Here is a 57,451-nt window from a genome sequence, read left to right on the forward strand (position 1 = left end):
CTCGACTTGCATGTGTTAGGCCTGCCGCCAGCGTTCAATCTGAGCCATGATCAAACTCTTCAATTAAAGACTTGATGCTCAATGAATATATCTGGTTTGCTGCTATTTCTAGTTGCACTCCAACAAGACATTGAAAAACAATATTTTTTTGTTTCCCAACTCCCTGCGAGTGCCCACACAGTTTGCTTGATAAATTGTTAAAGAGCGTTGACCTTGTTCAGGTCAGGGATGCGTAATCTACGCACTCCATCATGTTTCGTCAAGCGTTGATTCAAACTTTGTTTCGTTCGTTTCGAACCCTTGTGACCGTTGGCGTGTTGCCCCGTGTCAGTGGATGCGCATTATAGGGAGCCGCCGATTTTGCGCAAGGGCTTTTTTGACATTTTTATTAAAAAAACGGTTTTGTACAAAAAGCAGGCTGAAACCGCTTTTTACCCATGCTTAATTAGCTGTCCCTCAGCGCTTCCCGATCAGTTGACGGGCAAAGTCCCTGACTTTATCCCAATCGGTAAACTCGAGATCCCGGCTGGTGTCGGTGCTGCCGCCGGTTATTTTCATGATCAGCTGGATAATGCGGGTCTGCCACCAGTTGTATTCACTGTATTTCAGCGCGCCGGCAAATACACCGATGGTTCGCGGCCGCCAGGACGACTTGGCCAGAAACTTGCCGATGTAGGCGTTGTTCCTGGGGTCGGCCTTTTCCGGCTTGCGTGCGGTGAGACAGACACAGAAAAAGCTGGCATCGGCCGCAGCCAGCTGCTCACTGTGAATATGAATAAAGGTATAGAGATCCCGATGAAAATGGCCATAACGCACAGAGGCACCAATCAGCACCTTGTCATACTTGCTGAGGTTTTTCCGAATCGGGCCATGCAAGTCCGCCACTTCCACATCGTAACCGCTAAATTCATCCTGCATCGCCTCGATGATTTTTCTCGTCTGACCATTGCGCGATGAGTAAAGTACCAACAGTTTTTCCATAAACTCCTCTTAGCTACGCCAGAAGGCGGGCGTAAACAGTACCAGCAAGGTAAATATTTCAAGACGGCCGAACAGCATGGCCAGGATCATGATCCATTTAGCGCCGTCGGTGGTGCTGCCGAAATTGGCGGCCACATCCCCCAGGCCCGGCCCGAGATTATTCAGTGTCGCCACCACGGCGGTAAAGGCCGTCAGTTCTTCCATGCCGGTCGCCAACAGCGCCAGCATACAGAGCACGAAGACCAGAGCATAAGCGGCAAAGAAGCCCCACACCGCCTCCACCACTTTATCAGCTAATGCCTTATTGCCAAGTTTAATACGATAGACGGCTCTTGGGTGGATCAGCCGCTTCAGCTCACGCATCCCCTGCAGATTCAGCAACATGATACGCACCACCTTGATGCCACCGCCGGTACTGCCGGCACAGCCACCGATAAAAGAAGTGAACATCAGCAGTAGCGGCAGAAACAAGGGCCAGTCGGCGAAGCCGGTGGTGCTGAAACCGGCCGTGGTGGAAATGGACACCGCCTGAAACAGCGACTGATCCAGCGCCTGCCAGGGATCCGTATATACCCGATGCGCCCACAGTGTCGACAGACAGAGGAGTGTCAGTATCAGCTGTATGCCGATAAAGACTTTTACTTCCGGATCGAGGCGGTACACCGACAACCGCAACCCCCGGTTGGCGAAAGCGGCAAAGTGCAGGCTGAAGTTGACTCCGGCAATCAGCAGAAACACCACGACAATCAGGTTGATTATCGGGCTGTTAAAATGGCCCACGCTGGCGTCGTAAGTCGAAAAACCACCGATGGCGACGGTAGAAAAGGAATGACAGATTGCATCGAACAGGTTCATGCCCGCCAACCACAGCAGCAGGGCACAGGCAATGGTTAACACCAGATAGATGTACCACAGGGTTTTGGCGGTTTCGGCAATGCGGGGCGCCACCTTGTTGTCTTTGACCGGGCCCGGTATTTCGGCACGAAACAGCTGCATGCCACCGATGCCCAGAATCGGCAGAATGGCCACCGCCAGCACTATGATCCCCATACCGCCCAGCCACTGCAGCATCTGTCGATAGAACAGAATCGCCTTGGGCAGTGTATCCAGACCGCTGATCACGGTCGCCCCCGTGGTGGTAAGGCCAGAGAAGGATTCGAAGAAGGCTTCCGCCACCGTCATCTCCGGTACGGCGCTGAGCATGAAGGGGATGGCCCCTACGCTGCCCAGTACCGTCCAGAACAGCACCACGATAAGAAAGCCTTCTTTGGCCCTCAGTTCTTTATTATGAGTGCGATTGGGAAACCATAACGCCAGTCCCAGAAACAGACAGATAACGAAGGCGCTGAAAAAATCGAGGCCGGCACCGTCCCGATAGAGGTAAGCCACCAGGGCCGGCGCCAGCATGGTGACGCTGAACAGCGCGACCAGAATGCCCACGATGCGGATAATTGTGCGTATATGCATGGTGCTTCCAATACACTGATAATTCAGCCAGCTTCCGGTTTCACCGGCCTGGCCACCACTCGTCCCTGGCTACGATCCAGCAGCTGGCGACAAAACTCCGGAATGGCGCGCGCCTCAACCGAGAGCACACCGGTTACTGCAGCACCGTAATCCACTTGCAGCCACTGCCCCTGATATTCACCGAGCAGAAATTCCAGCAGCGCCATATCGCCGTAAGCGGCACTGACGCTCAACGAAGCCATGATGCGTCGTTCTACGGTCTTCAATTGCGTCAATGCCGACGCCAGGGTGCCGCCATAGGCCCGCACCAGGCCACCGGTGCCGAGCTTGATGCCGCCGAAATAGCGGGCGATCACCGCGGTGATCTCGCCGATGCCCGCGCCCTGCAACTGGGCCAGCATGGGCTTGCCGGCGGTACCAGAGGGCTCGCCGTCGTCGCTGAAACCCAGTACCCGCGAGTCGGTTGGCATGCCGGCGACAAAGGCCCAGCAATGATGACCCGCCGAGGGCTCCTGAACGCGCACCGCCCCGATAAAGGCTCTGGCTGACTCCAAGTCCGGAGTATGAGCCAGATAGGCGATAAAGCGGCTTTTTTTAATCTCCTGCTCCCACACCACCGGAGTGGCGGGTACCAGATAGGGAGACATATTCATGACGTTCACTCCCAGAAAAGGCAAAACCGCCTAATATTGATTATTCGGCCTGTAAGCCGACGAAAAATAGCGCGACATTGTTGCCGAATCGGCCGGGGAAGTCATCTTTTGCTCATATTTAGCAAGGTTTCAAGGCCTCCGAAAACAGCCCGCCAAATTTAAAACAATTGTTTTAATCAGGTGTTGAGCTCTGCTGTTTTTCTGTTCATAGTGATTTTATCCCTGCCCGGGAAAGTCGGAGCAGCTCAGGGGAATCTAAGGAGACATTAGGATGATATACCAAGGCGAAGCCCTCTCTGTGCAAGTACTGCAAGATGGTATTGCTGAGCTCAGCTTTGACAGCAAAGGCAGCGTCAACAAGCTGGACAGAGCCACCCTGCTGTCGCTGGAACAGGCCGTTACCGCACTGGAGCAAACCCCAAACCTGAAAGGCCTGATGCTGACCAGCCGCAAAGACACCTTTATTGTCGGTGCCGATATCACCGAGTTTCTGGACATGTTTGATCTGCCACCCGCCAGACTCGACGAGTGGTTGTCTCAGGCCAACCGTATTTTCAATCGCATCGAAGACCTGCCCTTCCCGACCGTGAGCCTGGTGCGTGGCTACGCCCTGGGTGGCGGTTGCGAGTGCATCCTGTCTACCGATTTTCGTATCGGCGACGCCAGCGCCCGCATCGGCCTGCCGGAAACCAAGCTCGGCCTCATGCCCGGCTTTGGTGGCACGGTACGGCTGCCCCGGCTAATTGGTGCCGACAACGCCATGGAGTGGATCACCACGGGTCAGGACCATAAGGCAGAGGCTTGCCTGGCCCTGGGGGTGCTGGATGCGGTGGTCGATACCGACACGCTGCAGGCCTCGGCGCTGCAACTGCTGCAGGACGCCGCCCTCGGCAAGCAGGACTGGAAGAGAAAACGAGCGCAAAAAGGCACGCCCCTGACCCTGAACCGGCTGGAAGCCGCCATGAGCTTCAGTACCGCCAAAGGCATGGTCGCCGCCAAGGCCGGGCCCCATTACCCGGCTCCCATGATGGCGGTAAAAACCATAGAAGCAGCCGCCGGGCTGGGGCGGGAGCAGGCACTCCGCATTGAGCAGAACAACTTCATCACCCTGACCCAGACCTCGGCCGCCCGGGCGCTGGTCGGCATTTTCCTCAACGACCAGGTGATCAAGGGCAAGGCCAAACAAGCGGCCAAGGCGGCAACAGCCACCAGAAAAGCAGCGGTGCTGGGGGCCGGCATCATGGGCGGCGGCATTGCCTACCAGTCGGCGGTTAAAGGCATTCCGGTGGTAATGAAGGACATCAGCGACCAGGCGCTGACGCTCGGCATGAGCGAGGCCGGCAAGCTGCTCAACAAACAGCTGGAGCGCGGCAAAATTGATGGCACCCGGCTGGCAAAAGTACTGGCCAGCATCACCCCCACCCTCAGCTATGACGGCCTGCAAGGCGTCGATACCGTAGTAGAAGCGGTCGTCGAAAACCAGAAGGTAAAAGCGCAGGTGCTGGCCGAAGTGGAAGCCCATGTCGCAGACGATGCGGTCATCGCCTCCAACACCTCGACCATTCCCATCTCGCAACTGGCCAAAAGCCTCAAGCGCCCGGATCGCTTCTGCGGCATGCACTTTTTTAATCCTGTGCACCGGATGCCGCTGGTGGAAATTATTCGTGGCGAGCAGAGCAGCGACGACACCGTCAACCGGGTAGTGGCCTATGCCGCGGCCATGGGCAAGTCACCCATAGTGGTCAACGACGGTCCGGGCTTCTTCGTCAACCGGGTGCTGTTCCCCTACTTCTTCGGTTTCACTCAGCTACTGGCCGACGGCGCCGACTTCGTGCAGGTCGACCGGGTGATGGAGCAGCAATTCGGCTGGCCCATGGGCCCGGCCTGGCTGCTGGACGTAGTGGGTATCGACACCGGACACCATGCGGCGGCAGTGATGGCCGAGGGGTTTCCCGATCGCATGGGCAAGACCGGCAAGGATGCCATCGATGTGATGTATGAACGGCAGCGCTTCGGCCAGAAGAATGGCAAGGGCTTCTATGCCCACAGTCAGGACAAGAAAGGCAAGCCGGTGAAAGAAGCGGACGCCGACAGTTACCAGTTGCTGGCCGCGGTGGCGGACGAGCGCACCGACTTCGAGCCGGACGACATCATGGCCCGCATGATGATTCCCATGATCAACGAGGTGGTGCTCTGCCTGGAAGAAGGCATTATCGGCTCCCCCGCCGAGGCGGACATGGCGCTGGTATATGGCATCGGTTTTCCGCCGTTTCATGGAGGCGTGTTCCGCTATCTGGACAACATGGGGCTCGCCGCCTACGTGGCGCTGGCCGACAAGTTTGCCCATCTGGGCCCCCTCTATCACGTCAGCTCGGATCTGCGCCGGATGGCCGCCGACCGCAAGACGTTTTACTGATTGGCGCAAGGAGACCACAGCATGCACAAGGCACTCAACGACGTCGTCATTGTCGACTGCATTCGCACCCCCATGGGTCGCTCCAAAGGCGGCGCCTTTCGCAACGCCAGAGCCGAGGATCTATCCGCTCATCTGATGCGCGGCCTGCTGGCTCGTAACCCGGCACTGGCCGCCTCCGAGATCGAAGATGTGTACTGGGGCTGCGTGCAACAAACCCTGGAGCAGGGCTTCAATATCGCCCGCAACGCAGCCCTGCTGGCCGGCCTGCCCAAACAGGTGGCCGCCGTGACCGTCAACCGGCTGTGCGGCTCTTCGATGCAGGCACTACACGATGCCGGCCGCGCCATCATGGTCGGCGACGGCGATGTGTTTATCGTCGGCGGTGTCGAACACATGGCCCATGTGCCGATGGATCACGGGGTGGACTTTCATCCGGGTCTGGCCCTGAATGTGGCCAGGGCCTCGGGCATGATGGGGCTGACCGCCGAAATGCTGGGGCGCATGCACCACATCAGCCGCGAGCAGCAGGACGCCTTTGCGATGCGCTCCCATCAAAGGGCCCATAAGGCCACGCTGGAAGGCCGCTTTGCCAACGAAATTCTGGCCACCAACGGGCACACCGCCGACGGCAGCCTGACCCTGTTTGAACACGATGAAGTCATTCGCCCGGACACCAACCTGGACTCCCTCGCCCAGCTGCGCCCGGTATTCGATCCGGCCAACGGTACCGTGACCGCCGGCTCTTCCTCGGCCCTGTCCGACGGGGCCGCCGCCATGCTGGTGATGTCCGCCGACAAGGCCGCCGCCCTGGGACTGAAGCCCCGCGCCCGCATCAGGGCCATGGCCGTGGCCGGCTGCGACCCGGCCATCATGGGCTATGGCCCTGTGCCCGCGGTGTACAAGGCACTGCAGCGTGCCGGGCTGTCGATAGCGGATATCGATCTGTTCGAGCTGAACGAGGCCTTCGCCGCCCAGTCGTTACCGGTACTGAAAGAACTGGGACTGTTGGAGGTAATGGACGACAAGGTCAATCTCAACGGCGGCGCCATCGCCCTGGGCCACCCGCTGGGTTGCTCCGGCGCCCGCATCTCGACCACACTGCTGAGCCTGATGGAAAGCAAAGACGCCACCTTCGGCGTGGCCACCATGTGTATCGGCCTGGGTCAGGGCATAGCCACCGTGTTTGAAAGAATATGAGGGGTGAGGGGTGAGGGGTGAGGGGTAATTGTCGCCTTTCCCCTCACGCTTTTCCCCTCACTGATTTAAGGTTGACCACAATTTAAACAGCATTAAAATAGTCGGGTTTATTGCAAGATAGTGAATATATGACGATGTCCCTTATCGATCCCCAGCATCACCTCGATGCTACCGGCCTGCGCTGCCCCGAGCCGGTGATGATGGTCCGCAAGCAGGTGCGTACCATGGCCGCAGGTGAAACCCTGCTGATTACCGCCGACGACCCCTCCACCACCCGGGACATTCCCAGCTTCTGCCAGTTTATGGATCACGCCCTGCTGTCCAGCCAGGTAGAACAGCTGCCGTACCAGTTTCTGATCCAGAAAGGAAATTGAAGACAGTGAGGAGTCAGAGGCGAGAGGAGAAGTACTGCCTCGTTTTTCTCCCTCACCCCTCACCCCTCACCCCTCACCCCTCACCCCTCACCCCTCACCCCTCACCCCTCACCAATAAAAATGCCCGCATTGGCGGGCATTGTTCATCAAGGTGCAGCCTTTATCGCTTAACCCATGGGGCTGAGGGTGATCTCTACCCGACGGTTCTGGGCCCGACCGTCTGCGGTGTTGTTGCTCGCAACCGGCTGGTTGAAACCGACGCCACGAATGTTGAAGCGGTTGGCGGCGGCGCCCTGGCTGATCAGGAACTGACCCACGGAAGCGGCGCGGCGCTCGGACAGCGCCTGGTTATGGCTGGCGGAGCCGGTGTTGTCGGTGTGACCCACTACGTTGACATAGGTCTTTTCGTACTCTTTCAGCACCATGGCCACACCGCTCAGGGTGTTATAGAAGCTGGGTGACAGATCGGCACTGTCTACCGCAAAGGTAATGGAGCTTGGCATGTTCAGCATGATGTTGTCGCCATTACGGCTCACGCTGACACCGGTGCCGCGCATCTGGTCGCGCAGTTTGGCTTCCTGTACATCCATATAGTAACCCACACCACCCCCCAGGGCCGCGCCACTGGCGGCACCGATCAGGATGCCTTTCTCGCGATCGCCGGAACTGGCGGAAGCACCGCCGATAACGGCGCCGGCCAGCGCACCCAGGCCACCACCAATGGCGGCTTTGGAGGTTTCACGCTCACCGGTGTAAGGGTTGGTGGTACAGGCAGAAAGCGCCAGGGTCGCAGCAACAGCCAGGCAGATTTTTTTCATAAATTAGGTTCCGTATGTAGCAAGCACAAGTAGTGCACAATATAGCCCTGCTCTCGGGGTTCTACCAAGTCTCGTTTCACTTGCGGTGTCAGCTGTTGTCGTGGATAGGATGCCGGGGGCAGCTGAGCAGATGATCGTTGACCATGCCGGTGGCCTGCATGAAGGCATAGCAGATGGTACCGCCGACAAAAGAAAAGCCACGTTGTTTCAATGCCCGGGCCATGGACTCCGACTCGCGCGTGCTGGTCGGCACCTCGCTCAGGGTCGGCCAGTGGTTAATCACCGGCTCGCCGCCGACAAAATCCCACAGCCAGCGGCTGAAATCGATGCCCTGTTCCTGCAGCAGCAGATAGGCCCGGGCATTGGTGATAACCGATCTGATCTTGAGCCGGTTGCGCACTATGCCTTTGTCCTGCATCAACCGCTCTACATCCTCGTCGGTAAAGCGGGCGATGACCCTGGGATTGAAATCGGCAAAGGCGGCTCGGTACGCCGGTATCTTGCAGAGAATGATAAACCAGCTCAGTCCCGCCTGTTGGCCGTCCAGACACAGCTTCTCGAACAGCGCCCGGCTGTCGTGCTCGGGTACGCCCCACTCCCGGTCGTGATAAGCCTGATATCCGGGGTCGTCATTGACCCAGCCACAGCGTGTCAACATGGTGTCTCCTCTAATTCAGCCTATATTCGCATCGGGTCAGAAGGTATACTCATCCGCCTAGTTTCACACTGCGAATGCACCTATATCAAGGCGCGAACATCATGCAAAAATTCGATATCAATACCTTTCAGGGTCTGATCCTGACATTGCAGGATTATTGGGCCCAGCAAGGCTGCACCATAGTACAGCCGCTGGATATGGAAGTGGGTGCCGGCACCTCGCATCCCATGACCTGTCTGCGCGCCATAGGCCCGGAGCCGATGGCCGCCGCCTATGTGCAGCCTTCCCGCCGCCCCACCGACGGCCGCTACGGCGAAAACCCCAACCGGTTGCAGCATTACTATCAGTTTCAGGTGATGATCAAACCCTCGCCGGACAATCTGCAGGAACTCTACCTGGGCTCGCTGCAGGCCCTGGGTCTGGATCCGCTGGTGCATGATATCCGCTTTGTGGAAGACAACTGGGAAAACCCGACCCTGGGTGCCTGGGGCCTGGGCTGGGAAGTCTGGCTCAACGGCATGGAAGTGACCCAGTTCACCTATTTCCAGCAGGTGGGCGGCCTGGAATGCAAACCGGTCACCGGCGAGATCACCTATGGTCTGGAACGTCTGGCCATGTACATTCAGGGCGTGGACTCGGTCTACGATCTGGTGTGGTGCGACGGCCCGCTGGGCAAGACCACCTATGGTGACATTTTCCATCAGAACGAAGTGGAACAGTCCACCTACAACTTCGAACATGCGGACGTGAACTTCCTGTTCGGCTTCTTCGAACAGTGCGAGAAAGAATGTCAGCATCTGCTGGCCCTGGAAACGCCGCTGCCTCTGCCCGCCTACGAGCGAATCCTGAAAGCGGGCCACGCCTTCAACCTGCTGGATGCCCGCAAGGCGATTTCGGTGACCGAACGCCAGCGTTACATACTGCGCATCCGCACCCTGACCAAGGCAGTCGCCGAAGCTTACTACGCCTCCCGCGAGGCCCTGGGCTTCCCCATGTGTAAAAAAGAAGGATAAGGGACCAGCATGGCTGAACAGAATTTTCTGGTTGAACTCGGCACCGAAGAGCTGCCGCCGAAGGCGTTGCGCAGCCTGGGCGAAGCCTTTGCCAGCAACCTCAAACAAGAACTGACCAACGCCGATCTGCCCTTTGCAGAGGTACACTGGTATGCGGCACCGCGTCGCCTGGCGGTGTATGTCACCGCCCTGGCCGCCGCCCAGCCCGACAAGCAGCTGGAAAAACGCGGTCCGGCGGTACAGGCCGCCTTCGACGCCGAGGGAAATCCCACCAAAGCCGCCATGGGCTGGGCCCGGGGCAACGGCATCAGCGTGGAACAGGCCGGACGCCTGAAAACCGACAAGGGCGAGTGGCTGGTTCACATCGCCGATATCAAGGGCAAGGCCGCCACCGCGCTGCTGCCCACCATGGTCGAACAGGCGCTGAGCCGGTTGCCGATCCCCAAGGCCATGCGCTGGGGTGACCAGAGCATCCAGTTTATCCGTCCGGTACATACCCTGACCCTGCTGCTGGGCGACCAGCTGCTGCCCGCGCATATTCTGGGTATCGATTCTTCGCGCACCCTGCGCGGTCACCGCTTCATGGGTGAGCAGGCATTTGAACTCGCTCATGCCGACGACTACCTGCAGGCGCTGGAGCAGACCGGCAAGGTGCTGGCCGACTTCGAGCGGCGCAAGACCATCATCAAGACCGGTGTCGAACAGGCCGCCGCTGCCGCGGGTGGCATCGCCGACCTCGACGAAGCGTTGCTGGAAGAAGTCACCTCGCTGGTAGAGTGGCCTGTGGTGCTGACCGCCAACTTCGAGAATGAGTTTCTCGACGTCCCCGCCGAGGCGCTGGTTTACACCATGAAGGGTGACCAGAAATATTTCCCTGTCTACGATACAGCCGGCAACTTGATGCCTACCTTTATCTTCGTCACCAATATCGAGTCCAAAGACCCGAGCCAGATCATCGGCGGTAACGAAAAAGTGGTCCGCCCTCGCCTGGCCGATGCGCAATTCTTCTTCGATACCGATCGCAAGACCCCCCTGGCCTCGCGACTCGAGCAACTGGACTCGGTGCTCTTTCAAAAGCAGCTGGGGTCGGTACGCGAGAAATCCGAGCGCATCAGCGCCCTGTCGGGCTTTATCGCCGCCGCCATCGGTGCCGACAAGACCCAGGCGGAACGGGCCGGTCTGCTGTCCAAATGCGATCTGGTCACCGACATGGTGTTCGAGTTCACCGACACCCAGGGCGTGATGGGCATGCACTATGCCCGCCACGACGGCGAAGACGAAGCCGTGGCCCTGGCCCTGAAAGAGCAGTATCAGCCCCGTTTTGCCGGTGACGATCTGCCCAGCCAGGATATTTCCGCCGCCGTGGCCCTGGCCGACAAGCTGGACACCCTGGTCGGTATCTTCGGTATCGGTCAGACGCCCAAGGGCGACAAGGACCCCTTCGCCCTGCGTCGGGCTGCCCTGGGTGCCCTGCGCATCATCGTCGAAAAAGACTACGACCTGGACTTGCCGATTCTGATCGAGCAGGCCAGGGCGCTGTACGGTGACAAGCTGAGCAACGCCAGTGCCGCCGACGAGATCCTCGACTTCATGCTGGGCCGGTTCCGCGCCTGGTATCAGGATCTGGGCTACGGCGTCGATGTCATTCAGGCGGTACTGGCACGCCGTCCGACCCGTCCGGCCGACTTCGATGCCCGGGTGAAGGCCGTCAGCCAGTTCCGTGAACTGGACGCCGCCGCCGCCCTGGCCGCCGCCAACAAGCGGGTAGGCAATATCCTGGCCAAGTTTGAAGGCGAGATCCCGAGCGAGGTCAATCCGGTCCTGCTGCAGGACGAAACCGAGAAGCGGCTGGCCAGTCAACTGGCCGAGCTGACCGAGCGCCTGATGCCGCTGTTCGCCGCCGGCGATTACAACAGCGCCCTGAACGAGCTGGCCGCCCTGCGTGAAGGCGTGGACAGTTTCTTCGATCAGGTCATGGTGATGGCGGAAGACGAAGCCCTGCGGCTCAATCGCCTGGCACTGCTCAACCAGCTGCGCAACCTGTTCCTGCAGATTGCCGACATTTCGCTGCTGCAGTAATCATCCCCCGCTTTTGAACCCCGGAAGCCCCGCTGATGCGGGGCTTTTTATTTGTCTGGTCTTACCAAACCCTCGGGAATTTGTGTTACATATTAATAACATCAAAAGACGACAAGGAAAGTGCCGATGATCAAGGTCATTATCGAACGCCATATCGCCGAGGGACTGGAAGCTGCCTATCAGGAAAAGATCCGCGCCCTGATGCTGCAAATTACCGACAGGCCCGGCTTTCTGAAAGGCGATGCCTACCGGGACGTTCATCAGCCCAATCATTTCTATGTGATTTCCAACTGGGAGAACGTCGAATGCTGGGAGCGCTGGCAGAACTCGGCCGTACGCCAGCAGATGCTGAACGCACTGGCTCCCTTCATGGAAAGCGAAGAAAAATATACCGTGCTGGCGCTCAAGGTCAGCTACGAAGCCCAGCCGACCAAATACGCCCGGCCGACCCAGACCTATTCCTATTAACCTTCCGTTTTCCCCGCGACCATCGCCTTTGCGCTTCACTTCATGCAGGCAACATAAAGGCGATGCCGCCACCGGGGCGGCTCCCCGCCCCGGTCGACACCAGAGACGATATCGGATAACGTGAACCTTTCGACAACCGCTTTCTCTTTGGTAGTTATCTCATGGAATTTTCAGCATTCGGTCAGAAGTTTACCCGCCACGCCGGCATTACCCAATTGATGGACGATCTCAACCAGGGTCTGACCACGCCCAACACCATCATGTTGGGCGGCGGCAATCCGGCCGCTATTCCGGAAGTACTCGCCTACCTGGATCAGCAATCCCGGCAGCTGGTGAACAACGGCGATCTGCTGAAAGCCATGGCCAACTACGACGGCCCCCAGGGCAAGGATGCCTATATTCGCGCCCTGGCCACGCTGCTGTCCAAAGAGCTGGGCTGGCCGGTCGGCCCCGAACATATCGCCCTGACCAACGGCAGCCAGACCGCCTTCTTCTACCTGTTCAACCTGCTGGCCGGTGACTTTGACGGCGGCCGCAAGAAAAAGGTGCTGTTCCCGCTGGCGCCGGAGTACATCGGCTATGGTGACGGCGCCCTGAGCGAAGATCACTTCACAGCCTGCAAGCCCACCATCACCCGACTGGATAACGGCCTGTTCAAGTATCATGTCGACTTCGACCAGCTGGAGGTGGATGACGACATCGGCCTCATCTGCGTGTCTCGGCCCACCAACCCGACCGGCAACGTGCTGACCGACGAAGAGATCATGCGGCTGGACGAAATAGCGCGCGAGAAAGGCATACCCCTGTTGATCGACAACGCCTACGGCATGCCCTTCCCCAACATCATCTTCACCGACGCCAAGCCGTTCTGGAACGACAACACCATACTGTGCATGAGCCTGTCCAAACTGGGCCTGCCGGGGGTACGTTGCGGCATAGTGGTGGCCCCGCCCACCATTATCCGGGCCCTGACCAACATCAGTGGCATTATCAACCTGGCCCCCGGCAGCATGGGCCCGGCCCTGACCCTGCCGATGATGGAAAACGGTGACGTCATCACCCTCAGCAACGAGGTGATCCGCCCCTTTTACCAGGCCAAGGCACAGCAGGCGGTGACCTTGCTGCAGCAGGCCATCCCCCTGCCCCAGTTTCATATTCACAAGCCGGAAGGCGCCTTGTTTCTGTGGTTGTGGTTCGAAGATCTGCCCGTTCACTGCCAGGAGCTGTATGAGCGCCTGAAGCAGAGGGGCCTGCTGGTGGTGCCCGGCCATTACTTCTTTCCGGGGATCGAAGACGGTGACTGGGCTCACAGCAGGGAGTGCATTCGCCTCAACTACGCCCAGTCGGAAGCCGATGTGCAGGCCGGCATCAAAATACTGGCCGAAGAAGTGCTGGCGCTCTACCAGGCGCCAGCGGCCAAGCCGTAAAAAATGAGGGGTGAGGGGTGAGAGGTAAGGGGTGACCTCACGCCTCACCGCAACCATAAACAACAACGCCGACCCTGGGGTCGGCGTTGTGTTACACGGGTTGGCGTAATATTTATTCGGCCTTGCCGATGGCAATGGTTCTGGGCTTGGCGGCTTCCGGCACTTCACGCACCAGATCGATATGCAGCAGGCCGTTTTCCATGTCGGCCCCCGTCACCTTGACGTGGTCGGCCAACTGGAAGCGACGCTCGAAACCGCGTTCGGCGATGCCCTGATACAGATAATTCTTCTGGGGTTCTTCCTGTTCTTTATGACCCTTCACCATCAGGGTGTTTTCATGGCTGGTGATGTCCAGATCCTCGCGGGCAAAACCGGCCACCGCCATGGAAATGCGGTACTGGTTCTCGCTGATCAGCTCTATGTTATACGGCGGATAGCCGGTGTTGCTGCTGCCGCTGGCGGCGTTTTCCATCAGGGACGCCAGGCGATCGAAGCCGATGGCGGAGCGATACAGGGGAGTAAGATCGAAGCGTGACATAATAATATCCTCTTGTGAGCGATGTTAAAGTCGCCCTCCATCATGGACGGGCGAGACGCGCAATCATGGAACCCTCGGTTGAGCGATTCCCTTGCCTCAATAAAGATATAGGGCCCTCGAATGTCACTTTCAAGAGCCTGTTTGCGGATTTTTCAGCCGATGTCAGTCGGTATCATCCAGCGCATCGGTCACGGCACCTTGTGAGGCCGAGTTGACCGTGTGGGCGTATTTGGCCAGCACACCGCGTCGATACCGCGGTGGTGGAGCCTGCCATCGGGCCAGCCGGGCGGCGATGTCCGTATCGGACAGTTGCAGCTCCAGCCTGTTCAGCTCGGCATCGATGGTGATGATGTCGCCGTCTTCGACGATGGCCAGCGGCCCGCCCTGCTGGGCTTCCGGCGTGATATGGCCGACCACGAAACCGTGGCTGCCGCCGGAGAAGCGGCCGTCGGTGATCAGCGCCACCTCCTGACCCAGCCCCTTGCCCATGATGGCGGAGGTCGGGCTCAGCATCTCGCGCATACCCGGCCCGCCTCTCGGGCCTTCGTAACGGATCACCAGCACGTCCCCCGCCTTGACGGTGCCGTCCAGGATCCGTTCCAGGGTCTCCTCCTCGGAGCCGAATACCCGGGCCGGGCCGGTGAAGGTCAACCCTTCCTTGCCGGTGATCTTGGCCACAGATCCCTCGGGCGCCAGGTTGCCGTACAACACCCGCAGGTGACTGTCGGCCTTGATGGGGTTATCCAGCGGCCGGATGATCTGCTGACCCGCAGGATAGGGCGCCACCGAGCCCAGATTTTCCGCCAGGGTCTGGCCGGTCACCGTCAGGCAGTCGCCGTGCAGCAAACCGGCCTCGAGCAGGATTTTCATCAGCGGCAGTATGCCGCCGATGGCCACCAGTTCCGACATCATGTAATGACCGCTGGGGCGCAGATCGGCCAGCACCGGCACCCGTTTGCCGATGCGCACGAAGTCGTCCAGACTCAGCTCGACATTTACCGCATGGGCCATGGCCAGCAGGTGCAGCACCGCATTGGTCGAACCGCCCAGGGCAATCACCACGGTAATGGCATTCTCGAACGCCGCTTTGGTCATGATGTCGGAGGGCTTGATGTCCCGCGCCAGCAGGTTCAGCACGGCGGCGCCCGCCTCATGGCAGTCCTGCCGCTTGCTGTTCGAAGTCGCATTCTGTGCCGAGCTGCCCGGCAGGCTCATGCCCATGGCCTCGATGGCCGAGGCCATGGTGTTGGCGGTGTACATGCCGCCACAGGCACCGGGGCCGGGGATGGCGGTGTCCTCTATCTGCTTCACTTCAATCAGCGACTTGTCGCCCTTGGCATGGGCGCCCACCGCCTCGAACACCGAGATGATATCGGTATGGTTGGCCCCCGGCGCTATGGTGCCGCCATAGACAAACACCGACGGCCGGTTGAGTCGGGCCAGGCCGATCAGGCAGCCGGGCATGTTCTTGTCGCAGCCGCCGATGGCCACCAGACCATCGAAGCCTTCGCAGCCGGCCACGGTTTCGATGGAATCGGCAATCACCTCCCGCGACACCAGCGAATACTTCATGCCGATGGTGCCGTTGGCGATGCCGTCGGAAATGGTGATGGTACTGAAGATGATGCTCTTGCCGCCGGCCACATCGGCTCCGCGTCCCGCCTCTTCGGCCAGTCCGTCGATATGCATGTTGCAGGGGGTGAGATTGCTCCAGGTGGAGGCGATGCCCACCTGGGGCTTGTTGAAGTCGGCATCCTCGAAGCCGACCGCCCGCAGCATGGCGCGGGCCGGCGCCTTGGTGGGCCCGTCCACCACCTGACTGGAGTATTGGCGGGATTTGTCCTGAGTCATGACACTGTCCTTATCGTGAGCAGATGTAACCAGTGTAGCCAGCCGACGATCGGGCAACGAGCAGAAACGGAATTTGAATAGTAAACGGCAGGTAAGATCAAAGACACCTGACAATGTGTCAGGTGTCTCTTTCCATTCAACTCATGAATTAATTTGGCTTGCTGTTTGGCTTGCTGTTTGTTGAATTCGACCCAGAGTAGGCTTTAGGCTGTGAATCACTGACAGAAAGTTCAGAACCACTATTCTCTACCAGCCAATATCCCAGCCCGACAATACTGCCACCAACCACATTACCTAACGTAACCGGAATCAAATTATCAAAAACAAAGTTACTGAAGGTCAGGTCGGAAAACTTATCAGCCGGAATATTCAAACCAATAAAAAAACTTTCCGGAGCGAAAGTCTGAATCGATATGGCCAGTGGCACCAAAAACAGATTTGCAATACTGTGTTCAAAGCCACTGCTAACAAACATAGCAACAGGCAATATAACCAACATCAGCTTGGTCAACACATCTTTAGTTGCAAATGTCATCCAGATACCCAGGCAAACCAGAATGTTACACAACATACCCAGCATAAAAGCCTGTGACCAAAGATGATGTATTTTATGATGGGCGATATTCAATACATTTAATCCCCATTGCCCACCATTAAGCTCAAATGAACGAGCGAACATAATGAGCATGACCATTAACAAGGCTCCGATCATGTTGCCGGTATATATTCGTCCCCAACATTGAAGCTGCTGGCCGAAACTGATACGTTTATTGGCATGGGCAACAACGGTCAGAACTGCGCTGGTAAATAACTCACCCCCCGCAACTATTACCAGCCCGATCCCCAAACTGAAGATTAGACCACCCACCAAACGCGACGTACCCCATCCCTGAATATTACCCGTAGTCACGGAAATAAAAAAAACAAAGGCTATCGCAATAAATGCGCCGGCAAATATGGAAAGTATAAACGCCTTCCTGGGTGACTTTGATACTTTATCTTCACCATACTGACTTACCTTGGCAAGTAATGTGTCAGCACTCCCCTCCCCATTAGCTGAAGGGATATTTTCTTGATGTTTACTTATTTGATTAGATTCAGACATCGTGTTTATCTTTTTATCTCTTAGGTATATGAAAAACAAATCGTTCTAATTGGCAAGGCCAGTTTTTCCAGCATGATACCCCCCAAATTAACCATCTACAAATTTTTACCGAAGGGATGTCTGACAGTAAAAATAAAGAGAAATTAAAGTTAACCCCAGGTTGCGAACTTACTATCGTCTCGGAATTATTTTACTACCGGTTTGTTACTCCTGGTGTTGTTGTCAATAAAGTCAGGGCTGAAGCGGACTATCCCTGGAGAGATAGCTCCCTTCACCAACGGCTGGCGCTCAGGAAGACAAAAAAGCAGCCCACAGGCTGCTTTTTTGTCATGCGGGACCGACCCTGGGGATCAGATATCCAGGTTGGCGACCTTGAGCGCGTTGGTCTCGATAAACTCGCGACGCGGCTCTACATGGTCACCCATCAGGGTGGAGAACAGCTGATCGGCAGCCACGGCGTCTTCGATGGTCACCTGCAGCATGCGGCGGGAGCCGGGATCCATGGTGGTTTCCCACAGCTGATCCGGGTTCATCTCGCCCAGCCCCTTGTAACGCTGTACATAGAGGCCGCGCTTGCTCTCGTGCATCAGCCATTCCAGGCCTTCGGCGAAGCTGGACACCGCCTTGGTCTTCTCGCCCCGCTTCACGTAACCGCCTTCTTCCATCAGGTTGGCGATGCCCTTGCCCAGGGAGACGATGCTGCGGTATTCGCCGGAGGCGAAGAAGTCGTAGCTGATCGGGAATTCCCGCTCTATACCGTGCTGACGGACCTTCACCTTGGGCAGATAGCAGCTGCGCTCTTCGAAGAAGTCGTAATCCAGCAGGTACTCGGCACCGTTGGTGTTGCTCCCTTCCAGCGACCGGTTGATGGCCGCGACCCAGCTCTTGACCTGGGCTTCATCGGTCAGGGCCTCCAGGCTCAGCTCGGGCTGATAGATCAGCTCGTTGAGTACCAGTTCCGGTGCCCGGCGCGACAAGCGGGTGATCAGTATCTGTACCTTGCGGAAATCGTTGACCAGCTTTTCCAGATGCTCGCCACCGATGGCCGGGGCCGACTCGTTCACATGCAGACTGGCGCCGTCCAGTGCCAGACTGGTCTGGTACTGCAGCATGGCGTCTTCGTCTTTCAGGTACTGCTCCTGCTTGCCTTTCTTCACCTTGTACAGGGGCGGCTGGGCAATATAGATATAGCCCCGCTCGACAATTTCCGGCATCTGCCGGTAGAAAAAGGTCAGCAGCAGGGTACGGATGTGTGCACCATCCACGTCCGCATCGGTCATGATGATGATGTAGTGATAGCGCATCTTGTCCGGGTTGTATTCGTCCCGACCGATACCACAGCCCAGGGCGGTGATCAGGGTGGCCACTTCCTGGGAAGACAGCATCTTGTCGAAACGCGCCTTTTCCACGTTGAGGATTTTACCCTTGAGCGGCAGAATCGCCTGGTTCTTGCGGTTACGGCCCTGCTTGGCCGAGCCACCCGCGGAGTCACCCTCCACTATGTAGAGTTCGGACAGCGCCGGATCCTTTTCCTGACAGTCGGCCAGTTTGCCGGGCAGACCGGCCAGATCCAGGGCGCCCTTGCGGCGGGTCATGTCCCGCGCCTTGCGCGCCGCTTCCCGAGCCCGGGCCGCATCGATGATCTTGTTGACCACGATTTTGGCATCACCCGGGTTTTCCAGCAGAAACTCGCTCAGCCGCTCGCCCATGGCCTGCTCGACCGCGGTTTTCACCTCGGACGACACCAGCTTGTCCTTGGTCTGGGACGAGAACTTGGGATCCGGTACCTTGACCGACACCACGGCGGTCAGACCTTCCCGGGCATCGTCACCGGACGCCGAGGTCTTGGCCTTCTTGCTGTAGCCTTCCTTGTCCATGAAGGTATTCAGGGTACGGGTCAGCGCCGCCCGGAAACCGGCCAGGTGGGTACCGCCATCCCGCTGGGGAATGTTGTTGGTAAAACAGAAGATATTTTCCTGGTAGGAGTCGTTCCACTGCATGGATACTTCCACCGAAATACCGTCGTCCCGCTCGTTGGCGAAATGAAACGCCTTGGGATGGATAGGGGTCTTGTTGCGGTTGAGGTACTCGACGAAGGCCTGGATACCGCCTTCATACTCGAAGTGCACTTCCTTGTTCTCCCGCTCGTCGAGCAGGCGAATGGACACCCCCGAGTTCAGGAACGACAGCTCACGCAGCCGCTTGGCCAGAATATCGAAATGGAATTCGGTATTGGTGAAGGTGTCATGGCTGGGCCAGAAGCGGATCAGGGTACCCGACTTGGCCGTCTCACCCACCGCCACCAGGGGGGCCTGAGGCTCGCCATGGCGGTAGGTCTGCTCGTGTACCTTGCCGCTGCGCCAGACGGTCAGCTGCAGCTTTTCGGACAGGGCGTTCACCACGGACACACCCACACCGTGCAGGCCGCCGGACACCTTGTAGGAGTTGTCGTCGAACTTGCCGCCAGCGTGCAGCACGGTGAGGATAACCTCGGCGGCGGAGCGACCTTCTTCTTCGTGCATATCGACCGGAATGCCCCGGCCATCATCGGACACGGAAACAGAGCCATCCACGTGAATGGTCACGACGATGTCCTTACAGTGCCCGGCCAGGGCCTCATCTATCGAGTTATCCACCACCTCAAACACCATGTGGTGCAGGCCAGTGCCATCGTCTGTGTCGCCGATATACATGCCCGGACGTTTCCGGACCGCATCCAGACCTTTTAATACCTTAATACTCGAAGAGTCGTAAGTGTGTTCACTCATTGGCTTACTCGCACTCCTGGGTTTCGGTGATTTCACCCTGTTTCACGTGAAACAGCTTGCTGTTATCCCGTGTGATCATCTGCCTGAGCTGGGCCACATCGATAGCGGAAACAAATACCTGAGCACCCAGTTCGGTTAACCGGTGCGCCAGCAAAGCACGCTTGTGTTCATCCAGTTCAGACGCAAAGTCGTCGATCAGAAAAATGCAGTCCTGTCCGGACCGGGTTTTCAGATAAAGGCCCTGGGCCAGCCGCATGGCGCACACCAGCAACTTGAGCTGACCGCGTGACAGCAAATCCTGCACCGGCATGCCCCGGGCCTTTATCCTGATCTCTGCCTTGTGCGGTCCGGACTGGGTATAGCCCAGCCCCTGATCCCGCTCAAGGCCCTGTTCCAGTACCTGGGCCAGCGTCGTTTGCCGGTCCCAGCCACGAAAAAAGTCGAACGAAAAATCGTATTCAGGCAGAAAATCTGCCGCTATCAGCCGGATGACCGGCTCGATAGCCTCGGCATATTGCTGCCTGAACAGACTCAGTTCTTCACCCACGCTCACCAGCTGTCGATCCCAGTAACTCAGCTCCTGCCGGGGGCGCTGCTGCCGCAACAGGGCGTTACGCTGCTTGAGCAGGCGGCGATACTGGCCCCAGACGGTAAAAAAGCGGGCATTGGAATAAAACAGCCCCCAATCCAGGTAGGCCCGACGCAACTTGGGGCCGCCGGTCAGTAGATTATACCCTTCCGGGTGGATCAACTGAATGGGTAGAATGTGTGCCAGATCGGCCAGTCGTTCGGCGGCCCGGCCGCCGACCTTGAGCCGGGTATCGCCGCCGCGGGTTTTGCTCAGGCCCACCGGCAGGCTGTCGTCCTGCTGCCGCACCCGGGCAAAGAGGGTAAAGGCCGGTTCACCCTGCCGAATGACCCGCCCGGTCAGGTGGGTTCGAAAGGAACGGCCAACGCCCAGATAATGAATGGCTTCCAGTATGCTGGTCTTGCCGCTGCCGTTGGCACCCACCAGCAGATTGATGCCGGCGCCCGGCACCAGGCGGCCATGAGGGATATTGCGAAAGTCCTTCAGCTGTAGATTGAGCAGCGCCATGCTTACAATCGCATCGGCATCACCACGTACAGGGCATCCCCGCTGTCTTCCGCCTCGATAAGACCACTGCTGCTGGCATCCTTGAGGCTGACCTTGACCTTGTCGGACTTGAGGGTGCCGAGCACATCCAGCACATAGGAGACGTTGAAGCCGATTTCCAGACTCGTGCCCTGATAATCCACATCCAGCACCTCTTCCGCCTCTTCCTGTTCCGGGTTGTTGGCGGTGATTTTCAGCACCTGATCCTGCATGTTCAGCCGCACGCCCCGGAATTTTTCGTTCGACAGAATGGCCGCCCGGGAAAAGGCCTGGCGCAACTCTTCCCGGCCGCAGATCAGGGTCTTGTCACACTCGCGCGGCAGCACCCGGCGATAGTCCGGGAAACGACCGTCCACCAGCTTGGAAGTGAAGATAAAACCGGGGGTGACGGCCCGGATGTTGCTTTTGCCGATTTGCAGCCGCACATCCTGATCCTCGTGCTCGAGCAGTTTCACCAGCTCCAGCACCCCCTTGCGCGGCACTATGACCTGCTGGGCCGGCAGCTCGTCGGCCAGCAACTGACGCTGGCAGGTGGCCAGGCGGTGGCCGTCGGTGGCCACGGTGCGCAGCCACTGACCGTCGGTTTCGAACAGCATGCCGTTGAGGTAGTAGCGCACGTCCTGAATGGCCATCGAGAACTGGGTCGATTCGATCAGCTTCTTCAGTGCCAGCTGGTTGATATCGAATTCCAGTTCGGAGCTCCATTGCTCGATATTGGGAAAGTCTTCCGCCGCCAGGGTGGACAGGTTGAAGCGGCTGCGCCCGGAGCGCAGTATCAGCTTTTCTCCTTCCAGGGTAAATTTCAGCTCGGCGCCATCGGGCAGGCCCCGGCAGATGTCCAGCATCTTGCGCGCCGGTACAGTAGTGCGACCGGCGGTTACGCTCCCCTGCAGCTCGACCCGCGCCACCATTTCGACTTCGGTGTCGGTGCCGGTCATCGACAGGGCGTCGTTGTCGACGCTGAGCAGAATATTGTTGAGGATCGGCAGGTTGGGGCGGCCCCCCAGGGCACTGGATACCAATTGCAGGGGTCGCAGTATCGCTTCGCGGCTGATGGTAAACTGCATGGGGTTCTCCGATTCAGGAAGACAGGGTGCGGATAAGATTGGAATAATCTTCCTTTATATCATGACTCTCTTCCCGGAGCTGACCGATTTTTCGGCAGGCGTGCAGCACGGTAGTGTGATCGCGGCCCCCGAAGGCATCGCCGATCTCGGGCAGGGAATGATTGGTCAGCTCCTTGGCCAGCGCCATGGCCAGCTGGCGCGGACGGGCCACCGAACGGGAGCGACGCTTGGACAACAAATCCGCCAGCTTTATCTTGTAGTATTCGGCTACCGTCTTCTGAATGTTGTCTATGGTCACCAGTTTTTCCTGCAGGGCCAGCAGGTCACGCAGCGCCTCGCGCACGAAGTCGATATTGATGGCCCGACCGGTAAAATTGGCATTGGCCATCACCCGGTTCAGCGCCCCTTCCAGCTCGCGCACATTGGATCTCAGTCGCTTGGCGATAAAGAAGGCCACCTCGTCGGGCAGCCGCATCTTGTTCTCGTCGGCCTTGCGCATCAGGATCGCGACCCGGGTTTCCAGCTCCGGCGGCTCGATCGCCACCGTCAGACCCCAGCCGAAGCGCGACTTGAGCCGGTCTTCGACCCCGTTGATCTCCTTGGGATAACGATCCGAGGTCAGGATGATCTGCTGATTGCCCTCGAGCAGCGCATTGAAGGTGTGGAAGAATTCTTCCTGGGAGCGCTCCTTGTTGGCGAAGAACTGAATGTCATCGATCAGCAGCGCATCCACGCTGCGGTAGTAGCGCTTGAATTCTTCGATGGCGTTGTTCTGCAACGCCTTGACCATGTCCTGCACGAAGCGCTCGGAATGCATGTAGATGACCTTGGCATCCGCCTTGCGGGCGCGAATGCCGTTGCCCACCGCGTGCAGCAGGTGGGTCTTGCCCAGGCCGGTGCCGCCATACAGAAACAGCGGGTTGTAGGCACCACCCGGATTGTCGGCCACCTGACGGGCGGCGGCCCGGGCCAGCTGGTTCGACTTACCCTCGACGAAGTTGTCGAAGGTATAGTTGATGTTCATGTTGCTCTTGTAGCTGATTTGCGGCCGATCGTCGGCCTGCTCGATCCAGGAGGGCGTGGTCTGCACCCGGCTCTGAGACTTGCCGCCGTGACCACTGTTGCCGCTGTTACTGCTGCTGGTCACCAGGTTGACCGGCGTGCGCTTCTTGCCCACCTCGAACTTCATCTGCGGGCAGTTGCTGCCACAGAATTCACTCAGCAGGCCGTTGATCCTCAGCAGATACTTGTCCCGTACCCAGTCGAGAACGAAGCGATTGGGGGCAAACAGGGTCAGGGTATTATCGCCCAGCTCCGCCTGCAGCGGCCGGATCCACATACTGAATTCTGCCGAAGGCAATTCATCTTGTAGCCGGTTAAGACACTGCTGCCAAAGCATAGCGCTCATCAGAACTCCTGGAACAAAGGGATCAATCAAGGGGCCGTTATTCTACTGAGCCAGGGGCCGGATCTCTAGCCGGATCATCTCGATCCGGCAAAATATGATCCTTGACATCTGTGAATAACTTTCAACTTAATACACAGGATCCTCCGCTTTATGAACAAGCTACTCACATGCTGCAGTGGCAGCAAGATTCCCGAACGGTCGCGGATCCGGCCTTCGGCGTGGCAGGATCCGATGATTCCGGCTTTCGATGCCCATGGTTGCCGCCTCGGCTGGTCAGCATTCGTGCTGTGCCGATCACTCCCCTCATCTTTCGAGGCCGCCATCCGTATAACCATAATCGGCAAATCGCCTTTCGCCAACGCACCTTGCCAGGTTATTAATTTGTAAAAAACCGGCATGCAAGCTTTGGCTGGTATAATGGCTGGTATAAAAAGACCTACATCATTTATGCTGTAGCAATGATGACTGCACCGGTTGCGGTCATGCCGTGATCATCAGGAGAGTGATTCATGTCCAAATCCATCAAGCTGCTGGGTGCCGCCCTGGCCCTTTTCGCTTCCCTGCTGGCGCCGGCCATGGCGGCCGAGGCGGTCAAGGTCGGCATGTCCGGTCGTTATTATCCCTTTACCTTCGTCAAGCAGGACGAGCTGCAGGGCTTTGAAGTCGATGTCTGGAACGAAATCGGTGAGCGCCTCGACCGCGAGGTGGAGTTTGTCACCACCAACTTCTCCGGCCTGTTCGGCATGCTGGAAACCGGTCGTATCGACACCATTTCCAACCAGATCACCATTACCCCGGAGCGGCTGGAAAAGTATGACTTCGCCATCCCCTATGTGTACGACGGCGCCCAGATAGTGGTACGCAAGGGCAACGACAGCATTCAGGGCCTGGACGATCTGAAAGGCAAGAAAGTGGCGGTCAACCTGGGCTCCAACTTCGAACAGCTGATGCGCAAGCACGACACCAACAACGAAATCAACATCATCACCTACGAGACCAACCTGGAGCAGGACGTGGCGCTGGGCCGTACCGATGCCTTCGTAATGGACAGAGTCGGCTCCGCCCAGCTGATCAAGGAAGCTGGCCTGCCGCTGCAACTGGCCGGCAAGCCGTTCGAGACCATGGAAAATGCCTTTCCCTTCGTGAAAACCCCCGAGCAGCAGGCACTGCTGGCCGAGGTGAACCAGGCCCTGGCCGAGATGCGTGCCGACGGCACCCTGACACAGATTTCGGAGAAATGGCTGGGCGCGGACATCACCAGTAAATAACCCATGCAATTCGACCTCGACTATACCCTGGCGCTGTTTCCGATCCTGTTCCGATATCTGGGCACGACCATGGAAATGGCGCTGCTGGGCTTTGTGTTCGCCCTGATCATCGCCGGTGGGCTGGCGGTGACCAGAACCTTCGAACTGCCGGTGCTCAACGCCCTGGCCAAGCTGTTCATTTCCTTCTTTCGCGGCACCCCGCTGCTGGTGCAGCTGTTTCTGCTGTATTACGGCCTGCCGCAGATCATGCCGATCTTCATTGGCCTCAATGCCTTCAGCGCCGCCGTTATCGGCCTGACCCTGCATTTTTCCGCCTACATGGCGGAATCGATTCGCGCCGCCATTCTCGGGGTGCACAAGAGCCAGATGGAAGCGGCGATGAGCATCGGCATGACCCGCACTCAGGCCATGCGCCGCATCATACTGCCCCAGGCGGCGCGTATCGCCACGCCCTCGCTGATGAACTACTTCATCGACATGATCAAGAGCACCTCCCTGGCCTTCACCCTGGGGGTGGCCGAAATCATGGCCTCGGCCCAGAAAGAGGCCTCCAGCAGCTTCAAGTTTTTCGAAGCCTTTATCGCCGTTGCCCTGATCTACTGGGCGGTGGTGGTGTTCTTCACCTATCTGCAAACCTTGCTGGAGCGAAGGCTGAACGCCGCTTATTAGGAGCACCATGATTACACTGCGTAACCTGACCAAGATCTATCACGGCCAGACGGTGCTCAACGACATCAGTCTGGATATCAAGCAGGGCGAAATCGTGGTGATACTGGGGCCTTCGGGCACCGGTAAATCCACCCTGCTGCGCTGCCTCAACCTGCTCGAAACGCCGGAGACCGGCACCCTGGACATCGACGGCTTCGCCATCGATCTGGCCAGACACAGCAGCAAGGAAGCGATAGCGTTGCGCAAGCGCACCTCCTTCGTGTTTCAGAACTATGCCCTGTTTGCCAACAAGACCGCCCGCGACAACATCGCCGAGGGGCTGATCACCGTGTGGAACAAGCCCAGGGCCGAGGCCAACGCCGAGGCGCTGCGCATCCTCGGCGACATCGGGCTGGAAGACAGGGCAAACGCCTATCCGTCATCCCTGTCCGGTGGCCAGCAGCAACGGGTGGGCATCGGCCGGGCCATGGCCAGCCATGCCAAGGTAATGTTGTTCGACGAGCCCACCTCGGCGCTGGATCCGGAATGGGTGGACGAGGTGCTGGGACTGATGAAGAAACTGGCGCTGGCGCACCAGACCATGGTGGTGGTCACCCACGAGATCGGCTTCGCCCGCGATGTCGCCGACCGGGTGATCTTCATGGATGGCGGCCGTATCGTGGAACAGGGTCCGCCCGCCGAGTTGCTGACCAACCCCCGGGATCCCCGCACCCGGGCCTTCTTGCGCAAGGTATTGCCGGATCGGAACGAGAACGGCTAGCGGATCTCCCGCCACGGGAACCCCTCGCTTTTAGTTGCGCCGGCCTGCGGGGGCTGTATAATCCCAGCCCCGCGATCTTCAAGGATCCCGGGATCGATCCCGTCCGGTAAAATACTTTGCCTGTGGGGTCGTCAATCAACACCATGTAGATTGACGTGATATACAGAACTGTTTAGAATTCGGCCTCTTTGGTGGGACCGTCTCGGTGATGTTTATGCGTCTGTCGAGTACATGGTCAAACTGTATAGCAAACTGACACAGCGGTAATAACTACTATGAAACGCACTTTTCAACCTTCAAATCTGAAGCGCAAACGCAGCCACGGTTTCCGTGCTCGCAAGGCCACTGTAGGTGGTCGCAAAGTACTGGCCGCTCGTCGCGCCAAAGGTCGTGCCCGTCTGAGCGCCTAATGGCCCGGCATGCCTTTACACGGGAGTTACGTTTGTTAACTCCCGCCCATTTCAAAAACGTCTTCGACAACCCCGTCAGAGCCGCTTCCCCACATCTCACACTTCTTGCCAAACCAAACGAACTGGGTCACCCCAGATTGGGACTAGCCGTACCCAAAAAAGCACTTAAACGTGCCGTTTGGCGCAATCGGGTCAAACGTGTTGCCCGCGAAGCCTTTCGCCTGAAGCAACACAACCTGCCCAACGTTGATATTGTGGTGATCGCCAAAAAAGGCATCGGGGATGTGCCCAACGACGAGCTGTTCGAGCTGCTGGATAGGCTATGGCGCACGCTTTCTCGCCGCTGCAACGACTCAGCGTAGGCCTTATTCGCCTCTATCAACTGGTCATCAGTCCTCTGCTTGGGCCCAGGTGCCGCTTTACTCCCACCTGTTCGCAATACGCCATTGAAGCCATCCGGCTCCACGGTTTTTTAAAAGGCGGTTGGTTAACCATCAAACGTCTATTAAAATGCCATCCTTTAGGTCCAAGCGGCCACGATCCGGTCCCGACAAAGCGAAGAAAATAAACTATGGAATCTCAACGCAATATACTTGTTATCGCTCTGCTGCTGGTGAGTTTCCTCATCTGGCAGCAGTGGCAAACCGATAATGCGCCGCAGCCAGAAGTGGCCCAGCAAAGCTCCCAGACCAGCACCGGCGACGACGGTTTTGTTCCCGAAGCGGATCAGGTCGATGGCGAAGTGCCCACCGAGGTGGCCCCGGCCGCCAGTCGTCGCCTGGTAACCATCACCTCCGACAGCCTCAAGCTGACCATAGATCCCCGTGGCGGTGATGTGGTACGTGCCGAGCTGCTGGAACACGACGACGAACTGAACTCCGATGACAAGTTCGTGCTGCTCAACAACGGGTCCAACTTCGTCAACGTGGCCCAGAGCGGTCTTATCGGTCGCGACGGCCCCGATGGCAGTGCCAAGGGTCGCCCCGTCTATCATACCGAACAGACCAGCTACCAGCTGGCCGACGGCCAGGACAGCCTGACCGTGCCCATGACCTTCGTCAACGACCAGGGCGTGACCTTCACCAAGACCTTCACCCTCACCCGTAACAATCATGTGGTCACGGTCGGCTATGTGATCGATAACCAGAGCGCCGAGCCGGTTCAGGCCCAGCTTTATGGTCAGCTGAAGCAGAGTGAAGTCAATCCGAATGAAGAAGGCGGCAACATGCTGATGGCCTCCGCCTATCGCGGCCCGGCCTATTCCAGCAGCGAAACCCGCTACACCAAATACGATTTCAAGAAGGTACGCGAAGCCAACCTGAACCAGACCACCGCAGGCGGCTGGGTCGGCATGCTGCAGCACTACTTTGTGTCTGCCTGGATAGCGCCAGAGCAGGCACAGAATCAGCTGTATACTCGCTCGCTGAACAACCAGGGCCAGGCCATCATCGGCTTCAAGGCGCCGCTGGTGACCGTTGCACCGGGTAGCGAACAGACTCTGTCTGCCAAGCTGTGGCTGGGTCCCAAGCTGCAGGGTGAGATGGCCGCCGCCGCCGAAAACCTGGATCTGACCGTGGATTACGGCTGGTTGTGGTTTATCGCCCAACCGCTGTTCAAGCTGCTGAACTTCCTGCAGAGCTTCGTGGTCAACTGGGGTCTGGCCATCGTGCTGACCACCTTCGTGGTGCGCGGTATCATGTACCCGCTGACCAAGGCCCAGTACACCTCCATGGCCAAGATGCGCATGCTGCAGCCCAAACTGATGGCCCTGCGCGAGCGTCATGGCGACGATCGCCAGAAGATGTCTCAGGGCATGATGGAGCTGTACAAGAAGGAGAAGGTCAATCCGCTGGGTGGCTGTCTGCCGATTCTGGTACAGATGCCCATCTTCATCTCCCTGTACTGGGTGCTGATGGAGTCGGTAGAACTGCGCCACGCGCCTTTCTTCCTGTGGATTGACGACTTGTCGGTTCGTGACCCCTACTTCGTGCTGCCTATCCTGATGGGTGCCAGTATGTTCGTCATCCAGAAGATGAGCCCGACCACCATCACCGACCCGATGCAGCAGAAGGTGATGCAGTTCATGCCCATCATCTTTACCTTCTTCTTCCTGTGGTTCCCTGCCGGTCTGACCCTGTACTGGCTGGTGAGCAACGTGGTCACCATCGCCCAGCAGTGGTATATCTTCCGCCAGCTGGAGAAGAAGGGCCTGCACAGCAAAGCCGCTTCTTAAGGGTTTACTGGCCGCCAGTGCCGTAAATCAATACACTGAAGGCGACCCCAGGGTCGCCTTTTTACTGTTCCGAAGACAAAGGAATAAGCTACGCCGACACGCTGTGAATACCTCCGTGTACGCTCTCCGTTTCATCCCTGAAACGGAAGGTCGGCCAAGCTCATTCCTTTATCCTCGCCAGCCGGTTGTGCCGTCTGCCGGAAGAATGCCGTTGCATTCATCGCCAGACTTATTTGTGGAGTAACAAAACAGATGTCGAACGATACCATAGTGGCTCAGGCCACCGCCCCCGGTCGGGGCGGTGTGGGCATCATCCGGGTTTCCGGCCCCCAGGCCGAGGCCGTGGCCCAGGCCGTGCTCGGCAAGGTGCCCAGGGTGCGCTATGCCGACTACCTGCCCTTTATCGATGAACAAGGCCTGGTGCTGGATCAGGGCATCGCCCTGCTGTTCAAGGGCCCCAACAGCTTCACCGGCGAAGACGTGCTCGAGCTGCAGGGCCACGGCGGCCCCGTGGTGCTCGACATGCTGGTGCGCCGCATCCTGGCCCTGCCCGGCCTGCGTCCGGCCCGAGCCGGCGAGTTCAGCGAGCGCGCCTTCCTCAACGACAAGCTGGATCTGGCCCAGGCCGAGGCCATTGCCGACTTGATCGAAGCCTCCAGCGAACAGGCGGCCCGCTCGGCGCTGCAATCACTGCAGGGCGAATTTTCCAATCATGTTCACGAGCTGGTGGAAGCGCTCACTCACCTGCGCATCTATGTGGAAGCGGCCATCGACTTTCCCGAAGAGGAGGTGGATTTTCTATCGGACGGTAAAATTGCCGGCGATCTGTACGGCATCATGGATCGGCTGACCGGCGTGCAGCGCCAGGCGCGTCAGGGCGCCATCATGCGCGAAGGCATGAAGGTGGTGATCGCCGGTCGGCCCAACGCCGGCAAGTCCAGCCTGCTCAACGCCCTGGCCGGCAAGGAATCGGCCATCGTGACCGATATCGCCGGCACCACCCGCGACGTGCTGCGCGAATACATCCACCTGGACGGCATGCCGCTGCATATCATCGACACCGCCGGCCTGCGCGAGGCCAGTGATGCGGTGGAAAAAATCGGCATAGAGCGGGCCTGGAGCGAGATCGAGCAGGCCGACCGCATCCTGTTCATGGTCGATGGCACCACCACCAACGCCCTGCACCCCAAGGATATCTGGCCCGACTTTGTCGACCGGCTGCCGGCCCATATCGGCCTGACAGTGGTACGCAACAAGGCGGATCTCACCGGCGAGGCGATGACGGTGGTTAGCGATGGCGAACATCCGGTCTATCCCATCTCCGCCAAGACCGGCCAGGGAGTGGAAGCGCTCAAGGATCATCTCAAGGCCTGCATGGGCTTTCAGGGCGGCACCGAGGGCGGCTTCAGCGCCCGCCGGCGCCACCTGGACGCCCTGCACCACGCCGACCAGCACCTGATCATGGCCAAAGAGCAGTTGGAGGTGTACATGGCCGGCGAACTAGTGGCCGAAGAACTGCGCCTGGCCCAGGAGCAACTGAGCCAGATCACCGGCGAATTCAGCTCCGATGATTTGTTAGGCAAGATTTTCAGCTCGTTCTGTATCGGGAAGTGAAAGCAAGCACTGTTGCCAACGCTCACTGTTATGAGCCGAATAGCGCACCCATTCGGCTTGATTTGTGAGCCGATTATGAGCTATAAACGGCTCACCGTTTGATTGAAAAGTGGGCAGCCATGACATCTACCTGGATCTGGCAACAGCCAAACTGGCCTTTGTTCTCCTGGAGTGAAGCCGCCCTGGCACCACGTTTACGTGACGTTCGCCTCAAATCAGGTGTACTGACAGGCAAAGCGACAGCCAACCAACCCCAGGATTCTCAACAAGCTCTGGATACTCTGCTACAAAGCATTGTTGCTTCTTCTGCTATCGAAAACGAAACCCTGAATGTACAGTCGGTACGCTCTTCTCTGGCTCGACGCTTAAATGTCACGGAAGAACACCCTTACCCTGTTTCAGAGCAATCCGAAGGGCTGGCAGCCATGATAGTGGATGCGATCCAGGGTTATCAGCAACCTCTGACGCTAGAGCGACTCCTGCAATGGCATGCTTGGTTATTTCCAGACGAGGCTGGCATGCTGGCCGGCCACTCGCTGAAGGTTGGGCAACTGCGTGGCGATGAACCCATGCAAGTCGTCTCTGGTCGCCTGGATAAACCGAAAGTCCACTTTGAGGCACCTCCCCGAGATACGCTAGCAGCCAAGCTTGATCAGTTTATCGGCTGGTTTAATCACAGCTGTAACGAACAGACTCTGGACCCCATTTTGCGGGCGGCACTCTGTCATTTGTGGTTTGTTACCTTGCACCCATTTGAAGATGGCAATGGCCGTATTACGCGAGCCCTGACCGATATGGCATTGGCACAGGCCGACAACCAGAGTATTCGATTGTACGCCATGTCCGTCGCCATTCTGGAGCGGCGCAATGACTATTATCGAATACTGGAACAGACCCAGCGTGGGAACCTGGATGTAACGGCCTGGGTGGTCTGGTTTCTGGACACCTTGGAGCAAACACTTGATCACGCCATGGCCGCCATTGACGGTACTCTGCAAAAGACGCGCTTCTGGCGCGAACATCAGGATGCAGGGTTGAGCCCTGAACAAATCAAGGTGCTTAACCGGCTGCTGGACGGTGGAGAACGAGGCTTTGAGGAAGGGATCAGTGCATCTCAGTACCAGAAAGTAGCCAAAGTCAGTAAGGCAACTGCCACACGGCACCTGGCAGATCTGCTACAAAAAGGATGCATCGATAAATTGCCGGGCGGCGGCCGCAGCACCCGATACCAGATTAAGCGGTAATAATACCGGTACGGCGGTTGCTTATCATAGAGCAGATTAGTGCGGAATCAGAGCGGCTGAAGAGTAGTTCAACCGCCAATACCTCTGGAGGATACATATATCCAAACGAGTGACGAACTCAGGGCGATTGATACCCGACTGGCAGAGCTGGAACGCGAAAAGATGGCCCTGCTTGCCCGCAGGCTGGAGCTGCTGCAGACTGAGCCTGTTACCGAGCAGCTGACGACGCAGCAAAAGGTGGAACTGTTTCAGGGACTATTTCGCGGTCGTGCCGATGTGTACGCCGTGCGCTGGGAAAAAGCCAACGGCCGCGCTGGTTATGCCGTGGCCTGCAGCAATGAGTGGGTTCAGGGCATCTGCCAGAAGCCAAAAATCAAGTGCGGCGACTGCCCTCACCGTCAGTTCACCCCGCTGGACAGCAAGGTGCTGTTCGCCCACCTGTCGGGAAAACTGGTCGCCGGTTTATACCCTCTGCAGCCGGATCATCACTGTCACCTGCTGGCGATGGATTTTGACAAGGCGAACTGGCAGGCAGATGTGAAGGCCCTGGCCCAAGTTTGCCGCCAGGAGCAGATCCCTTTTGCACTGGAAATATCCCGCTCCGGGGCCGGAGCCCATGTGTGGATATTTTTCTCGGCGCCGGTGCCGGCCTGGTCGGCACGGGCACTGGGCTTCAGGCTACTCGACAAAGCCATGGAACTGCATCCTGGTTTGTCCTTTGACTCCTACGACCGCCTTTTTCCCAATCAGGACATGATGCCTCAGGGTGGCTTTGGCAACCTGATCGCCCTGCCCCTGCAATACGAAGCCCGCTCACGAGGCTGCAGCTTGTTTGTGAATGACGAGCTGCAGCCTTATGAAGATCAGTGGGCATTTCTGAGCGAGTTAAAGCGGATCCAGCCCCGCCCGACTGCGGGACTGGGTCGGAGAAGCGCCTGAACCAGCAGCCACGGACGATAGTGCTGCGCCCTGGGAGCAAGGCCTGAAAACAGAGCCCGGACCGGTGCCAGGGTGCCCCGAACGCATCACGGTCACCCTGGCCAATCATGTTTATATCAGGCTGACCGACATTCCCGCTCCGCTGGCAGCACGCATCAAACGCCTGGCGAGCTTTGCCAATCCTGTGTTTTTCAAGACCCAGGCGCTGCGCTTTTCCACCCATGGTATCCCCCGCTACATCTCCTGCGCCCGTATCGAGCAGGGCTATCTGTCCGTGCCACGGGGCTGCCTGGACGAGGTGATTGAACTGTTACGCGCACAAAGCATACAGGTGGACATGGAAGACCACCGGATAAAAGGCTCTCCATTAACGGGGCTTACACTTCGGCCTGTGCTGCGGGACAAGCAGCAAGCCGCCGTCGATGCCCTCACCCAACACGACACCGGCATACTGCATGCGCCAACGGCCTTTGGCAAAACAGTCACCGCCATTAGCGTAATTGCCAGCCGACAGGTCAATACCCTGATCCTGACCCACAGCCGGCAGCTGCTGGATCAATGGAAGGAAAGGCTGGAGTCCTTTCTGGACGGCGCCACCATAGGTGTATTTGGCGGCGGCAAGAAGAAAGCGTCCGGCCAGATTGATGTGGCCACCTATCAAAGCCTGATTAACAAAAAGGATAACTCCATTGCCGAATTCGTCCGCGATTATGGCCAGATTATTATCGACGAGTGTCACCACATTTCGGCACCACGCTACGAGATGCTGCTGAATGAAATCAGCGCCAGATATGTACTTGGCCTCACGGCCACGCCAAACCGTCAGGACGGACACCAGAAAATCATGTTTATGACCGCCGGTCCTGTGCGTCACCGGGCTCAATCCGATCAGCAGTCAGGCTTTGACCAGCGCGTGATAGTGCGAAAACGGCAGGAAGCTCCGCCATCCGAACTCTGCCAACCCGAAGAGCGCCCCCATATTGCCACTGTGTACCGCTGGCTTGCCGAGAACCCGGTGCGCAATAAGGAAATCATTGAGGATGTAATAGCGAGCGTTAAACAGGGCGGAAACTGCCTGTTACTAACCGAGCGCCGGGAACATGCCGAAACGCTGGCTGGCATGCTGTCCGATGCTGCCTTCAGCACAGTGGTGTTGAGGGGAGGTATGGGCGTGAAGGAACGCAGAAAAGTGGAGGCCATGCTGCCCGATGCTCAGGTGGTGGTTGCCACTGGCAAGTACATTGGCGAGGGGTTTGATCTGCCCCGGCTGGATACGCTGTTTCTGGCCCTACCCATCGCCTGGAAAGGCACCTTGGCCCAATATGCGGGGCGGCTTCACCGAGAGGCCACAGGCAAGCAGGAAGTGACTGTCTACGACTATGTCGACACAAGCCTGCCCATGTTGCTCAGAATGTTCCACAAGCGGGAGAAAGGCTACCTGGCCATGGGTTACCGGTTTGTCACGTCGGCACAAATAGCGCTGCTGTAGCGTTTCTTATCCGGCTACCGCCTTATCCTGGGAAAGATGAGGCTCCACCCGGCGTACATTTTTCGCTTCCTGCTCGTAGGTGCTGTGCCGCACATCCCAGAGCTCCACCGCATGCTGAATATTCAGCCAGAACTCGGGAGTGTTGCCCAGCGCAGCCGCCAGCTTAATCGCCATGGGGGCGGTCAGGGCTCCATTATCCCTTGTACACATGCGGGTCCAGATACGTATCCTGGGCTACTCCATCCTGCCAGCGAAAAATTAGCCGATACTACTTGTTCACACGGATGGAACACCAACCTGACAGGCTCCCCTGCAAGTGCTCAAACCGGTTACCGGGCGGAACTCTCAACTCTACTTCATAGAAGGCCTCAGGCCATGCATCCCTGAACTCAACTACATGGTCAACCAAAGTTTTTTAACCATAAAATGCACAACAATGTTGTGCATAAAGTCATCAATTCTACCGATTACCACTTGAGCCTGGTTTGTTTAAAGATCCAAAAAAAAGGTTTTAGAGAGGATCTTGGAGAGGTGGGTAACAGCGTCTGTCCGTCCAGCAGGCCCGTGTTTTTGGGCCTGTGGGCGGCAGCTGTTATCCACCGTTTTGGCGAGGTGGTTAACGGCGTCCGTCCGTCCAGCAGGCCCGTGTTTTTGGGCCTGTGGGCGGCAGCCGTTATCCACGGAGCGGTTTTCACTCTCCGAGCTTACTAGGTTAACCAGATCCTGAGTAAATGCTTGAAGCCTATGCTCTCGACACTACCCTTTCCATGCTGCTGCGGATATCCAACAAATGTGAAAGAGATTATCAGTTTATCTCGTCAGAACAGATGGCCCTGTGTAGCCCACCGGCTAGAACAGATACTGGAGGTATTAACGGTTTTGGCGTGTAAGGCTGATTTTACCTGTTATAAAGTGTAAAACTTGATATACCCTCTACAGCGTGTAATTTAGAAATATCAATTCTATCAGGTAACCCAGCCATGAAAGTCACCAATGCCCATCAGCTCAGCGCTTACATGAAAGATGTCAGACTCACCCAGAAACTTTCCCAAGGTAAAATAGCTGACAAAGTGGGGATCCGGCAGGACACGGTTTCCAACTTTGAACTGCACCCGGACACCACCAAGCTGGAGACCTTCTTCAAGATCCTGTCGGCATTGGAGCTGGAACTGACGGTTCAGCCACGAAATACCTCTGGCACAGACTCAGATAGCGGTGCATCAGCAGGCTGGAAGGAGGAGTGGTAATGGCAGAGCTGGATGTCTATATGAACGGTTACCGGGTTGGCGTTTTCACCCGAACCGGTTCAGGTGCCCATCATTTCAAATACGACGAGGCCTGGCTACGCTTGCCTGGAAGCCGTCCAATATCACTTTCCATGCCACTGCGTCATCAGACGTATCAAGGAAATGAAGCATACAACTTCTTTGACAACCTGTTACCTGATACCCCTGACGTCAGGAACCGGATCCTTGCCAGATACCACGCAAACTCGACTCAGCCTTTCGATTTGCTGTCCAAGGTCGGGGCCGACACTGTGGGTGCCCTGCAACTGTTGCCACATGGCATTCCCCCCGGCGATATTCGAAAAATGGAATACCGGGTGTTATCCGAAAGAGAGCTGGAGAAGGTGCTGACCGGCTATCAGGCGGGTGCACCTCTGGGGATGATCGAGGAAGTGGAAGATTTTCGGATTTCCATCGCCGGCGCCCAGGAGAAAACAGCACTGCTGCTCATAGACGATAGGTGGTGCCAACCCCGTAATGCCACACCAACGACCCATATCATCAAGCTGCCTATCGGCAAGATAGAAAGCCACTCATACGCCATTGACCTGTCCGACAGTGTCGAAAATGAATATCTCTGTACCCTGCTGGCACGGGAGTTCGGCTTGCCGGTGCCTAACTGTTTCATGATGCAGGTGGGCAGCATCAAGGCCTTGGCCGTAGAGCGTTTTGACCGTAAATATTCATCTGACGGCAACTGGCTCATGCGCTTGCCACAGGAGGATTTTTGCCAGGTGCTGAATGTACCATCGGCACAGAAATATGAGAATCACGGTGGGCCTGGCATTGCAGAGATCATGTCCTACCTGCTGGGCTCGGCAAATACCGAACAGGATCGCTATCTGTTCATGAAAGCACAGGTATTGTTTTGGCTGCTGGCCGCGACAGATGGACATGCCAAGAACTTCTCCGTGTTCATTGAGCCCGATGGCCGCTTTCGTCTGACCCCCTTCTACGACATCCTTTCCATGTACCCGGTTTTTGGTGGCAGAGGTCTTCATCCACGTGATGCTAAACTGGCCATGGGCCTCAAAGGGACAAAAGGCAGGAAGTACGGCATTGAGCAAATCTTTCCAAGACACTTCTTCCAAACAGCCAAAACGGTAGGGTTTGATCAGGAGGCAATGGCGCGCATTCTGGCTGAACTGGCAGGCTCGGTTGACACTGCTATCGACAACGTCAGCAAGCAGTTGCCAAATGACTTCCCCAATCACATCCGTGACTCAATACTGGGAGGAGTAAAAGCCAGGTCCTCCCGACTGACGACCGGTAGAAGTTGAACAACCGAGAATATCGGCGGGAAACGATAGTGGACGGAGCCGGAATCACACCATGCACATCTGTGATCTGCTTCTCAAATCGGTGTCTGACTTCACTTCCCCCGACAGGCCCCCAATAAGTCAGCATCTATATGATATTAAAGAAAACTTTACTTTTTGTATCGGGAAATAACACGGCAATGGTGAAATATCAGGCGCTACGGGTTTCTGGCGAGTGCGCCTCGAACGGGGTCGAACTGCATCTGCTTGAGGCGGTCGACAAGCCACTTGAGCCCCTTCCCCATTGTGCCTCGATGCCAGGCAACCGATATTTCTACCGGGGGTCGTGGTGCATCCAGTGTTAACAGCTCCAATCTCCCTTCGGCCAGTTCCCGCCTGATCCGGTGGCGCGGCAAATAGCCGACGCCCAGCCCTTTGCACTGTGCCTCTATTTTGTGCCCTATGGTCGGCACGATAATGCGGCTGCGACCATCCAGCAGCCCTGAGGAGCGCACGGGTAAACGCCGTGAGCTGTCGGCCACTATCACGGTCGGGTAGTCCTGGATAGCACTCGCCGACAGCGGCATCGGCAGTCTGGTCAGCGGATGGCCGGCGGACACCGCGAACGCAAAGTCCACTTTTCCCAGTGAGTGAAGGGCGAACCCCGAAGCAGGCGGAGCCCCCTCGGCCCCAATCACCAGGTCACAACGATCGTCACTCAGCGCGTCCCAACTGCCGCCGAGTACCTCTTCGCTCAGGCGTATTTCGGTCCTGGGCTGTACGCGCTGGAAGGCTTCTATCAGTTCATAAACGGGATCGCAGGTCAGTACGCTGTCGATGCAGATCCTGAGCTCGGCTTCCCAACCGTCCGCCGCCTGGCGGGCCAGTGCCGTCAATTCTTCGGAGGCCTTGAGAATTTGCCGGCCCTGCTCCAGCACCAGCCGCCCTGTGGCGGTCAGCTCTGCCTTGCGTCGGCTGCGGTCAAAGAGCGCGACGCCAAGATCCTCTTCCAGCTTGTTGATGGTGTAGGAGACGGCAGACGGAACACGGTGCAACTCTTCGGCGGCGGCAGCAAAGCTTTGGCGACGCGCTATGGCATCGAGTGTCTGCAGTGCATCCAGAGTGATAAGCGAAATCATAGTTCAGTTTTCCTGATGATAAAGGTCAAATTGTTCCGCTATTAGTTGATAACTCATTTAAATATAGTATTTCCATTGAACAGCAACATTGATGAGATAAATACCTCTGGTCAATAAATTTCAAATAAATGGAGGCACCACCATGGGACTGCTTGTCAACGGACACTGGGTTGACCGCTGGTACGATACCCAATCCAACAAGGGCCGCTTCGCACGCAGCGAGTCGCAATTTCGCCACTGGATCACTGCCGATGGCAGTGCCGGCCCTAGCGGTGAAGCCGGGTTCAAGGCCGAAGCCGGACGCTACCATCTATACGTTTCGCTGGCCTGTCCCTGGGCACACAGAACGCTGATCTTTCGTCAACTGAAAGGGCTGGAGTCGATGATTTCGATCTCCGTGGTCAACCCCTTGATGCGTGAGCATGGCTGGACCTTTGAAGCGGACGACGGCGTGGTGGCCGATCCCGTCTTCCAGGCGCGCTACATGCACCAGATTTATACCGCCGCCGATCCCGAGTACAGCGGCCGCGTCACCGTTCCGGTGCTATGGGACAAGCAGCAAAACAAGTTCGTCAGCAACGAATCTTCCGAGATCATCCGCATGCTGAACTCAGCTTTCGACGGCATTGGCGCCAGACCCGGTGATTATTATCCAGAGGCGCTGCGCACCGAGATTGACCGCCTCAACGCCCGGATCTACGACCGGGTCAACAACGGTGTCTACAAGGCCGGGTTCGCCACCACTCAGGAAGCCTATGAGCAGGCGGTATTTCCCTTGTTCGAGGCACTGGATGAACTGGAGCTGCGCCTGTCGACACGGCGTTACCTGCTCGGCGAGCAGATCACCGAAGCAGACTGGCGCCTGTTTACCACCCTTATCCGTTTTGATCCCGTGTATCACGGGCACTTCAAATGCAACCTGAAGCAGATCGAAGACTATCCGCATCTGGCTGCTTATGTGCGAGAGCTATACCAGTGGCCTGGCGTGGCCGAGACGGTCAACATGAAACATATCAAGGAGCACTATTACCGCAGTCACGCCACCATCAATCCAACCGGTGTGGTGCCGGCAGGCCCGGTATTGAATCTCGATGGTCCGCACGGGCGCGAGCGACTCACGCAGCGTCAGGACGATGACGTGGAAGGTTAAAAGGAGTACCGGCGATGATCGAACGACGACCCTACCGCAAACTGGGCGGCGCCCACCATGGCTGGCTGGATACCCGCCACCATTTCTCCTTTGCCGAATATTACGATCCCGAGCGCATGCACTGGGGCGACCTCAGAGTCTGGAATGACGACACCATAGCGCCACATACGGGTTTTCCGCGCCATCCGCACCGCGACATGGAAATCATCACTTATGTGCGCAAGGGTGCCATTACGCACCAGGATAATCTCGGCAATCGGGGCCGAACCGAGGCCGGCGACGTACAGGTGATGAGCGCCGGAACCGGCATTGCCCACAGCGAGATGAATGAAGAGGACGAGACAACGCAGATCTTCCAGATCTGGATCATGCCCAATGAAACCGGTCTGCCGCCGACCTGGGGCACCAGGCCGTTTCCCAGGGGCGAGCGTAGCGGATTTTTTGTCACCCTCGCCAGCGGTCTGCCCGATGATACCGAGGCGTTGCCAATCCGGGCCAATGCGCGTTTGGTCGCAGCCACCCTTAAGGCCGGTCAAGGTGCCGAATATCACATCGCTCCCGGCCGCAAGGTCTATCTGGTGCCCGCCAGCGGCCGGATCGAGGTGAACGGCGTGGTGGCCACGGCCGGCGACAGCGTTGCCATTCGCGATGAACAGCTGCTGAAGGTCAGTGCCCAGGAGAACAGCGAAATCGTGCTGGTGGATGTGGCATAAGCAAGGAGCCCGGATACCCGGATATAGGTTGGTTTCCGGATACAGATTGCATTGAAGGGGCGCGTTCCCGCCCCCCCGGACACTGAATGGAGATTCCCGATGGGGTTACTTGGTGATCTGATCGCCCGTATAACAAAAAGTACAGACACAAATCAAACCACACCGAAAGAGGATGCAAGAATGACTAAAGTTCTGGTTCTTTATTATTCCATGTACGGCCACATGGAAACGATGGCGCGCGCCGTCGCCGAAGGCGCTCGTGCCGTCGCTGGAGTGGAGGTCACGGTGAAGCGTGTACCGGAAACCATGAATGCCGACGCGTTCACCGCGGCCGGCGGCAAGGTCGATCAAGAGGCGCCCGTCGCCACGCCGGCGGAACTGGCAGAATACGATGCCATCATCGTTGGCACGCCCACTCGTTTCGGCAACATGTCCGGGCAGATGCGCACCTTCTTCGACCAGACCGGTGGTCTGTGGGCCAATGGCAGCCTGGCCGGCAAAGTCGCCAGCGTGTTCACTTCTACCGGCACCGGTGGTGGGCAAGAGATGACCATCACCTCTACCTGGACCACGCTGGCGCACCACGGCATGATCATCGTACCCATCGGCTATACCACGCCTGCGCTGTTTGATGTCTCCCAGGTCGGTGGCGGCACGCCCTACGGTGCATCGACCATTGCCGGCGGCGACGGCTCGCGCCAGCCGGACGAGCGTGAGCTGAGTATCGCCCGGCATCAGGGTGAACATGTCGCCCAAATTGCAGCCAAGCTTAACGCTTAACAGACCCTATCAGTGCCTCTGGAAGCATATACACTAGGGGCGCTGATGACTGCCCTTCAAGGTTTAGTCCCACCGCGAGCAAACTTTCGTAGTCTCGGCTAATGCACCTCACATAATACCCATCCTATTAAACAATCAATCTGTTCGAACAAATGGAACAAGGCCATCAGGCAATGGGCTATCTGTTTGTCCCGTCGGCAACCCGCAGCGGGCAGCCGGCATAGAAACGAATGTTCGGCGCAGCCGTTACCAGCGGATTGTCATAGAAGCGTTCATCTTTGAGGGCGTCGGATATTAAAAACAGGCCTTCACCCAGAATGGTATGACCACAGAAGGATATATCCCGCGGGGTCTCGGCTGCATGAGCCCACCTGATTACGTATGATCCTCAGCCTCGATACAGCCCAGTATCATGCGTGATCCCAATGTGTAGGCAGGTACGGCATGATGGACGACCAAAGCGAGATTAGTTTTCGCCTTGCCATGAGTAGCTTAAACACTAACAACTTTATAAGCTTTTGAATTTACTAAGAATAAATTCACTGAAACATAGCGGAACTTTGTGGATAATCAGGTGAGCCCATGGGCTATCATGGTCGTTCATTAAACAGTTCCAAAAGAAAAAATAGTTATTTTTGAGAAAAGATTCGATGACTTTATTTAAATAAAATCACTCTTATGCATGGATATTTTATTCTGATAACATCCGGAAAGGCGCATGGAAACGAGCCCGTTGCGTGCAGAATCCAGCAACCCCTGCCGGGCAGCAGCGGGACAAGTGACGTCAGGGTACATCACCCTGTTCCAACTGATGTACCAGATCCATGATCTGCTCGACACTCGGGCCTGAATTCAGCACTTCCTGCGGGGTCATGCCTTCCAAACCCATATGCGGGCTATTGAGCCATTCTTCCGCCATTTTCCTGCTGCCAAAGTAGCCAATTGCCGCATCCAGTAGTCGTTGTCTCGCATCGTCCCGCACCATTACTGTCACCCTGCCGTCAGTTAAGTCTCCGCTATCTCCTACAGTATAGAAGCAACAGCACGGCTTTCCCGAATGAGCACTCGTCTTGGCGGGCATCGCCTGGAAAGAAACGCTCGCGCAATACGCAGGCTGGATGCACCGTGAGTCAGATGGTAAGCAGGAAACCCGGCTGGCACGCAGGTGCAAGGATCCGGTAACGGTGATGGTGCTGGCTCTGGGCAGGTTCAAAGAGGTCAACGACAGCCTGGGGCATGCCGCTGCTGTCCAACACCTTTCTGCCCCGGACCCTGGCCCACTTTCTGCGTCTGGCAACGCAGATGAAGGTGGTCCTGAAGACCTATCGTTCGGAAGAAGTGGTGCACAGGGTTCAGAGCCAGACCACCGACATCGGCTTTGCCTTTATCGACGAGCCGTAAATCATTTGGGGCTCAAACAGCACCATCCTTGGCGCGACCGGGAAATGCTCCTGCAATGCTGACACTCCCGCCATCCTTGGCGGTCGGACGTCATGTGCTGAGCGCCACATGGATGCTTGCAACGTGTCGGTGGAGTGGACCCTTTATTCGACCTTTACAGGGCTGCTAAATGGATCAGTTACTTACTCCGATTGATATCAGATAGTCGGTCGAGAATACACCCTTTTCCCTCCCGTTGGCAGCGGAGTGGTCTATCAGTGGTGCTCACCGACGACTCAGAGCCTAAAAAGAGGCAGCTTCCGAGCCTGTAGATACCACTTTAGTTGGCAGGCCCAGCTCTTCTGGGCAATCAAACCACGACACCCTGCTTCGCCGTGATCGACAGCTACCCTCTACCGTCAGCTAAAATAAAGTCAGCCTGTCCAATTCGGCACAATCCGGCCCGGTATTCGGTACGGATCCGGTCGTCAGACGCCAGGAGAGATGAATGAAAAAACCGCTTCAGCACTACCTGCTACTCCTTCTTCTGGGACTGTTTCCGCTCGGCGCCCTGGCGACCACGGCACCCGTTGGACTGCTGGACGGCATGGCCTTTGTCGGCCTCAACGGCGAGGCGGGCAAGTCGCTGGATCCCGACGAGCACGAGGAAATCACCTTTCACAACGGCCTCTTCACCTCGGTGTCCTGCGAGCCCTACCATTTCGAGAGTGCCGAATATTCGGCCAAAGTGGTGGACGATGCCATTCACTTCACCGCCGTCACCGAAAGCCCGACCCACGGCACCATCAGCTGGCAGGGGGTGGTGAAGGGCGACACCGCCGAGGTCAGCTTTGTCTGGACCAAGGAGCGCTGGTACTGGAATACCCGCCGGGAATACTGGTTCAGGGGCACCCGGAGGAATAGGCATGTTACCGAACCCTGCCCGGACGGCATATGAATAGCTCGCATCATGACCCGGCCGGACCTACCCGGCTGATCCGCTCCCTCAGACTCGCCTTGTTGATCGGCATCGTTATCGCGCTGAATATGGGCGGCAGCTGGCTGGCCGGTCAGCTCGACCTGCAGCTGTTTCCCCGGCACGAGGCGCTGATCAACATAATGGTGCTGGCGGCAGTCTGCCTCTATATCGGCCTGATGGCCCTTCCCTTCATGCCCGGCATAGAAATCGGTCTGGCGCTGATGATGCTGCTGGGCAGCAAGGGCGCCCTGCTGGTCTATCTGTGTACCCTTGTTGCCCTGTCGTTAAGCTTTCTGATCGGCAGGATAATCCCTCCCCCCCTCATTTACCGGCTGCTGAGCTGGCTGCATCTTCATCGGGCCTGCGCCCTGGTCAGGAAGCTCGCGCCCCTGAACCGGCAACAGCGGCTGGCACTGCTCGGCGAGCAGGTTCCCGGGGGCATAGCGCCCTTGCTGTTGAAATACCGCTACCTGACCATCGCCGTCGCCCTCAACCTGCCCGGCAATGCCCTGATTGGCGGCGGTGGCGGTATCGGCCTGGTGGTGGGCATGAGCCGGCTCATTCCCTTTCACGGCTTTCTTGCCCTGATCGCCCTGGCGGTGGCCCCGGTACCGCTCTGGTTTTTCTTTTTCGGTGGTTAAGCGGCCCGCTGCCGGTGGCCATCAAACAAGGGGTGAACATTGCCCAATGAAAAAGGCCGCGGGCATAACGCCCGCGGCCTTTGTCGTTCGTCAGGCCGAAGGTCAGGCCTTGTTCTGATCGGCCTGGCAGGCGGCGGCGGTAAAGAGCACGTCGGTGGAGCTGTTGAGGCCGGTTTCTGCCGAATCCTGCAGCACGCCGATGATAAAGCCCACCGCCACGACCTGCATCGCCACCTCGTTGGAGATGCCGAACAGGCTGCAGGCCAGGGGGATCAGCAGCAGCGAGCCGCCGGCCACGCCGGAGGCGCCACAGGCGGAAATGGACGCGATCACGCTCAGCAGCAGGGCGGTAGCCATGTCCACTTCTATACCCAGGGTGTGCACGGCAGCCAGGGTCAGCACGGTAATGGTGATGGCGGCACCGCCCATGTTGATGGTGGCCCCCAGCGGAATGGACACCGAATAGGTGTCTTCATGCAGATCCAGCCGCTTGCACAGGTCCATGTTCACCGGGATATTGGCGGCGGAGCTGCGGGTAAAGAAGGCGGTCACACCGCTCTCGCGCAGGCACTTGAACACCAGCGGGTAAGGGTTGCGACGCGTCTTGTAATAGACGATCAGCGGGTTCATCACCAGGGCGATGATCAGCATGGTACCGATCAGCACCGACAGCAGCCGGGCATAGCCCCACAGGGCCTCGAAGCCGGTGGCGGCAATGGTGCTGGCCACCAGGCCAAAGATGCCGATGGGCGCCAGCCGGATCACGAACTTGACGATGCCGGACACGCCGTTGGCGATGTCCCGGAACAAGTGCTTGCTGGAGTCGGCACCGTGGCGCATGGCCAGACCCAGACCGATGGCCCAGGCCAGAACACCGATGAAATTACCGGTCAGCAGCGCATTGACCGGATTATCCACCACCTTGAACAGCAGCGTCTGCATCACCTCGCCGATGCCCTCGGGCGGTGAGGCGTCGGCGCCGTTGGTCGCCAGCACCAGCTCGGTGGGGAAGGCAAAGCTCATCAGCACGGCGGTCAGGGCGGCAACAAAGGTACCCAGCAGGTAGAGTGACAGTATGGGCTTGATGCTGGTCTGGTTGCCTTGCTTGTGGTTGGCGATGGACGAGGCCACCAGCACGAACACCAGCACCGGCGCCACGGCCTTGAGCGCGCTCACAAAGAGGCTGCCCAGCAGGCCGACCGAGGTGGCGGTGGCCGGTGATGCCACCGCCAGCAGAGTACCGGCGATGATGCCGATCAGGATTTGCGTGACTAGGCTGCCGCTGTTGGCGACCCGCAGCAGAAGAGGTTGTGTTTGGTTCATAGTCATCCTTTGATGGCAAAAAATCCATCTCATACACTAAAGAGTTGCCGCGACTTTATAGCAGAACCGGTGAGAAAAAAACCAAAAGTGTAGCAATTGACACACTAGGACCCCTTTTTTATGCTGGTTTTGGATATATAAGAAGCTATAAGCCTTATTTTTAGAAATAAAAAACGCCTTGGCCACTGGCATCAATTCGCTTCCAGCCAGAAAAACCACGACTCGGACTCGGTCATATCCGCGAAGGCTCTGTCATCTCCGCGAAGGCGGAGATCCAGGGCATATAGCACTGGATTCCCGCCTGCGCGGGAAGGACGACAGCAGACCCAGATAATTATTCAGCCAGAAGATGCCGGTTGTTCAGGCAACCCGGATCTATTGCCATTTGGCTCTATTTTCTGCCAGCGCCTGCTACGCTTATCAGTCTGTTGGCTAACCTCTTGCCCATCCGAGAACTATGCCTGTAACAATGTCCGGAACCATGCCGATATTGCCGCCGCTGCCAAGGAAGGAACCTTATGCGCCCTGTCGTCACGCTTTTACTCTTGATGCTGACCCTGCTTCCGCTCTCGGTCCGGGCTCAGAGCCCGGAGCAGGTACCCGCCCCGCTGCAACCCTGGGTCGACTGGGTGCTGCACGGCGAGGAGCAGCGCCACTGTCCCTTTATCCATAACCAGGGTGCCGCCTATCAATGTGCCTGGCCTACCCGGCTGGATCTCGCTCTGACCGATAATGGCGGACGCTTCAGCCAGCAATGGCAACTCTACCGGGACAGCTGGGTGCAACTGCCCGGCGATCGGAAACACTGGCCCCGGCAGGTCACCGTTAACGGCGAGCCGGTGCCGGTATCGGCGGATAAGGGCAACCCCCGAATAAAACTGCCCACCGGGCGGCATCAGGTCGAAGGCCAATGGCAGTGGACCCGATTGCCGAAAAGCCTGTCCCTGAACCCGACTACCGGCTTGCTGTCGCTTACTATCAATAATAAACCCATAGCATGGCCGGAACTGGATAACGCTGCTCACGATAGCGCTTCTCCCGATAAGCCGGTCCGCCTCTGGCTGGGCCAGCGCAAAAGCGGCGCCGAGGACAAACCACCCCAGGGAGATGCACTGACCCTGCAGGTGTATCGCAAGGTCGAAGACAGCATTCCCCTGCTGGTGACCACCCGCCTCGATATGGAGGTGGCCGGCGAGCAACGGGAACTGCTGCTGGGCCCTGTGCTGCTCGACCGGCAGATCCCGCTGCAGCTAAACAGTCCCCTGCCCGCCCGGCTGGAGCCGGACGGTCGACTGCGGGTGCAGGTACGCCCGGGCCGCTGGAGCCTCAGCCTGATCAGCCGCCACCCGGGCAATGTCACGGATATCGCCCTGCCCGCCATACCGGCCCCCTGGCCCGCACAGGAAGTCTGGGTATTCCAGGCGGTCAATCAGCTGCGCCTGGTCGAGGTCGACAACCTGGTTTCCATCGATCCGCGACAGACCCGGCTGCCCGACGACTGGCAAAGTCTGCCCGCCTACCTGCTTGATCAGGGGGACCGGATGCGGCTCAGGGTTATCCGGCGCGGAGACCGGGAGCCCGAACCCGACAAGCTCGGCCTGGCGCGCCAGCTGTGGCTGGATTTCGACGGCGGCGGTTACACTGTACAGGATACCATCAGCGGCAGCATGACCCGGGGCTGGCGGCTGGAAGCCACACCGGGGCTACAACTGGGCCGGGTGGCCATCGACGGTCAGCCCCGGTTTATTACCCGTCGGGAAGGTTCGGATCAACTGGGCGTGGAAGTACGTCGGGGCACCCTCAATCTCGGTGCCGACAGTCGCTACGAGGGGAACATCGGCACCCTGCCTGCGGTGGGCTGGGATACCGACCTGCAGCGCCTGAATACCCGGCTGCATCTGCCGCCGGGCTGGACGCTGTTCTCGGCCGCGGGCATGGACAATGCGCCCCATACCTGGCTGCAGCGCTGGACCTTGCTGGATTTGTTTCTGGTACTGATCGCCGCCGTTGCCGCCTATCGGCTCTGGGGCTGGCAATGGGGCTTGCTGACCCTGCTGACCCTGGTGCTGATCTGGCACCAGTCCAGCGGCCTGGGCCCGCCGCGCTGGGTCTGGCTGCATCTGCTGGCGGCCACGGCACTACTGCGGGTGTTGCCCGCCGGACGGCTGCGACAAGGGATGATCGGTTATCGCAATCTCAGCCTGCTGGTACTGCTATTCATCGCCATTCCCTTCATGGTGGCCGAGGTGCGTACCGCCATGTACCCGCAGTTGGCACCCGCTTCGCCACAGTCCCCCTTCGCCATTGAAGCCGAGGCCCCTATGGAAATGACAACCGGCGCCGATCAGGCATTGCCGGCGACGGCCCCGTTACGGGAACTGGCCCACAAGCAACGGGCCTCGTCTCATGCGTCCGGCCAGAGTACACCGCTGACGCAACTCGATCCCGATGCCAGGGTGCAGACCGGCCCCGGCCTGCCGAACTGGCAATGGAACAGCGTGGATCTGAGCTGGAACGGGCCGGTCCAGCGGGATCAGCAGATCCGGCTGCGGCTGCTGCCACCGGGCATAAACCTGCTGCTGAACCTGCTGCGGGTGGGGCTGATCAGCCTGCTGGTGCTGCGCATGGCGGGCGTGAGCTTCAGCCGGGGTCGCGGCTTTCATCTGCAACAGGGCCTGTTGTCGGCCCTGATCCCGATATGGATTCTGATACCACTGCTGTTGCTGGTCCTGCCAGCGCCAGCACAGGCGGAGATGCCGGATGCCCGCCTGCTAGAGCAACTGAAAACCCGACTGCTGGCCCCGCCCGACTGTTTGCCCGACTGTGCCCAGATATCAGCCATGCGACTGGCCGCCAGTCCGCAACAACTCGAGGTAGAACTGGAAGTGCACACCCAGGAAGCGGTGGCCGTGCCCCTGCCGGCCAACACCGATCACTGGATGCCGCGCCGGGTACTGATAGCGGAGGAAGTCGCCGAGGCGCTGCTGCGTGATAAAAACGGCACCCTTTATCTGCGGCTGCCGGCGGGCATTCACCGGGTCAGCCTAGGCGGCCCCCTGCCCGATCAGGGTGGCGTTCAGCTGCCCCTGAGCCTGCATCCTCATCGGGTGGATGCACTGTTGAACGGCTGGACCCTGCAAGGGGTGGATGAGAACGGCGTGCCCGGCGCCCAACTGCTGCTGAATCGAATTCGGCCCGAAAGCGTCGCGCCGGGGCCGACCAGGCTGGAGCCCGGTGTACTGCCGGACTTTGTACGGGTAGAGCGAATATTGCGGCTCGATCTGGACTGGATGGTCGAAACCCGAGTATCCCGCCAGTCTCCGATCGGACAGCCGATAGCGCTGGAGATACCCCTGCTGCCGGGTGAGTCGGTACTCACCGATGGTATGCGGGTAGAGGAAGATAAGGTCATGTTTACCCTGTCCGCCAGCCAGCAAGCGGCACACTGGCAGTCCCGTCTGGAAAAGACGCCGAGCCTTACCCTTACCGCGCCCGACACCCGTCGCTGGATCGAGGTATGGCGGCTGGATACCAGCCCAATCTGGCACCTGGAAAGCAGTGGCATACCAGTGATCCATCATCAGGATCAAACCGGCAACTGGCTGCCGGAATGGCGCCCCTGGCCCGGAGAACAGCTCAGGTTCGATATCAGCCGCCCCGCCGGGGTGGATGGCCAGACCCTGACCATAGACAGCACCCGGCTGCGGGTGCAGCCCGGCAAGCGCGCCATCGACGCCAGCCTGCAACTGCAGCTGCGCAGCAGCCAGGGCGGCCAGCACAGCCTGCAACTGCCCGACAATATAGAACTGCAGTCGGTCAGCATCAACGGCAAGGTGCAGCCCATCCGCCTGCAGGGCCGCACCCTGACCTTTCCGCTGACGCCGGGGGCCCAGACCCTGGAGCTGGCCTGGCGTCATGACGACGGTATCCGTTCGCTGTTTACCACCCCCCGGGTCGGGCTAAACAGCGCCAGCGTCAACAACAGCATGGAACTGGAGCTGGGCCGGGATCGCTGGATCCTGTTCGCCATGGGGCCACAGCTGGGCCCGGCGGTGCTATTCTGGAGCCTGTTGGCCATCACCCTGCTGCTGGCCGTCGGCCTCGCCCGGGTACCCTTCACCCCGCTTCGCCTGCATCACTGGCTGTTTCTGGGCATAGGGCTGACCCAGGTTCCCCTGTGGATGGCGCTGGTGGTAGTGGCCTGGTTACTGGCCCTCGGCCTGCGCGGCCGCTGGCAGCATGCCGAGGCTGGCCGGCTGTTCAACTTGGTGCAAATCGGCCTGGTGCTGCTGACCCTGGCCGCGCTGAGCTATCTGTTCTACGCCATACAGCAGGGTCTGCTGGGCCTGCCCGACATGCAGATCAGCGGCAACAACTCCTACGCCAATACCCTGCGCTGGTATCAGGATCGGAGCGCCGGGGAGCTGCCCATCGCCTGGGTGCTGTCGGTGCCACTGCTGGTATATCGACTGCTGATGCTGGCCTGGGCCCTGTGGCTGGCCTTTTCCCTGCTGAACTGGCTGCGCTGGGGCTGGGGCTGTTTCTCCAGCCACGGCCTCTGGCGGCCCTTCAACCTGCGCATAGCACGCGGCGGCAAGAAGGAGCCGCCGGGCAGCGACAAGCCTCCCAAGAGCTGAATAACGAAGGCCAGACCGTCGAACAAAGGGATCTGCTCCGGAGTCGCCTGTTGGCGTCGTCTGCAGGCAGATCGGAGTTACAGAAGAGGCAGCTGTGTTGCCTCTGGCACTACAGCACGCAGACAGTTGAATACCGGTTAACGGTTTACCGGGGGGCGAGCTTTGCATAGAGTACCCTTATGCTGTTCGGGACTCATTTATCCAGGCTCATTTTTCCAGGCTCATTTATCCAGACAAGGAACAACAACATGAAAACGTCGCTGGCTTCGGCCCTGCTTACCCTCGCCATGGCCGTGGCCCAGCCCGGCCTGGCCGCCGAGCCTATCGTGGTGTCTTCCAAGATCGACACCGAAGGCGGTCTACTGGGCAATGTTATTTATCTGGCGCTGGAAGATGCCGGACTCGATGTAGAGAACCGCACCCAGCTGGGCGGCACCCCCATAGTGCGCAAGGCCATTACCTCCGGCGAGATCGATATCTACCCCGAATACACCGGCAACGCCGCCTTCTTCCACAAGCGAGAGGAAGATCCGGCCTGGAGACACTTTGAGCAGGGCTACGAGCTGGCCAAACAGCTGGATTACGACCAGCACCAACTGGTCTGGCTGACCCCGGCCAACGCCAACAACACCTGGGCCATAGCGCTGCGCAAAGATATTGCCGATAGTAACCAGTTACATACCATGTCCGATTTCGGCCGTTACGTGACCCAGGGCGGCGACATAAAACTGGCCGCCTCGGCCGAGTTTGTGTCCAGCCCGGCGGTGCTGCCCGCCTTTCAGCAGACCTATGACTTCATCCTGAGCGACGATCAGCTGCTGGTGCTGGCCGGCGGCAATACCGCCGCCACCATCAAGGCGGCGGCGCTGCAGACCGACAACACCAATGCGGCCATGGTGTACGGCACCGACGGCGCCATTGCCTCGGTCGGCCTGGTGGTAATGGCAGACGACAAGGGGGTGCAACCCGTGTATGCGCCGGCGCCTATAGTGCGCGAGCAGATCCTGCAGGCGCACCCGGAAATCGCCACCGTTCTGGAACCCATTTTCCAGTCGCTGAACGTCACCACCCTGCAGCAGCTGAACAGCCGCATCGCCATCGGTGGCGAAAGCGCCCGGGCGGTTGCCAGAAGCTACCTGTCCGACAAGGGCTTTTTGAAGGACTGACGTCTGTTTCGGCATTCGAGCCGATACGCAGAATAGGTTTACGGCGTATCTGTATGATTACCAATCATATATTGGGTCGGTACGACAGAGGCAACACAGCCGCCTCCCACGACACGCTACGGATAAACGACACCCACAGTTTCAACCTGCTGCGAACATTCACTGGATGTTCGGTCAGGCTGAAACTGTTCGTCACGGCGAGACAAGCTCGCCCCATGTAAGCTCGGACATGCCATCTGACCGCCAGGGATGGCGGGAATGCCGAAACGGCAGGAGCATTTTTCGGCCCTGGCATGTCACGGCCGTGGGAGCCGTTCTCTGTTGCCTCTTCTGGTACACCGAGTTGCCTGCAGACAGTTCCAGCAAACGACGCCGGAGCATCAAGGAGAACAAAGGGATCTGCTCCACCGACCATCACATGACAAGGATGTCATGTGCTGAGCGTCACATGGAAGTGCTCGAGCGAGTCGGCGGAGCGGACCCTTTGTTCGGTACAGCCATTGGCGGTTTTTTAAGTATGTGCCAGGAGTTTTTTTGAAGTTTTCCAAACTGGACAAGGTCGGCGGTCTGCTCGGGTTCGCCCTGCTGCTGTCGCTGTTTTCCCTGCCCTTCGTCAGCCTGCAGCCCAACCGCATCATGCCCGGCCAGAGCCTGGGCCTGCTGGAGGCTGTCAGCCTCAATTCACTGCTGCCGCTGCTGGTGACGTTAGTACTTACCAGCCTGCTATGCCCGTTTAAAAAAGCATTCGCTGCCAGGTTGCTGCTGATCATGCTGACCCTGATGACGCTGATGTATACCGTCGGCGCCAGCGCTACGCAGTTGCTGACAGATGCCAGCCCACTGGCCCGGATTTCCCTCAATGCCGGCTTCTGGCTGGCGATATTCTGGCTGTCATTGCTGCTCACCGATGCCGCCATCAAACTGGCATTGCGTCCCCTGCCCCGGCTGGCGCTGGTGGCGGTGATCGTGGCCGCCGTGACGAGCCTGCTGGCCGCCGGCCACTGGGATTCCCTGTCGCTGTTGCGGGAATATCACAACCAGACCGACTTCTGGCGCCAGGCGGTTCGTCATCTGCAGCTGTCGCTGGGCAGCATAATACCGGCGGTGCTGGTGGGCATTCCGCTGGGCGTGCGTTGTCATCGCTCGGCCAGACTGAAGGCCATGGTGTTTCCTGTGCTCAATGTGCTGCAGACCATCCCCAGCCTGGCCATGTTCGGCCTGCTGATGATCCCCCTCAGCCTGCTCGCCACCGGTTTCCCGCTGCTGGCCGAGCTGGGTATCCGCGGCATCGGCGCCGCACCGGCGGTGATAGCGCTGTTCTTCTATTCGCTGCTGCCCATCGTCAGCAACACGGCGCTGGGCTTCGACAAGATAGACGACCGGGTGCTGGAGGCGGCCACCGGTATGGGCATGAACGCCCGCCAGCGCCTGTGGCAGGTGGAGTTTCCCCTGGCCATGCCGGTGATCCTCACCGGCCTGCGGGTGGTGGTGACCATGAACATCGGCCTGGTGGCGGTCGCGGCCCTGGTGGGTGGCGGCGGCTTCGGCACCTACATCTTTCAGGGGCTGGGCCAGACGGCCACCGACCTGGTGATCCTGGGTGCAGTGCCGACCCTGGTACTGGCCTTTTTGTTCGCCATCGTCATCGACACCCTGATAGCCATACTGCGAGGCGGTAAAGCATGATCGAAGTAAAAGCACTCAGCAAACAGTTTGGCGCACAACTGGCCGTCGATAACCTCTCGTTCAGGGTGGAGCGCGGCCAGTTCTGCATGCTGGTGGGTACCTCGGGCTGCGGCAAGTCCACCACGCTGCGCATGATCAACCGGCTGATAGAACCCAGCCAGGGCCAGATCCTGATCAACGAGCAGGATGTGACCACACTGCCGCCGGAACAGCTACGGCGTCGCATCGGCTACGTCATTCAGGGAGTGGGACTCTTTCCCCATCGCACCATTCATCAGAACATCGCCACCGTCCCCCGGCTGCTGGGCTGGAAAAAAGCGGATATCGATGCGCGGGTCACCGAACTGCTGACCCTGTTCAGGCTGGATGCCGCCACCTTCGCCGGCAAGTACCCGCATCAGCTCTCCGGCGGCGAGCAACAGCGGGTGGGCGTGGCCCGGGCTCTGGCCGCAAGGCCGGAACTGCTACTGATGGACGAACCCTTCGGCGCCCTGGATCCCCTGACCCGGGCGCTGCTGCAGGACGAGCTGTTGCGGGTGCAGAAGCTGCTGGGCATCACCATCATCATGGTCACCCACGATCTGGAAGAAGCGGTGAAAATGGCCGATGTGATCGCGGTGATGGACAAGGGCGAGCTGCTGCAGTTGGACAACCCCGAGACCCTGCTGCGCCACCCCAGAGCGGGCTTAGTACAGAATCTGGTGGGTGGACTGGACAGATCCCTGCGTCTGCTCGCCATCAAGCAGGTAGGCCAGGTCATGACGCCCCTGTCCTTGCAACAACAGCAACAGCAACAGCAGCAACAGCGGCCGTCGTCTTCCGTACCCACCATCGCGGCCGATGCCAATCTGCGCGACGCCATGGCGCTGCTGATCTGGGAAGGCGTCGACTGCCTGCGGGTGGTGGATACCGCCGGCAAACACATAGGCCAGGTCACTATGCCTGATCTGCTGCAACAGGGCGCCCGAGCATGATGCTTCCCTCTGTCCGCGGCTGGCTGGGCATTGGCCTCCCCTTGCTGCTGTTGCTGATCATGACCCTGAACCTGGCCTGGCTGGAGCCGCTGTTTCGCCCCCTGGTCGATGAGCGGGCCCCGGCCATCTACCCCCGCGACAGCTTCCTCAACCTGCTGCTGTGGCACCTGGCGGCGGTGTTCATCGCCATTGCCGCCGCCACCCTGGTGGCGCTGGGCGGCGGCATTCTGGTGACCCGCGTCGCCGGTCGGGAATTTCTGCCCCTGGCCCGGGCCGTCGCCAATCTGGGCCAGACCTTTCCGCCGGTGGCGGTGCTGGCGCTGGCGGTGCCGGCGCTGGGCTTCGGCCTGACACCCACCCTGGTGGCGCTGTTTCTCTACGGCATGCTGCCCATCTATGAAAACACCGTCACCGGCCTGCAACAGGTGCCCGCCAGCGTGCGCGAGGCGGCCCGCGGCATGGGCATGAGCCCGCGCCAGCAACTGTGGTCGGTAGAGCTGCCGCTGGCGCTGCCGATGATCATCGCCGGTATCCGCATTTCGCTGGTGATCAGCATCGGCACCGCCACCATAGGATCGACGGTGGCGGCCAAGGGCTTCGGGGAGGTGATTATTGCCGGCCTGCTGACCGACAACATGGCCTTCGTGCTGCAGGGCGGCATCATGGTGGCGCTGGTGGCCATTTTGTTCGATGCCGTGTTTCAGCGGCTGGAACGGCGGCTGTCGCCGCCGAATTAAGCTATCGGCGCGGCAGCAGCGCCAGCATGGCTTCGGCCGCCGGAGCGGAAGAAGCCGGATTCTGACCGGTGACCAGCAGGCCGTCGGTTTCCACATGGGGCTGCCAGTCATCGGCCCTGCGATAATCGCCGCCGTTCTGGCGCAGCATCTCCTCCACCAGAAAAGGCACTATGGCGGTCAACTGCACCGCTTCTTCTTCGCTGTTGGCAAAGCCGGTCACCCGCTTGCCGCTCACCAGCGGCTTGCCCGCACCATCCTTGGCATGACGCAACACCGCCGGGGCGTGACACACCGCCGCCACCGGCTTGCCCGCCGCGGCCATCGCCTCGATCAACGCGATGGAGGCCGCATCTTCCACCAAATCCCACAGCGGGCCGTGGCCGCCGGGATAAAACACCGCATCAAAGTCGCTCGCCGACTGCTCCGCCAGCTTGTGGGTATTGGCCAGCGCGGACTGAGCGGCCGGATCGGCGCGAAAGCGCTCGGTAGCCTCGGTCTGGGCATCCGGCACGTCACTTTTCGGATCCAGCGGCGGCTGACCGCCCTTGGGCGAAGCCAGGGTAATGCTGGCGCCCGCATCCTCGAATACGTAATAAGGAGCGGCAAATTCTTCCAGCCAGAAACCGGTTTTTTCGCCGGTATCCCCCAGTTGGTCGTGGGAGGTCAGTACCATCAAGATACGCATATCGACTCCTTGTTCGTTATAGAAAACACGCTATCAGCGTAGCCGACGTTTCGACAGGTAATACCGATCGGATTAATCATGTGTTCAGGCCGTCATCCTGACGAAAGTCAGGATCTCCCTGCAGGAAGATACCGGGTCAAGCCCGGTATGACTGGAGTTTAAATACGGCACCAGCTATCAGCAATTGATCCTTCCTTAATGAAATTGGTATAACGCCGTTATCGAGCCATCTTCTATACCATTTCCGGTAAATATCCTTTCATCTTGTAGCCCCTGGTTCTAGAGGCAACACAGCCGCCTCCCACGACACGCCATGAACCCATCCATGGGGGCTCGGAAATGCCGTCCCTGGCATTTCACGGTCGTGGGAGGCGTTCTCTGTTGCCTCTTTTTGAATACCGAGTTGCCCGCAGACAGTGCTAACAGGTGGCTCTGTAGCAGCAGGGAGGGCAAAGGGATCTGCTCCGCCGACCATCACATGACAGGGATGTCATGTGTTGAGCGTCACATGGATGTGCTTGCAGCGTGTCGGCGGAGCGGGCCCTTTGGCCGATGTGTAACCCTCAGCTAAAAACTGAAGTTACTCGACTTAGGATTCAGGCCGAGCCAGCCCCAGATGATCGCGCAGGGTGGAGCCCTGATATTCGGTACGGAACAGGCCCCGGCGCTGCAGCTCCGGCACCACCTGATCGACAAAGTCCTCGATGCCGGCGGGCAGCGACGGCGGCATCAGGTTGAAACCGTCGGCCCCCTCGTTACGGAACCACAGCTCCATGCGATCGGCAATGGACTCGGGCGTGCCCACCATGGTGCAGTGGCCGCCGCCGGCCGCCAGCCGCCCCAGCAACTGACGCACCGTGGGCTGCTCGGTTTCGATGATCCGCAAAATGGTGCCGTAGCGTCCCTGGGGGCCCTTGAATGCTTCCAGCGGCGGCAACGCCGGCACCGGCGCATCCAGCTCCCAGCTCATGCAGTCCTGCTCGGTAAACAGCCCCAGCTGGCGCAATGACGCTTCCACCGGCAGCAGCTCGTCCAGCTCCCGTTGTTTGGCCTGCGCTTCGGCCTCGGTGGACGCCACATAGGTCACCAGCCCGGGCATGATGGGCACATCAACCCCACGCCCGGCGTCCTGTACTCGCCGCTTGATGTCTCTGTAATAGTCCTGGGCCGCCGGCAGATCGTAGGCCACCGCATAAATGGCTTCGGCCCGACGGGCGGCCAGATCCCGCCCCTGCGCCGAAGCCCCGGCCTGAAACAGCACCGGATGACCCTGGGGCGGACGCGGCACGTTGAGCGGCCCGTCCACCAGGAAGAATTCGCCGTCGTGGTTGATGGCCTGTACCTTGGCCGGATCCGCATAGTGGCCCTGCCGGTCGAAGGTCAGCGCATCCGCCTGCCAGGAATCCCACAGCTTGAGCACCGCATCGGCAAACTCCTCGGCCCGGCGATAGCGCTCGGCGTGGGTGGGCATCGACTCATAACCGTGATTGCGCGCCTCCACATCGAACATGGAGGTCACCAGATTCCAGCCGACTCGGCCGCCGGAAATATGATCCAGCGAGGCCAGCAGTCGGGCCGCATGAAAGGGGGTGTAGAAGGTGCTGGAGACGGTGCTGATCAGGCCGATGCGATCCGTGGCCCGGCTCATGGCGGCCATGGCGGTCAGCGGCTCCAGAAACCACCAGCTGCCGTCGGAGACGTTGCCCGCCGACTGACCGTCGGCGAAGAACACCGCATCCAGCTTGCCCCGTTCGGCGGTTTGCGCCAGCCGCTCGTAATAGCGAATGTCGCCCAGTTGCTCTACCGATGAATGCGGGTGCCGCCAGGCCCCCTTGTGATGGCCGCACCCGAACAGAAACAGGTTGAGGTGCATCATGCGTTGATCTTGATGCTGTGCCGCCATCAGTTTTTCACCAGGCCGCCGTCCACCACCAGATTCTGGCCGGTGACCGAGCGCGACCAGGGCGAGGCGAAGAACAGGATGGCATCGGCAAATTCCGCCGGTGTGGTCACTCGCCGCAGCGGGGTATTGGCGGCGATATAGTCGAACACGGCTTCGGGCGTGGCCGCCGAGGCATCTGTGGTGCGCAGCAGGCCGCCGGACACCATGTTGACGGTAATGCCGTCCGGGCCCAGCTCCTGCGACAGGGTGCGGGTCAGTGACAGCAGCGCCGCCTTGGCGGCGGTATAATCGTGATAGGGCACCACCGGGTTCTGGAACAGGTTGGTGCCCACGTTGACGATGCGGCCGAAGCCCGCCTCGCGCATGCCGGGCAAGGCCGCCTGGGTAGTGTTGAGGGCGCCCTTGACCACGCCTTCCAGCTGCCGGTTGAGATCTTCCCAGCACAGCTGATCCGCATGTGGCCGGGCATCGCCGTTAAAGGAAAAAGCCGGCAGGGCGTTGTTGACCACTGTGGTGATCGGGCTGCCGAAATGCTCCCGGGCGTGGCCGAACATGGCCTGTACCGCAACCGCATCGGTCACGTCCGCCTGCAGCGCCAGCGCCCGGCCGGGGGCGGCTGCCGCCAGTTTTTCGGCGGATTCGGCGCTGTTCAAGTAGTTGATCACCACCTTGGCACCTTCACGCAGAAAGGCCCGCACCAGATGCTCACCCAGACCGCGGCCGCCGCCGGTGACCAGCACCAGTTGTTCATTCAGATTGATGGATGTTTGCATTGCTACCTCTTGTCAGAGGCGAAGGCATGGACGGGCAGAATATGCCGCTAGCCGGCAGGCTGACATCCCTTCGCCAGTATGAACTGGATCAGGTTCGACGGGTGTGTTCTCAGCCCTGGCGGCCACCGGCCGCAGGACACCCCGTGTCACGAGCCAGACCATAGCACAGCCCTTCGGGAGCTGTAAGCCGT

At 58.8% G+C, this 57,451-nt stretch carries 51 protein-coding genes, 1 rRNA gene, 1 pseudogene and 1 riboswitch; of the genes and pseudogenes, 31 read left to right on the forward strand and 22 right to left on the reverse strand.

The window, feature by feature from the left end:
• The 4 genes from HNR62_RS09200 to HNR62_RS09215 form a co-directional block, all read right to left on the reverse strand.
• Positions 1-66: ribosomal RNA gene (locus tag HNR62_RS09200) — 16S ribosomal RNA — on the reverse strand; the annotation flags it as partial.
• 390 nt (positions 67-456) lie between these two features.
• Entirely contained in the window at positions 457-981 is a 525-nt protein-coding gene (hemG, locus tag HNR62_RS09205; RefSeq protein ID WP_204795791.1) for a menaquinone-dependent protoporphyrinogen IX dehydrogenase, read from the reverse strand.
• A 9-nt stretch (positions 982-990) separates the two neighbouring features.
• Entirely contained in the window at positions 991-2,448 is a 1,458-nt protein-coding gene (locus tag HNR62_RS09210) for a TrkH family potassium uptake protein (protein ID WP_204795792.1), read from the reverse strand.
• A gap of 23 nt (positions 2,449-2,471) precedes the next feature.
• Positions 2,472-3,101: a YigZ family protein gene (locus tag HNR62_RS09215; protein WP_420827151.1), complete on the reverse strand. Its 630-nt coding sequence runs from the start codon at positions 3,099-3,101 to the stop codon at positions 2,472-2,474.
• A gap of 271 nt (positions 3,102-3,372) precedes the next feature.
• Here HNR62_RS09215 and fadB point away from each other — a divergent pair, with 271 nt between their 5' ends.
• The 3 genes from fadB (at position 3,373) to tusA (ending at position 7,088) form a co-directional block, all read left to right on the forward strand.
• On the forward strand, positions 3,373-5,517 hold the full coding sequence (fadB, locus tag HNR62_RS09220) for a fatty acid oxidation complex subunit alpha FadB (protein WP_204795793.1): 2,145 nt from the start codon (positions 3,373-3,375) through the stop codon (positions 5,515-5,517).
• A gap of 21 nt (positions 5,518-5,538) precedes the next feature.
• On the forward strand, positions 5,539-6,714 hold the full coding sequence (fadA, locus tag HNR62_RS09225) for an acetyl-CoA C-acyltransferase FadA (RefSeq protein WP_204795794.1): 1,176 nt from the start codon (positions 5,539-5,541) through the stop codon (positions 6,712-6,714).
• A 128-nt stretch (positions 6,715-6,842) separates the two neighbouring features.
• Positions 6,843-7,088, forward strand: coding sequence for a sulfurtransferase TusA (tusA, locus tag HNR62_RS09230; RefSeq protein WP_204795795.1), 246 nt, complete (start codon positions 6,843-6,845; stop codon positions 7,086-7,088).
• Between the two features lie 167 nt (positions 7,089-7,255).
• On the opposite strand, the gene HNR62_RS09235 is transcribed toward tusA, so the two are convergent.
• Together HNR62_RS09235 and HNR62_RS09240 are read right to left on the reverse strand one after the other, a co-directional pair.
• Positions 7,256-7,906, reverse strand: a complete 651-nt coding sequence (locus tag HNR62_RS09235) for an OmpA family lipoprotein (RefSeq protein WP_204795796.1) — start codon at positions 7,904-7,906, stop codon at positions 7,256-7,258.
• Positions 7,907-7,994: 88 nt separating this feature from the next.
• On the reverse strand, positions 7,995-8,564 hold the full coding sequence (locus HNR62_RS09240) for a DNA-3-methyladenine glycosylase I (protein WP_204795797.1): 570 nt from the start codon (positions 8,562-8,564) through the stop codon (positions 7,995-7,997).
• A 101-nt stretch (positions 8,565-8,665) separates the two neighbouring features.
• Here HNR62_RS09240 and glyQ point away from each other — a divergent pair, with 101 nt between their 5' ends.
• The 4 genes from glyQ (at position 8,666) to HNR62_RS09260 (ending at position 13,551) form a co-directional block, all read left to right on the forward strand.
• Positions 8,666-9,577 (forward strand): glycine--tRNA ligase subunit alpha, encoded by a 912-nt coding sequence (glyQ, locus tag HNR62_RS09245; protein WP_204795798.1) that lies wholly within the window; start codon positions 8,666-8,668, stop codon positions 9,575-9,577.
• A 9-nt stretch (positions 9,578-9,586) separates the two neighbouring features.
• Complete coding sequence (gene glyS, locus HNR62_RS09250; RefSeq protein ID WP_204795799.1) at positions 9,587-11,656, forward strand: glycine--tRNA ligase subunit beta; 2,070 nt, start codon at positions 9,587-9,589, stop codon at positions 11,654-11,656.
• Between the two features lie 126 nt (positions 11,657-11,782).
• Positions 11,783-12,124: an antibiotic biosynthesis monooxygenase family protein gene (locus HNR62_RS09255; protein ID WP_204795800.1), complete on the forward strand. Its 342-nt coding sequence runs from the start codon at positions 11,783-11,785 to the stop codon at positions 12,122-12,124.
• 161 nt (positions 12,125-12,285) lie between these two features.
• Positions 12,286-13,551, forward strand: coding sequence for a valine--pyruvate transaminase (locus HNR62_RS09260; protein WP_204795801.1), 1,266 nt, complete (start codon positions 12,286-12,288; stop codon positions 13,549-13,551).
• A 112-nt stretch (positions 13,552-13,663) separates the two neighbouring features.
• On the opposite strand, the gene HNR62_RS09265 is transcribed toward HNR62_RS09260, so the two are convergent.
• The 7 genes from HNR62_RS09265 to dnaA form a co-directional block, all read right to left on the reverse strand.
• A complete protein-coding gene (locus tag HNR62_RS09265; protein WP_204795802.1) occupies positions 13,664-14,089 on the reverse strand; it encodes an Hsp20 family protein in 426 nt (141 codons plus the stop codon).
• Between the two features lie 162 nt (positions 14,090-14,251).
• Complete coding sequence (gene ilvD / locus HNR62_RS09270) at positions 14,252-15,940, reverse strand: dihydroxy-acid dehydratase (protein WP_204795803.1); 1,689 nt, start codon at positions 15,938-15,940, stop codon at positions 14,252-14,254.
• Between the two features lie 148 nt (positions 15,941-16,088).
• Entirely contained in the window at positions 16,089-17,045 is a 957-nt protein-coding gene (gene focA / locus HNR62_RS09275) for a formate transporter FocA (protein WP_204795804.1), read from the reverse strand.
• Between the two features lie 350 nt (positions 17,046-17,395).
• Complete coding sequence (gene gyrB, locus HNR62_RS09280) at positions 17,396-19,813, reverse strand: DNA topoisomerase (ATP-hydrolyzing) subunit B (RefSeq protein ID WP_204795805.1); 2,418 nt, start codon at positions 19,811-19,813, stop codon at positions 17,396-17,398.
• Positions 19,814-19,817: 4 nt separating this feature from the next.
• Positions 19,818-20,918, reverse strand: coding sequence for a DNA replication/repair protein RecF (recF, locus tag HNR62_RS09285; RefSeq protein ID WP_420827152.1), 1,101 nt, complete (start codon positions 20,916-20,918; stop codon positions 19,818-19,820).
• Entirely contained in the window at positions 20,912-22,015 is a 1,104-nt protein-coding gene (gene dnaN / locus HNR62_RS09290; protein ID WP_204795807.1) for a DNA polymerase III subunit beta, read from the reverse strand. Before dnaN ends, recF begins: the two co-directional genes overlap by 7 nt.
• 13 nt (positions 22,016-22,028) lie before the next feature.
• The gene (gene dnaA, locus HNR62_RS09295; protein WP_204795808.1) at positions 22,029-23,423 is read right to left on the reverse strand and encodes a chromosomal replication initiator protein DnaA; all 1,395 of its coding nucleotides are present in this window, start codon (positions 23,421-23,423) and stop codon (positions 22,029-22,031) included.
• Between the two features lie 509 nt (positions 23,424-23,932).
• Between dnaA and HNR62_RS09300 the strand changes: the two genes are divergently transcribed.
• The 11 genes from HNR62_RS09300 to HNR62_RS09350 all read left to right on the forward strand — a co-directional run bounded on the left by HNR62_RS09300 (position 23,933) and on the right by HNR62_RS09350 (position 34,049).
• Complete coding sequence (locus HNR62_RS09300) at positions 23,933-24,691, forward strand: amino acid ABC transporter substrate-binding protein (protein WP_204795809.1); 759 nt, start codon at positions 23,933-23,935, stop codon at positions 24,689-24,691.
• A 3-nt stretch (positions 24,692-24,694) separates the two neighbouring features.
• Positions 24,695-25,360, forward strand: coding sequence for an amino acid ABC transporter permease (locus HNR62_RS09305; RefSeq protein WP_204795810.1), 666 nt, complete (start codon positions 24,695-24,697; stop codon positions 25,358-25,360).
• 7 nt (positions 25,361-25,367) lie between these two features.
• On the forward strand, positions 25,368-26,120 hold the full coding sequence (locus HNR62_RS09310; protein WP_204795811.1) for an amino acid ABC transporter ATP-binding protein: 753 nt from the start codon (positions 25,368-25,370) through the stop codon (positions 26,118-26,120).
• A gap of 275 nt (positions 26,121-26,395) precedes the next feature.
• A complete protein-coding gene (gene rpmH / locus HNR62_RS09315; protein ID WP_188630650.1) occupies positions 26,396-26,530 on the forward strand; it encodes a 50S ribosomal protein L34 in 135 nt (44 codons plus the stop codon).
• Entirely contained in the window at positions 26,530-26,892 is a 363-nt protein-coding gene (gene rnpA / locus HNR62_RS09320) for a ribonuclease P protein component (RefSeq protein WP_071472259.1), read from the forward strand. Before rpmH ends, rnpA begins: the two co-directional genes overlap by 1 nt.
• Positions 26,853-27,098, forward strand: a complete 246-nt coding sequence (gene yidD / locus HNR62_RS09325) for a membrane protein insertion efficiency factor YidD (protein ID WP_204795812.1) — start codon at positions 26,853-26,855, stop codon at positions 27,096-27,098. The genes rnpA and yidD overlap by 40 nt, the downstream gene beginning before the upstream one ends.
• Before the next feature lie 3 nt (positions 27,099-27,101).
• Positions 27,102-28,763 (forward strand): membrane protein insertase YidC, encoded by a 1,662-nt coding sequence (gene yidC / locus HNR62_RS09330; protein ID WP_204795813.1) that lies wholly within the window; start codon positions 27,102-27,104, stop codon positions 28,761-28,763.
• Between the two features lie 252 nt (positions 28,764-29,015).
• A complete protein-coding gene (gene mnmE / locus HNR62_RS09335; RefSeq protein WP_204795814.1) occupies positions 29,016-30,377 on the forward strand; it encodes a tRNA uridine-5-carboxymethylaminomethyl(34) synthesis GTPase MnmE in 1,362 nt (453 codons plus the stop codon).
• A 119-nt stretch (positions 30,378-30,496) separates the two neighbouring features.
• Entirely contained in the window at positions 30,497-31,621 is a 1,125-nt protein-coding gene (locus HNR62_RS09340; protein ID WP_204795815.1) for a Fic family protein, read from the forward strand.
• 162 nt (positions 31,622-31,783) lie between these two features.
• Positions 31,784-32,560, forward strand: a complete 777-nt coding sequence (locus tag HNR62_RS09345; RefSeq protein WP_204795816.1) for a TOTE conflict system archaeo-eukaryotic primase domain-containing protein — start codon at positions 31,784-31,786, stop codon at positions 32,558-32,560.
• A 64-nt stretch (positions 32,561-32,624) separates the two neighbouring features.
• On the forward strand, positions 32,625-34,049 hold the full coding sequence (locus HNR62_RS09350; RefSeq protein WP_204795817.1) for a DEAD/DEAH box helicase family protein: 1,425 nt from the start codon (positions 32,625-32,627) through the stop codon (positions 34,047-34,049).
• Between the two features lie 6 nt (positions 34,050-34,055).
• Here the strand turns inward: HNR62_RS09350 and HNR62_RS09355 are convergent, their stop codons facing one another.
• Complete coding sequence (locus HNR62_RS09355; protein ID WP_204795818.1) at positions 34,056-34,223, reverse strand: helix-turn-helix domain-containing protein; 168 nt, start codon at positions 34,221-34,223, stop codon at positions 34,056-34,058.
• Positions 34,224-34,317: 94 nt separating this feature from the next.
• Complete coding sequence (locus tag HNR62_RS16450; protein WP_204795819.1) at positions 34,318-34,458, reverse strand: type II toxin-antitoxin system RelE/ParE family toxin; 141 nt, start codon at positions 34,456-34,458, stop codon at positions 34,318-34,320.
• A gap of 571 nt (positions 34,459-35,029) precedes the next feature.
• Here HNR62_RS16450 and HNR62_RS09365 point away from each other — a divergent pair.
• Complete coding sequence (locus tag HNR62_RS09365) at positions 35,030-35,296, forward strand: helix-turn-helix domain-containing protein (RefSeq protein WP_204795820.1); 267 nt, start codon at positions 35,030-35,032, stop codon at positions 35,294-35,296.
• Entirely contained in the window at positions 35,296-36,615 is a 1,320-nt protein-coding gene (locus HNR62_RS09370) for a type II toxin-antitoxin system HipA family toxin (protein ID WP_204795821.1), read from the forward strand. Before HNR62_RS09365 ends, HNR62_RS09370 begins: the two co-directional genes overlap by 1 nt.
• Before the next feature lie 197 nt (positions 36,616-36,812).
• Here HNR62_RS09370 and HNR62_RS09375 read toward each other — a convergent pair whose 3' ends face one another.
• Positions 36,813-37,733, reverse strand: coding sequence for a LysR family transcriptional regulator (locus HNR62_RS09375; protein ID WP_204795822.1), 921 nt, complete (start codon positions 37,731-37,733; stop codon positions 36,813-36,815).
• A 142-nt stretch (positions 37,734-37,875) separates the two neighbouring features.
• On the opposite strand from HNR62_RS09375, the gene HNR62_RS09380 reads away from it, so the two are divergent.
• The 3 genes from HNR62_RS09380 to wrbA all read left to right on the forward strand — a co-directional run bounded on the left by HNR62_RS09380 (position 37,876) and on the right by wrbA (position 40,376).
• Positions 37,876-38,883 (forward strand): glutathione S-transferase family protein, encoded by a 1,008-nt coding sequence (locus tag HNR62_RS09380; protein ID WP_204795823.1) that lies wholly within the window; start codon positions 37,876-37,878, stop codon positions 38,881-38,883.
• 14 nt (positions 38,884-38,897) lie between these two features.
• Entirely contained in the window at positions 38,898-39,596 is a 699-nt protein-coding gene (locus HNR62_RS09385; RefSeq protein ID WP_204795824.1) for a pirin family protein, read from the forward strand.
• A gap of 180 nt (positions 39,597-39,776) precedes the next feature.
• Entirely contained in the window at positions 39,777-40,376 is a 600-nt protein-coding gene (gene wrbA / locus HNR62_RS09390; protein ID WP_204795825.1) for an NAD(P)H:quinone oxidoreductase, read from the forward strand.
• A gap of 190 nt (positions 40,377-40,566) precedes the next feature.
• Here the strand turns inward: wrbA and HNR62_RS16390 are convergent.
• Together HNR62_RS16390 and HNR62_RS09395 are read right to left on the reverse strand one after the other, a co-directional pair.
• Positions 40,567-40,734 (reverse strand): annotated as a pseudogene (locus HNR62_RS16390) (GGDEF domain-containing protein); the annotation flags it as partial.
• 426 nt (positions 40,735-41,160) lie between these two features.
• Complete coding sequence (locus tag HNR62_RS09395; protein WP_204795826.1) at positions 41,161-41,361, reverse strand: antitoxin Xre/MbcA/ParS toxin-binding domain-containing protein; 201 nt, start codon at positions 41,359-41,361, stop codon at positions 41,161-41,163.
• 251 nt (positions 41,362-41,612) lie between these two features.
• Between HNR62_RS09395 and HNR62_RS16170 the strand changes: the two genes are divergently transcribed.
• The 3 genes from HNR62_RS16170 (at position 41,613) to HNR62_RS09410 (ending at position 43,376) form a co-directional block, all read left to right on the forward strand.
• Complete coding sequence (locus HNR62_RS16170) at positions 41,613-41,777, forward strand: type 2 periplasmic-binding domain-containing protein (RefSeq protein ID WP_239552709.1); 165 nt, start codon at positions 41,613-41,615, stop codon at positions 41,775-41,777.
• Between the two features lie 487 nt (positions 41,778-42,264).
• A complete protein-coding gene (locus HNR62_RS09405; protein WP_204795828.1) occupies positions 42,265-42,714 on the forward strand; it encodes a hypothetical protein in 450 nt (149 codons plus the stop codon).
• Positions 42,711-43,376, forward strand: a complete 666-nt coding sequence (locus HNR62_RS09410) for a hypothetical protein (protein WP_204795829.1) — start codon at positions 42,711-42,713, stop codon at positions 43,374-43,376. The genes HNR62_RS09405 and HNR62_RS09410 overlap by 4 nt, the downstream gene beginning before the upstream one ends.
• A gap of 102 nt (positions 43,377-43,478) precedes the next feature.
• Here HNR62_RS09410 and sstT read toward each other — a convergent pair whose 3' ends face one another.
• Positions 43,479-44,699: a serine/threonine transporter SstT gene (gene sstT, locus HNR62_RS09415; RefSeq protein ID WP_204795830.1), complete on the reverse strand. Its 1,221-nt coding sequence runs from the start codon at positions 44,697-44,699 to the stop codon at positions 43,479-43,481.
• A 518-nt stretch (positions 44,700-45,217) separates the two neighbouring features.
• Between sstT and HNR62_RS09420 the strand changes: the two genes are divergently transcribed.
• From HNR62_RS09420 to HNR62_RS09440, 5 genes are all read left to right on the forward strand, one after another.
• Positions 45,218-49,336: a hypothetical protein gene (locus HNR62_RS09420; protein ID WP_204795831.1), complete on the forward strand. Its 4,119-nt coding sequence runs from the start codon at positions 45,218-45,220 to the stop codon at positions 49,334-49,336.
• Between the two features lie 248 nt (positions 49,337-49,584).
• Positions 49,585-50,502, forward strand: a complete 918-nt coding sequence (osmF, locus tag HNR62_RS09425; protein WP_204795832.1) for a glycine betaine ABC transporter substrate-binding protein OsmF — start codon at positions 49,585-49,587, stop codon at positions 50,500-50,502.
• A 534-nt stretch (positions 50,503-51,036) separates the two neighbouring features.
• On the forward strand, positions 51,037-52,188 hold the full coding sequence (locus HNR62_RS09430) for an ABC transporter permease (RefSeq protein WP_239552710.1): 1,152 nt from the start codon (positions 51,037-51,039) through the stop codon (positions 52,186-52,188).
• A complete protein-coding gene (locus tag HNR62_RS09435; RefSeq protein WP_204795833.1) occupies positions 52,185-53,162 on the forward strand; it encodes an ABC transporter ATP-binding protein in 978 nt (325 codons plus the stop codon). Before HNR62_RS09430 ends, HNR62_RS09435 begins: the two co-directional genes overlap by 4 nt.
• On the forward strand, positions 53,159-53,899 hold the full coding sequence (locus HNR62_RS09440) for an ABC transporter permease (RefSeq protein WP_239552711.1): 741 nt from the start codon (positions 53,159-53,161) through the stop codon (positions 53,897-53,899). Before HNR62_RS09435 ends, HNR62_RS09440 begins: the two co-directional genes overlap by 4 nt.
• A 1-nt stretch (position 53,900) precedes the next feature.
• On the opposite strand, the gene HNR62_RS09445 is transcribed toward HNR62_RS09440, so the two are convergent.
• The 3 genes from HNR62_RS09445 to HNR62_RS09455 form a co-directional block, all read right to left on the reverse strand.
• Entirely contained in the window at positions 53,901-54,584 is a 684-nt protein-coding gene (locus HNR62_RS09445; protein WP_204795834.1) for a type 1 glutamine amidotransferase domain-containing protein, read from the reverse strand.
• Between the two features lie 589 nt (positions 54,585-55,173).
• Complete coding sequence (locus HNR62_RS09450; RefSeq protein WP_204795835.1) at positions 55,174-56,487, reverse strand: LLM class flavin-dependent oxidoreductase; 1,314 nt, start codon at positions 56,485-56,487, stop codon at positions 55,174-55,176.
• A complete protein-coding gene (locus HNR62_RS09455; protein ID WP_204795836.1) occupies positions 56,487-57,260 on the reverse strand; it encodes a 3-oxoacyl-ACP reductase in 774 nt (257 codons plus the stop codon). The genes HNR62_RS09450 and HNR62_RS09455 overlap by 1 nt, the downstream gene beginning before the upstream one ends.
• 48 nt (positions 57,261-57,308) lie before the next feature.
• A riboswitch (TPP riboswitch) is annotated at positions 57,309-57,414 on the reverse strand.
• Positions 57,415-57,451 lie beyond the last annotated feature (37 nt).

The sequence above is a fragment of the Oceanisphaera litoralis genome (assembly GCF_016907015.1).
Classification (GTDB): domain Bacteria; phylum Pseudomonadota; class Gammaproteobacteria; order Enterobacterales; family Aeromonadaceae; genus Oceanimonas; species Oceanimonas litoralis.

Coding starts and splice junctions, on each gene's coding strand:
- HNR62_RS09420 (WP_204795831.1), top strand. CDS start 45,218: ATGCGCCCTGTCGTCACGCTTTTACTCTTGATGCTGACCCTGCTTCCG.
- HNR62_RS09455 (WP_204795836.1), bottom strand. CDS start 57,260: ATGCAAACATCCATCAATCTGAATGAACAACTGGTGCTGGTCACCGGC.
- HNR62_RS09450 (WP_204795835.1), bottom strand. CDS start 56,487: ATGGCGGCACAGCATCAAGATCAACGCATGATGCACCTCAACCTGTTT.
- HNR62_RS09305 (WP_204795810.1), top strand. CDS start 24,695: ATGCAATTCGACCTCGACTATACCCTGGCGCTGTTTCCGATCCTGTTC.
- tusA (WP_204795795.1), top strand. CDS start 6,843: ATGACGATGTCCCTTATCGATCCCCAGCATCACCTCGATGCTACCGGC.
- HNR62_RS09345 (WP_204795816.1), top strand. CDS start 31,784: ATGGCCCTGCTTGCCCGCAGGCTGGAGCTGCTGCAGACTGAGCCTGTT.
- HNR62_RS09435 (WP_204795833.1), top strand. CDS start 52,185: ATGATCGAAGTAAAAGCACTCAGCAAACAGTTTGGCGCACAACTGGCC.
- ilvD (WP_204795803.1), bottom strand. CDS start 15,940: ATGACTCAGGACAAATCCCGCCAATACTCCAGTCAGGTGGTGGACGGG.
- yidD (WP_204795812.1), top strand. CDS start 26,853: ATGGCGCACGCTTTCTCGCCGCTGCAACGACTCAGCGTAGGCCTTATT.
- HNR62_RS09265 (WP_204795802.1), bottom strand. CDS start 14,089: ATGTCACGCTTCGATCTTACTCCCCTGTATCGCTCCGCCATCGGCTTC.
- dnaA (WP_204795808.1), bottom strand. CDS start 23,423: ATGAGCGCTATGCTTTGGCAGCAGTGTCTTAACCGGCTACAAGATGAA.
- fadB (WP_204795793.1), top strand. CDS start 3,373: ATGATATACCAAGGCGAAGCCCTCTCTGTGCAAGTACTGCAAGATGGT.
- HNR62_RS09405 (WP_204795828.1), top strand. CDS start 42,265: ATGAAAAAACCGCTTCAGCACTACCTGCTACTCCTTCTTCTGGGACTG.
- HNR62_RS09260 (WP_204795801.1), top strand. CDS start 12,286: ATGGAATTTTCAGCATTCGGTCAGAAGTTTACCCGCCACGCCGGCATT.
- fadA (WP_204795794.1), top strand. CDS start 5,539: ATGCACAAGGCACTCAACGACGTCGTCATTGTCGACTGCATTCGCACC.
- HNR62_RS09310 (WP_204795811.1), top strand. CDS start 25,368: ATGATTACACTGCGTAACCTGACCAAGATCTATCACGGCCAGACGGTG.
- gyrB (WP_204795805.1), bottom strand. CDS start 19,813: ATGAGTGAACACACTTACGACTCTTCGAGTATTAAGGTATTAAAAGGT.
- rpmH (WP_188630650.1), top strand. CDS start 26,396: ATGAAACGCACTTTTCAACCTTCAAATCTGAAGCGCAAACGCAGCCAC.
- HNR62_RS09445 (WP_204795834.1), bottom strand. CDS start 54,584: ATGCGTATCTTGATGGTACTGACCTCCCACGACCAACTGGGGGATACC.
- wrbA (WP_204795825.1), top strand. CDS start 39,777: ATGACTAAAGTTCTGGTTCTTTATTATTCCATGTACGGCCACATGGAA.
- yidC (WP_204795813.1), top strand. CDS start 27,102: ATGGAATCTCAACGCAATATACTTGTTATCGCTCTGCTGCTGGTGAGT.
- HNR62_RS09210 (WP_204795792.1), bottom strand. CDS start 2,448: ATGCATATACGCACAATTATCCGCATCGTGGGCATTCTGGTCGCGCTG.
- HNR62_RS09380 (WP_204795823.1), top strand. CDS start 37,876: ATGGGACTGCTTGTCAACGGACACTGGGTTGACCGCTGGTACGATACC.
- hemG (WP_204795791.1), bottom strand. CDS start 981: ATGGAAAAACTGTTGGTACTTTACTCATCGCGCAATGGTCAGACGAGA.
- HNR62_RS09395 (WP_204795826.1), bottom strand. CDS start 41,361: ATGGTGCGGGACGATGCGAGACAACGACTACTGGATGCGGCAATTGGC.
- dnaN (WP_204795807.1), bottom strand. CDS start 22,015: ATGCAGTTTACCATCAGCCGCGAAGCGATACTGCGACCCCTGCAATTG.
- rnpA (WP_071472259.1), top strand. CDS start 26,530: ATGGCCCGGCATGCCTTTACACGGGAGTTACGTTTGTTAACTCCCGCC.
- HNR62_RS09235 (WP_204795796.1), bottom strand. CDS start 7,906: ATGAAAAAAATCTGCCTGGCTGTTGCTGCGACCCTGGCGCTTTCTGCC.
- HNR62_RS09365 (WP_204795820.1), top strand. CDS start 35,030: ATGAAAGTCACCAATGCCCATCAGCTCAGCGCTTACATGAAAGATGTC.
- glyQ (WP_204795798.1), top strand. CDS start 8,666: ATGCAAAAATTCGATATCAATACCTTTCAGGGTCTGATCCTGACATTG.
- HNR62_RS16170 (WP_239552709.1), top strand. CDS start 41,613: ATGCCGCTGCTGTCCAACACCTTTCTGCCCCGGACCCTGGCCCACTTT.
- glyS (WP_204795799.1), top strand. CDS start 9,587: ATGGCTGAACAGAATTTTCTGGTTGAACTCGGCACCGAAGAGCTGCCG.
- HNR62_RS09440 (WP_239552711.1), top strand. CDS start 53,159: ATGATGCTTCCCTCTGTCCGCGGCTGGCTGGGCATTGGCCTCCCCTTG.
- HNR62_RS09355 (WP_204795818.1), bottom strand. CDS start 34,223: ATGGCGATTAAGCTGGCGGCTGCGCTGGGCAACACTCCCGAGTTCTGG.
- HNR62_RS09300 (WP_204795809.1), top strand. CDS start 23,933: ATGTCCAAATCCATCAAGCTGCTGGGTGCCGCCCTGGCCCTTTTCGCT.
- HNR62_RS09385 (WP_204795824.1), top strand. CDS start 38,898: ATGATCGAACGACGACCCTACCGCAAACTGGGCGGCGCCCACCATGGC.
- mnmE (WP_204795814.1), top strand. CDS start 29,016: ATGTCGAACGATACCATAGTGGCTCAGGCCACCGCCCCCGGTCGGGGC.
- HNR62_RS09255 (WP_204795800.1), top strand. CDS start 11,783: ATGATCAAGGTCATTATCGAACGCCATATCGCCGAGGGACTGGAAGCT.
- HNR62_RS09215 (WP_420827151.1), bottom strand. CDS start 3,101: ATGAATATGTCTCCCTATCTGGTACCCGCCACTCCGGTGGTGTGGGAG.
- HNR62_RS09410 (WP_204795829.1), top strand. CDS start 42,711: ATGAATAGCTCGCATCATGACCCGGCCGGACCTACCCGGCTGATCCGC.
- osmF (WP_204795832.1), top strand. CDS start 49,585: ATGAAAACGTCGCTGGCTTCGGCCCTGCTTACCCTCGCCATGGCCGTG.
- HNR62_RS09370 (WP_204795821.1), top strand. CDS start 35,296: ATGGCAGAGCTGGATGTCTATATGAACGGTTACCGGGTTGGCGTTTTC.
- HNR62_RS09240 (WP_204795797.1), bottom strand. CDS start 8,564: ATGTTGACACGCTGTGGCTGGGTCAATGACGACCCCGGATATCAGGCT.
- sstT (WP_204795830.1), bottom strand. CDS start 44,699: ATGAACCAAACACAACCTCTTCTGCTGCGGGTCGCCAACAGCGGCAGC.
- HNR62_RS09375 (WP_204795822.1), bottom strand. CDS start 37,733: ATGATTTCGCTTATCACTCTGGATGCACTGCAGACACTCGATGCCATA.
- HNR62_RS09340 (WP_204795815.1), top strand. CDS start 30,497: ATGACATCTACCTGGATCTGGCAACAGCCAAACTGGCCTTTGTTCTCC.
- focA (WP_204795804.1), bottom strand. CDS start 17,045: ATGTCTGAATCTAATCAAATAAGTAAACATCAAGAAAATATCCCTTCA.